The sequence below is a fragment of the Methanospirillum hungatei genome, assembly GCF_019263745.1.
Taxonomy (GTDB): Archaea; Halobacteriota; Methanomicrobia; order Methanomicrobiales; family Methanospirillaceae; genus Methanospirillum; species Methanospirillum purgamenti.
The window spans coordinates 2,478,774-2,536,444 of record NZ_CP077107.1 but is presented as its reverse complement, the minus strand read 5'-3'; the positions used below and the strand labels follow the sequence as shown (position 1 = coordinate 2,536,444).

Below are 57,671 nucleotides of genomic sequence, written 5' to 3'. Positions count from 1 at the left end.
GACACTTTTGGGTGAAGTGTATAACAAAGAGGAACAAGCTTCAGAATATTTAACGTATTTTGATAATACCATCCACCAGATATCCACGATTGCAGAGACTATTCCAGATAATGAGCGTAAAAAGATATTATATCTATCATATAAATCCATGTCCGTTCCTCATAAAATTGCAGACTGGTGGATCACCAAAGCTGGAGGAATAAGTGTGAGTAACGTATCAAGGCCAACCGAATCATTAGAAACAGATCCCGAACAGATTAATCAATGGAATCCGGATGTAATAATCGTCTCCAGTGAGAGCGATATCACCGGAATACTAGATGATATACAATTTTCAGAAATTACCGCAGTAAAAAATAAAGCAATCTATAATGGACCCTTTGGAGCTCATATATGGGCTAACCGTGGTATTGAATTACCCTTAATGGTTATGTGGACTGCAAAAACAGTATATCCTGATAAATTTAAAGAGATTGATTTAGAATCAGAAATATCCGATTTTTACGAAAAATTTTTTGGATACAAGATTACCAAAGATCAAATCAATGAAATTTTAAGTGGGAAAGCAAAGATTTAACAGAAATCCTGAAGATTTCGAATGGAATACTTTATTCCATTAACTTTTTTGATTTAATTAGTTAATTTAACACCAATCATTTACAAAATCAATAAATTAATCATTCATACAAGTAAACTCATATTACCAGGATGAAAAAACCAGATATCCTGAGTGATATATATGAAAGAACGACAAAACTCTACTATTCTGACAATTTTTCTTCTAATTGGTATTACCTGTATTTTTCCAGTACTCGCTGATACCCAAACTCAGACAGTAACAGACATGAGTGGGACAGAGATAACAGTTCCAACCGATATTCAAAGAATCGTTATTGCCTGTCAGGGAGGAGTTGCACAGGAGATAGTTATCATGGGAGATCCAGATACTGTGGTTGCAATCTCTTCAATGAACCTGTTTCCCATGTTTTTGAAGATGTTTCCAAATCTTAAGGATCTTCCTAATGCAGGAAGTTTTGATGATCTGAATATGGAAACTATTCTAAAACTGAAACCTGATGTTGTCATTAACAGTGTAACAGCACCAAAAGGCAATGCAAAAATTGTTGAGAACAATCTTCCTGTCTTCCAGGCATATACGGGGAAAGCATCTGCAGATACGATATATAATGAATTCAGAGCATTTGGAAAACTCCTGAATAATCCTGAAAAAGCAGAAGAACTGATCTCCTACTGGGATGAAAAGAAGAAATTTATCAATGACCGGATGAAGTCTGTTCCGGAAAATGAGAGAAAGACTGTCTTTTATACCTCTAACAAGGATCTGGCGACTGATACGAATTGGGGAATCTCATTTGTAACAACATCCGGAGGGATCAATGTAGCAAAAGATCTTGGGGATGCAAAAGTAAATCCGGAAAAATTAGCCGAATGGGACCCTGATGTTCTGATTATCCGGGGAAATACTGACGGAACCTATCCTTCCAATGATATCGTAAACAATCCTCAGTTATCCGGCCTTTCAGCAATTAAGAATGGTGAGGTATACAATGTACCAATAGGCGGTTTCTGGTGGGACAGACCATCTCCTGAAAGTCCGCTTGGGTTCCTCTGGCTTGCAAAGACTCTCTATCCTGAAACTTTTGAGGATGTCGATATGGTAAGTGAGTTGAAAACCTTCTTCAAACAATTCTACCGGTATGATCTCACTGATGAAGAGGCCAATTCCATACTCTCGGTAAATCAATAAGGAGTCAATAATGGAAAATATAAGTGCGACACCAGTCTCTTCTCTCAAGTTTCCTGATGGATTTCAGGAGATTGACACCATTGTTACCGGATATAAGCGACAGATGATTTTGGCAAGTGCCCTAAAGATGGGTGTGTTTGATTATCTTGAGAAATCCAAATCAGCAAGTAGAGAAGAGATAGTTTCATCTCTTCCCTTGTGTGGAATGCTCAGTCGGAGTTATTTAAATGCTCTGGTATCCATGAACTTTTTGTCAGTGGATGGAGATAAGTATTCAAACACTCAGATATCCAGGGATTTTTTGACAAAAGAGAGTCCCTATTACCAGGGAGATGTAATTCTTGGGAGTTCAAAATCAGGTTCCCGGTGGGATCTCCTTTCTGAGGCCATGCAAAGCACCGACGGTATGGTACCAACCTCCGGTCCGGGACCATCCCTGGATCATCTCGATATGCTGGCCCAACGAGTCATTCAGGGTGAAGCTCAGGCATTGACCAGGTGGATTGGAGACCTTCCGGGTTTTGCAGAACGGAAAAAAATGCTCGACATTGGAGGGGGTCACGGGCTATATACGATTGGTATCTGCCAGTTAAACCCAGATATGGATGCCGTTATCTTGGATCAGCCCCATGTTATTGAATTGACGGACTCGTATATCCGGAAATATGGTCTGGAAAAGAGGATTATTGCGAGAGAGGGGGATATCAGAACCGAGGTCTATAAACCTGAGTACGATATCATTCTCATCTCCCATCTCCTCTATAAATTCAGAAATGATCTGGATGAGATATTCCGTCTGGTCAGCAATGGTTTAAAAGATGGAGGTATTCTGGTATCCAATCATTATTTCTGCTCTCCGGGATGTGTTCCGATGCAGAATGCGGTTGTGGAACTTGAACGCTCTCTCCAGAGTGCCGGTCATCCACTCTGTCATCCGGAGCATTTTGAAGGGTTATTTAAAAAATATGGACTTTCATGCATCCGGACCGGGACTCTTGACACCACTTTTGGAGTATCACATGTACATGCCGCAGAGAAGATGGTCAGATGAATACTGATACTCTGGCACCATCAGATGGTCAGGATGAGGGGCTCACCCTCTCTGCCTCTCCTGATATCGATCTCTCCATCGGTGGTTCGATTCTAGAAGAGACCAAAAACCGTCTGATGGATCGGTATGGCGATCAGATTAAAACCATTACTCTTGATCGGGTAGTGATTGGTATCTTCTATACTGGTGTGCAATTGTCTGACGGATCAGCAGGGATCTGTTTTACTCCCATCAAGGCGATTCCGGAATCAGTCTGTTGTCCCTCCTCGGCACGAGCGATGCCCAAGGCAGGAAAATTGAAGGGAATGAAGGTCACCGATGTTTTCAAATATCTGACTCAGCCTGCCCCGATAAAACGGGCCATTGCGATTGCAACTCTGAATGCTCTTTCTGATGGAATTTGGCGGAATAATCCAGAGGAAGGAGCAGGACGATATCGGATTGATGAAGGCGATGATATTTTTTCCTTTGTTCACCTTGAAGACGTACATAAGGCAGTTGTTATCGGGGCCCTGATCCCGGTGATTAAATCATTTAAAGAAAAAGAGATCCCCTACCGTATCGCTGAACTGGATATAAGAACCCTGAAAGCAGAAGAGATACCCTTTTTTGTCAGTCAGGAAGATCTCCCTATGGAACTTGCAACCGCTGATATGGTGATCATCTCCGGGACAACATTACTGAATGACACGTTGGAAGGAATTCTTCAAGCATGTAATACGGCTTCAAAAATATTTCTCATTGGTCCGACTGCAACTATGCTTCCTGAAAGTTTTTTCAAACGAAAGGTTTCAGTTCTTGCAGGAAACCGGGTGGTTGATTCAGAAAAAATTCTTGATGTTCTTATCGAAGGAGGGTCCGGGTATCATTTCTATGGCGATTCCTCCAGAAAGGTCATGATAATAAAAGAGTAAATTACCCTTTTTTAGGGATAAGAGGGAACACAGACATTCCTTTTTGCTGGTTCGATAAAGTGGATACCTATAGAAATCTGATATGTTTTTTCAAGTGAATCCTCAGTCACCACATCTTCAGCATGGCCCACTAGTGACACTATCCCGTTTGTCATGATTCCGACCTGACAGGAGAGAAGAAAGGTATGATCCGGATAGTGGGTAGACATGATTATCGATATACTCCTTTCCTTTGCAAGTTTATTCAATATATGAAGGATTCGTATTTGATTGCCAAAGTCCAGATGATTTGTCGGTTCATCCAGTATGAGAATGGACGGTTCCTGTGCAAGGGCACGAGCAATCATGGCTAACTGGCATTCACCACCACTTATCCGGTTTACCGGAGCATCCCGAAGATGTTCAATCCCGACACTTTTCAGGGCTTCTTCTGCAATTTTTATATCTTTCTGGCCGGGTCTAGAATACTCGGCAATGTGGGGAGTTCGTCCAAGAAGAACAAGCTGAAGAACAGAAAATGGAAACACAATGGTATGAGCCTGCGGAACATACCCGACCTTTTGAGCCAGTTCTCTACGTGACCAATGCTCAATTTCTTTTCCATCCATTCGAACTTCACCAGTCCTTACCGGGAGAATATTTCCACAGCATTTCAGAAGTGTTGATTTTCCAATGCCGTTCGGACCCAGGATACAAAGGATTTTTCCTCTCTCAAGCGAGAATGTAACATCCCTGAATATTTCTCGTTCTGGTTTGTACCAGAATCCTGCATTTTTTATTGAAAACATCATGTCCACCCTACATCACGTCTTGCCATGATAAACGCAAAAAATGGAACTCCCACAATAGCGGTGAGGATTCCAAGAGGTATTTCAGCGGTCGTGGCATTCCTGGCGATATTATCTATCAGGATGAGATAAGCGGCCCCAAGAAAGAACGAAACCGGAATAAGATACCCATTATCAGGTCCCACCATCATTCTTCCGAGATGGGGGATAACAAGACCAATCCATCCGATGATTCCACATATGCACACAGAATACGCAGTAATCATCGTCGAAATTAGGATCAGGATATACTTCATTCGCCGGGTATCTATCCCAAGTGCCCCTGCCTCTTCATCACCAAGTGAAAAAACGTTCAGTCGCCATCCGATGAGCATGCAATATGCAACTCCTGGGAGAATAAACACTCCTCCAAGGAGTATGTCCTGCATTGTCACCGCACTGAGCGATCCCATCAGCCAGTAGGTGATCGCCGGAAGTTTTGAGGTAGGATCAGCGACAAATTTCACCAGTGAAATTAGGGAGGTAAAAAGTGAACTCATGATAATTCCTGATAAAACCAGAACCAGGATAGATTCTCCCTTGTAAATCTTCGCAAGAGTAACCGCAAACCCGACAGACAAGAGCCCGAAGAGAAAGGCTGATCCTTCAATTACCAGAAGTGGGAGTGAGAAAAGAATTGCAATTGCTGCACCAAATCCGGCTCCGGAAGAAACTCCCAGGATATCTGGTGATACCATCGGGTTTCTGAAAAGACTTTGATAGACCGCTCCTGAAACGGAAAGTCCCCCTCCGATTAAAAAGGCGCCGAGAATCCGGGGTATTCGTATGTTAAAGATAACATTTGCTTGAGCTTCAGTCCACGTGGGCTCCGGATGAAAAACCGGTGAAAACAGAATAATAAGAACAGTAACCGGATCTAGGGAGTATTGACCTAAAAATAATGAGATAAGCATAAGGATGAAGGGAGAGAGGATGATACCTGCAATCCCTGCCGATAATCCGTATTTATTCATCCATCCGGAGTGAACGATTTCCATTGCTCATACCTGTTGGAGGCCAGGTATAATATAAGTGATCTATTATTAGAAATAGTCAATATCTATTAATTGTAAGGAAAATTTTTATCATCATTATCACATCTAACCAGGATATACAAAATGGGGGAGAATCAATTAGTAATTATTACCTGGATTAAACTTGGATAAAAAAGAACAAATTTTTTGTAAAATCCAATTACACTAAAAAATTAGATTTTTTCATAATACTTCTGACTTCCACACCCGGGGCAGAGGCCATTTTCCACCATGTTGTCTGGAACCGGCTCACCACATAAAGAGCAGATAACCGTTTTCCATTTCTTTTTATGACTGACAAGAATTCTGACTTTTTCCCATGAAAGCATTCCTGTGCCCTTGTCCAGTATATCTTCGACCAATTTCTTTTTCATGGTCATGCCATCAAATTTTGGAGTATTAGCAAACCATGCTTCAAGTATAGGGGTATCAACAAGTTTTGCCGGATCTACTTTTACACGGAATCCTTCTGCATTGTCGCCTGTACTTGGACGGTTCACGGTTATTGCAAATCTTCCTATGGGTATAACATTAAGCCGATGATTCCCAGTGGTACAGTGTGTAATAACCTGAAGAGGATCGGGGGCACATTTCGTGGTTTCACAGACTGCATAGAGTTTTTCTCCGGGTTTTGCTCCAAGGAGATCAAGTGCTTTATCCACCATGAAAATACCGATGAGGAGACCTGCTGCAGGAAAGGTGTGAAAATCGATACACTTGTCAAACCATTCAATAATAGGGCCATTATATCCTTTTTCTTTCAAAAGAGAGAGAATTTCTTCTTTTGTGTATTCATCTCCGAGTTCTGACATACAATTAGTATTTGACTTCAATACATATACAAATTGATATAGTTACCTACAAAAAACAGGAACAGAAAACACGGAAATTACTATTAGTGAACTAAAAGAATCTAACCATAAGATCAAATTTATGACACATACTTAATTACCCTCCAATTTTTCCCCAATATTCTTCATCGTATGCGGCACCTCATAATTGAAAGTATAACCGGCAACAACAAGTTAAATTTTTTTAGTGAATAAAAAGATGATTTAAACTAATATAATTATCTAATCACGCAATATTGAATGTGAATTTAAAGAATTTAACATTTCGTTAAAAAAAAGAATAATATTTAATTATAAACAGTTTTTTTCACTGATTTTCTCCAAAATCCACTAGAAAACCGATACGATTATTAGACCGTACTTTCCATGATGTATTGCTCGGTCATATCACCGGGCACATGTTTAACGTGATGGAGGCAGAATCAACCCGAATTCGTGAAGGATTTTCCCGAGTTCTTCCTTCATGAATGATTCTGCCTATCAATAAAAAACATATGATCCACCAATGGGATCACAATATTAACAATATTTAGTTAATAGTCTTTTTTATTTGAATGAATGGTTGACAAATTTCCTTGATTTCACTGATAATCAGCATTCTGCGCGGCATATAGCAACACCAATATAAATATCCCCACAATGGTAATTATAAGGCATTAACTTTGCCCACAATATGATAGAAAATCATCACTTTTAATATTTATTTAAAGTTAACTTATAATATAAAATTAAAAGAAAAATAAAAATTTTTTTGTTGTATATCTAATCTGACCCACCAGAAATTAATCATTTTGAGATCCAAGAAACAATTAGCATATATAGTAGGAAGAGAAATTTTTGTTATCACGGGACTACCAGATAATCCCTGGTCAGCATGTTCCGGTACATGCATCATATAACCGACATTTCGGCCATATGACCGCCCATCGGCGATTTATTCGTTTCGAGGAGCATTATGAGCACAATTTCCATCAATCTGATTTCCGGACGCACCATTCAGCAGGGTGCATCAATGGAAGGCGGGAAAGAGACTGACAAGTATATGAAAGCTTGTGGGATCATCGAGATCGATGATTCTGACTTTAAACGCCTGGGTATTATGAAAAACACCAATGTCAGAGTAAAAAGTGAACATGGGGAGGTAATAGTCAAGGCAATCGAAGCAACACAAGGTCCACATCCGGGTGTTGCCTTTATACCGATGGGACCTTGGGCAAACAGCGTAACCAGTCCTGAAACCTATAGCACCGGCATGCCCACTTTTAAGGGAGTCCCGATTACCATTGAACCAGCTGAGAAGGAAAAAGTATTAAACTCAATAGAACTTGTCCGTGCGAAATGCTGGGGTGATGCATAATGTCAAAAACATGTACTGATGTCATATGTCCTTTTTGTGGAACCCTTTGCGACGATCTTATTGTCACCACAGATGATGAAGGAAAGAAAATTTTAGATGTTGAGAATGCCTGTGCAATCGGAGCAGAGAAATTCCTTCATTCTTCTGATCATTCACACCGGGTAACCCGTCCACGAAAACTTCAGGAGGACGGATCATTTAAAGAGATCACCTACGATGAGGCAATTGAGTATACTGCACAAATGCTTGCAAATGCAAAAAAGCCATCAATGTACGGCTGGTCCTCAACAAACTGTGAATCACAGAGTGTGGGACATGAAATTGCTGAACTGTGTGGGGCACTTGTCGACAACACCGCAGCAGTCTGTCACGGAACCACCCTTGTTGCAGTTCAGAATGTTGGTATTCCCAGTTGTACCCTTGGAGAAGTCAAGAACCGTGCAGACCGTATCATCTTCTGGGGATGTAACCCGGCCCATGCCCACCCCCGTCACATGTCCCGGTATTCTATCTTCCCCCGTGGATATTTCACCGGAAAGGGTCAGAAACAGAGAAAGATTATCGTAGTGGACCCACGGCCAACCGATTCTGCAAGTATTGCGGATGTTCACCTCCAGGTAGAGCAGGGATATGACTATGAATTACTCCAGGCTCTCCGAGCAGCAGTCCGTGGACAGGAGATCAGTGGAGATATCGTTGCGGGAGTCCCGAAAGAAAAGGTCTACGAAGCAGCGGAAATGCTGAAGTCCGGTCGTTTCGGAGTCATCTTTTTCGGTATGGGTGTGACCCAGTCCCTTGGAAAGGATCATAACATCGATGCAGCCATCATGCTGACCAAAGACCTCAACGACTATACCAAGTTCTCCATCATTGCAATGCGGGGACACTACAATGTGACCGGATCAGGTCAGGTCCTCGGCTGGCAGTTCGGATTCCCCTATTCTGTCGACCTTTCCAGAGGATTTGCACGGTACAATCCAGGTGAGACAGGTACCATTGAAGTCCTGAAGAGAAAAGAGATCGACGCCATGTTTGTCCTTGGCAGTGACCCAGGTGCACACTTCCCAATGCAGTGCGTAAAAGAGATCTCAAAACTTCCCTCTGTCGCAATTGATCCGCATATCACACCAACCACCACAATATGTAAAGTTCACGTCCCGGTTGCTTTTGTCGGTGTCGAAGTAGGTGGAAACTGCTATCGTATGGACAATGTCCCAATTGAAGCAAGAAAAGTTGTTGAACCTCCGGAAGGAATGATGACTGATGAAGAGTTCCTGAAAGCAGTCTTAAAGAGGGTCAAAGAACTCAAGGCAAACTAAAGGAGAGCATATCATGAGCGAATACATCATTAAAAACGGAAAGGTCTACGATCCAAAGACGGGAATTAAAGGAGAAGTCTCTGATGTCTGTATCAAGGACGGAAAGATTGCAGACAAGGTCTCCTCCAAGGCAAAAGTAATAGATGCAAAGGGCAAGACGGTCATGGCCGGTGCAGTTGAAGTCCATGCACACGTCGCAGGGCCAAAGGTGAATGAAGGAAGAAACTACCGTCCGGAAGACAAACTCTTCACCTACAAGCCAACAGGTAAGAATACCCGTATGGCGGGCGGATTCTCCATTCCAACCACCTTCAAGACCGGATACGAATATGCCAGGATGGGATACACCACCGTCATGGAAGCAGCAATGCCCCCACTCTATGCACGGCACGTCCACGAAGAGATCAAAGACACTCCAATCATAGACGAGGGAGCATTCCCGGTCTTTGGAAACAACTGGTTCGTCTTTGAATACCTGAAAAACAACGAGATGGACAATGTCTGTGCATACATCTCCTGGCTGCTCAAGACAACCAAGGGATATGCAATCAAGATCGTCAACCCAGGTGGATCTGAAGCATGGGGATGGGGAGAGAACTGTACAACCGTCAACGATCCGGTCCCGTACTTTGACATCACTCCAGCTGAGATCGTAAAAGGTCTTCTGACTGCAAACGAGAAGATGGGACTTCCACACTCAATTCACATCCACTCAAACAACCTTGGGAACCCGGGTAACTATGAGACCACTCTTGATACCTTAAAGATTGCAGAAGGAGTCAAACCAAACAACAAGTTCGGTCGTGAACAGGTTCTCCACCATACCCACGTCCAGTTCCACAGTTACAAGGGCGACTCCTGGGCAAACTTTGAATCCGGTTCAAAGGAGATTGCAGACTACTTCAATAAGAACAAAAACATGACCATGGACCTTGGTTGTGTCACGCTTGATGAGACCACCACCATGACTGCAGACGGGCCGTTCGAGCACCACCTTACCTCACTGAACCATCTTAAGTGGGCAAATGTGGATGTCGAACTTGAGACCAGCTCCGGAATCGTGCCCTATGTGTACGACCCGAACATCAAGGTCTGTGCCATCCAGTGGGCAATTGGTCTTGAACTTGGTCTCCTTGCAAAGGATCCGATGAGAACGTTTATCACCACCGACCACCCGAATGCAGGACCATTCACCCGGTACCCACGTATCATGAAATGGCTCATGTCTGACAAGTCACGTCAGGATATGCTCAAGGGCTTTAAAAACTCTGAAAAAGTCATTGCAGCAACAAACCTCGCTTCCATCGACCGTGAGCTGACTATGTTCGAGCTCGCCCAGATGACCAGAGCCGGACCTGCAAAATCACTTGGTCTCTATGATATCTTTGGTGGTCTTGCTCCGGGAATGGATGCAGATGTTGCCATCTTCAACATTGATGAAGACAAGATCAAGGATCCGGAAGAGATTGAAAAGGCATTCACCGCTGCAGATTATGTCTTCAAGAGTGGTACCATGGTTGTTGAGAATGGCGAAGTCATCAGCAACGGAAACAAGCGTACCCTCTGGGTAGATGCAAAGATCCCAATGAACAAACAGGTAGAACGCGATGTCCAGATGAAGTTCCTCAAGTTCTATAGTATGAACCTGAACAATTACGAGGTTTCAAACCACTATGTTCCAAACCCGTATGTCATTGAGGTAGATTCCAATTAAGGAGTGATGAAGAAATGGATATTGTAAAACTCACCCTTACCAAAGTTTCAGAACTATACCTTGAAGCAGAAAACGTCACTCCTGACCACTTTGCAGGAAAGAGTGCTCAGCAGATCGGAGAACTACATGTTCATCTGGGAAACACGACTGCAAAGATAAGCGACTACTTCTCTGTTGAAGGGAAAGGAGGAGCAACTGCTGCAGACACGAAAATCATCATATCCGGCCCGACTGACAAGGTGAAGTACATCGGTATGAAGATGACTGCCGGAGAGATCGAAGTTCAGGGCAATACTGACATGTATACCGCTGCATGGATGTCTGGAGGAAAGATCCATGTAAAGGGTAATGTAGATTCCTTCTGTGCCATTGGTATGACCGGCGGCGAGTTTATCGTTGACGGAAATGCCAAAAATTACCTGGGTGCATCCTACCGTGGTGACTGGAGGGGTATGCAGGGCGGTAAAATCACCGTCAAGGGCAATGCAGGATCTGACACTGCTACTTTCATGATCGGCGGAACCATTGACATCGGTGGCAATGTAGATGTTCATCTTGGAACCCATGCAGAAGGGGGAAAGATCATCGTCCGTGGCAATGCAAAAGGCCGTGTCGGTGGTCAGATGGTCAAGGGAGACATCTTTGTCCTTGGTCAGGTCGAGCGGATGATGCCCACCTACCTCTACAAGGGAGATGAAGAAGTCGAACTGGACGGGAAAAAACAGATGTTCCAGGTCTGGATTGGTGACATGGGCGAACGCCATGGAAAACGGAAAGGAGAGATCATCTATGGAAAGATCTATGTTCCATCAGGTAAGACCGAAACTCCTGCACAGGCAGCCCGTGTTGAGAAAAAGAAAAAACTGACCGATAAGCAACTGGAAAAAGTCAAGGAAGCTTTCAAGGAACAGGAACCAACAGTCCAGCAGGTCAGAACCTACATCTATGATACCTTCGATGTTGACATGAAACCCATGCAGGTCTCACGTCTTATCGATGGACTCAAGAGATAACTTTTTCACTTTTTTAATGTTTCTTCGGGAAATACCATCACTGCTGATGCCTTGAATGCAATAAAAACGGTATTACCCTCATCTATCCGAAGGTCATACAAACTCTGTATGGTAAGAACGCCGGTCAGGGATATACCACAGTCAACAACTACCCATGCAAGGGATCCCACAAGTCTGATCTTTGTTACCGTTGCCTTGAGAACATTCCGTGCACTGGATTTTAGAGGTTCCCGTGAAAAGATGAGATCTTCAGATCTGATACCACAGTGGACAGGGCCGGTATACGGGGTTACGGCATGTATTTTTACCTGACCAACCGTGATCACCTTCCCTTCATGACTTTCCCGGGCAATACCGGAGAATAAATTTTCCATACCAGTAAAAGCAGCAACAAAAGGTGTCCGTGGATTTTGAAATATCTCATCAGGATCTCCGACCTGTACGATGGCACCATTGTCCATAACCGCCGACCGGTGTCCAAGTGAGATGAGATCCTCAGCATGATGGGTAATGTGAATGACAGATACTCCAGTGAGCGACGGGATCCCTGCCAACTCATTTCGCATTTTTCTTCTCGTGATGGCATCAAGAGCGGAAAGAGGCTCATCAAGCAGGAGAATCCGGGGTTTAATGACAAGGGCCCTGGCAATGGCAACCCGCTGTTGCTCTCCGCCACTGAGGGTATCCGGACGACGGGGTAAGAGGTGAGATATTCCGAGAAGCGACGCGATATCTTCCGTGGCCGTTCTGATGTCAGGAGATGGTTTTCCGAGTTGTTTCAGTCCGAATCCAATATTTTGTTCCACATCCAGATGAGGAAAGAGCATATAATCCTGGTAGACCATTCCAATATGCCGAAGCCGTGCAGGCAAATCCGTGATATCAACACCGTCAAGTATAATTCGTCCCGAATCCGGACTATGAATTCCTGCAATGGTCTCGAGTAATATGCTCTTTCCAGCTCCTGAAGGTCCGAGGATGATAAAATATTCACTATCCTCTATTATCAGGTTCACATCATTGAGATGAAAATCGCCGAGGGTTTTGGACAATCCCTGAATTTCAAGCGGCATTATACCATCCTTTTCGAACCAAACCAGTGTTCAAAGACAAGTAATGTCCCCACGGAGATAGCCAGTAAAATGGTTGCTGATGCAATGGCCAGGTCAAGATCCCCAGTTGAAATATTCAGATATAGGGCAATAGGCAATGTCTCGGTTTTCATCTTTGTTGCCCCGGCGAGCATCAGGACAGCTCCGAATTCCCCCATGGCTTTTGACCAGGTGATGGTAAGTCCGGCGAGAAGAGCCTGGCGAGACATGGGAAGACTGACCTGGAAAAATACTGCAGATTCAGTTGCCCCCAGAGTTCGTGCCACATGTTCATACCGGGGATGTACTGAATCAAAGGCAGACCTCATGACTCTGATAAGATACGGGACATTAACAAAGAACTGGGCGACGATTATTGCAGCTGTTGTATATACAATATCAATCCCGATAAAGCGGAGAATATCACCGAATAAAGATGGCCCGAAGAATATCAAAAGGGCAATCCCGGCGACCAATGGAGGAAGGGAGAGGGGAAGACTGATGACCAGACCCATGAATCCGGAGGTAGGAAAGTGATACCGCGAGAGAGCATATGCAACAGGAAGAGCAATAACTGCACAGATTATGGTAGAGACGAGTGATGTCAGCAGGGAGAGCTGAATCGCGAACAAAATCTCTTCAGAAGTAAGTGCCCGGAGAAGAACATGTGGATCAGGCCAGAGTATAAGACCGGCAAAAACCAGGCAGAATACAAGTATCAGAGATCCGGATAGGAGAATCAGACAACCCTGAAACCAGGAGCTGGAATACGTTCTCAAATGCCGTTTCATGCAGACAGGGCAGAGGGAGAGGATGTCTTTGATATCTGTTGTACCTGACGAACTGAAAATGACGAGACCAGATGACTGGAATATGAATGATCATGAATCATATCACAGAGTATTTCCAAAATATCTGAAAAAGGGGTGTGAAAAGCCCCTGTCAGAAGTACATCGCGTGTTGATCCACTCATAACTTCAGATTAGCATAGGCCGGATCGGGATAAATAGGGAACCCATGCTTTTTAAATACTGCCTTCCCTTCATCTGATGAGACAAAGTCCACAAATTCCTGTGCATTCTCTTCCTGTGAGGTAAAGGTGGTCAGGCCGATTGGGACAACAAGCGCGAGGCTTTCCTCATCAGGTAATTGAACGGCCTCAATCTCATCTCCTTTAATCTGGTCAATGGTAATGAGACTTGCATCCGCCTGCTTTAGTTTTAATGCAGTTACCACTTCATTGATGGTTGGAGCACGAAGCACGACATTTTTCTCGACATCATCTGCAATACCCAGTTTATCAAAGAGCTTCTGGCCCTGTCTTCCAATGGCTGTTGCATTTACATCACCAAGAGCAAGCTTCAGTCCCTCTTTGGTAAAGTCCTGAACAGACTCAATCCCCTGTGGATTTCCAGGCAGAACACCAATAACCGGGACATGGTAGGCAACATACACCGGGTCAGTTACCAGACTTTTATTCTGTGCAATTGCGTAATCAGGGGTTCCGCCAGGAATAAACGCATCTCCCTTTTTAGTCAGTTCCATCTGAGTAATAAGAGTCCCTGAACCAGCGAAATTATATTCAACCTTGATTCCGTTTTTTTCTTCAAAGATGGTTCCAATTTCAGTCATTGGCCCCTTCAGCCCGGCCCCTGCGTATACAAATAGTGCTTTTTCATCATCAACTGCATACACCGGAGATGATATAAATGCAAAAAGCAGGCAGAGAATAAGCCCGGTTAAGAAACATGATCGATACTTCATCAGTACTAGATCCGAAAAGATAAGAGATAATGGTTTTCTTTTTACTCGTGTAAGATAGTTTAAATTTATTGAGCTGTTTTTTCATTTATGTTAATATCATTAATGAGGAAAATCCAGGATTCGGGTTTAATATTCGAATATATACCCAAATTGGGTAGATACTGAATTAATCCCATATATATGCTTTAGCATAACAATCCATATACAATAAATATTCAAAAATCTTGCAGGCACTAGTATTACCACCTGATGACTTCAATCATGGAGTGTTTATCGTATCGGGAAATGAACATGTACAAAACCTGGGTACAAAAGAACGACATGCAGAAAAAAAAACACATCCATACATCAGATAAAATCAACCAAAACCATCAAATACCTCAAAGCAAAGGTGATGCTACCCCTTCAATAGGTTCTGCATCGATAGAAGACGCAGTCAAACTTATCAGATCTATTGCTCCGGATACAAAAATAGAAACACGATATATCGATGAATCCGATGGGTATACTCTCGGAGCACCAGTAGTATGCAAGTATGACATTCCTGGATTTGATCGTTCCACAAAAGACGGTTTTGCAGTTTGTGCTGCCGACACTCAGGATGCCTCACCTCATAGTCCAGTAAGACTGACATTCTCTGGTTCAATACAAAACGGTTTTTCACCCTCTCACACGCTCTCCAGGGGAACATGTATGACCATAGCAACCGGCGGCGCACTGCCCAATTGTTCTGATGCAGTTGTGATGCACGAACATGCACATCTGAATGGTTCATGTGTGGAGATATCCTGCCCTGTCAGCCCGGGGGACAATATCATCAGAAGAGATGAAGATGCACAAGCAGGAAAGATACTATTTCCAGAAGGGCGGATTCTCCGTCCGCAGGATATCGGGGTTCTTGCGGGATTTGGAATATGTACGGTGCAGGTGAGGGCCATGCCAATCATTGGAATCCTTTCCACCGGGCCTGAACTTGTCCCTGCAGACGGGAGGCCTTCAAGAGGAGAGGTTAGGGAAACCAATTCATACCTGATTTCAGCATTGTGCAGAAAGCTGGGAGCTGTACCGAATAGGTACGGTATCGCATGGGAAGGATCCACAGATCTCTCAAACATGCTCTGCACCGCAGTATCTGAATGTGATGCAATAATTATCAGCGGCGGCAGTGCCCATGATGAAAGAGACCGAACAGCTGAAGTAATATCAAAACATGGTGCAATCCTTCTATCAGGTTTGTCAATATCACCACGAAAGAAAATGGTGATTGGAGAGATTCAAGGCAAACCAATTATTGGACTCCCAGGTCATCCGGCCTCTGTTTACCTTTTATTATTGCTCGTTGTGTCAAATCTCATTCAGGTTATGAAAGGATCTGTGACCCATGGTCTTTTAAAGGAATTTGGAATCGCGGGAATAGACATAAAAGCACATCCGGACAGAGAATATCATATCCCGGTGAGAATTAACGAGAATCAAATCATTCCACTGAGCAGAAAAGCAGGTCTTATCAGCCTGCTTACTCACTGCGACGGTATCATCCACATCCCTCAGGGTAGTAAAGGAGTAAAGAAAGGGGAGATTTTAGAAGTAATGGATTTAACCAGAATTCGTTCTCCGAATCATTCACCAGTACATGAAAAATGAGAAAAAAGTAGATAATTTCAATATTTTTAAAAAGGGTAGAATATCTTCAACTATAGAAGAAAAGACATAATAATTCAATAAATTAATAGAGTTAATTTAATTCAAATATTTCACATCTATCATAAACACACATAAATACTCCATGATAGAAAATATGAGGTGCTGACAAGTGTCAGCAAAACTCGGTTCGGTCATCAGGACAACTTGAGATCCAGTAATACCGATCATGTGCATGCACGAGGACCGGGTCCTGATGACCAAAATAAGATTCATGCCTCCATCACGGAGACTTTTTTTAATTTCAATATCATCAATTGTAATTGTTAATTATCTGTAAGAATAAGATACTAGTAATGAACATCACACTCGGGAAGATCACCTCCAATCAACGTCATCAGCCGGATCCCGTGTTGTTAGATCCAGAGCTCACGAGTAAGGGAGGTAATGAACCTGGGAAAGGGAATAATTCCGGGACCTTCCTTTCTGATAAAGCAGAGCCTTTTTTTGATGTTGTAACCATTGATGAAGCGGTTAAAACCGTCAGAAGTATCGCAAAACAGACAGGAACTGAGACGATTATTATTGATGAGGCTGATGGTCGGGTTTTGGCCGAATCAATCATAACTCAGGAAGATATTCCTGGTTTTGACCGTTCATGGAAAGACGGGTATGCTGTTATTGCAGAGGATACCTATGCGGCAACTGAAAATTCCCCGATCATTCTCTCTCTCTGTGGATCAATTGCCATGGGTAAGACAGAGAGGGGACATATTCAATCAGGGGAGTGTATGTATATTCCGACAGGCGGTCAGATGCCGGATGGTGCTGATGCAGTCGTCATGATTGAATATGCAGAGCACATCGGTGACAAAGTCCTTATAAGGCAACCTGTTGTAGTTCGTGAGAACGTCATTGCAAAAGATGAAGACTTTAGTGCGGGAACCATCATCTACCCGGTGGGCTCAACCCTCAGACCCCAGGATATCGGAGTTCTTGCAGCGATCGGTAAAACACGAATATCTGTTCGAAAAAATCCGAGAATTGCAATTATCTCAACCGGTGTGGAGCTGGTCCCTGCAGAGGCAATACCCCGGATTGGAGAAGTTCGTGAGGTGAACTCACACCTGATTTCTGTGTTTCTCAGACGACAGGGAGCTACACCGGTCAGATACGGAATCATCAGGGATAACCTTGAAGAACTGATCAGAACTATTGAAACCGCTTCGCATGAATGTGACGCAGTCATTGTGAGCGGAGGCAGCTCAAAAGACCGGAATGATATCACTTTCAGAGCAATTGCATCACTTGGAAAAGTCTTTGTTCACGGGATATCCATCGCTCCTGGAAAACCAACAATAATCGGTCAATGTGAGGATGTACCGGTCATCGGTCTTCCTGGTCACCCGGTATCGACATTCATGGTAATGACACTGGTCGCCGTTCATTTAATTCAGGCCATGAAAGGAGCACCATGCCAGCACATTTACAAAAAGACCATTAAGATGGCAACCGACCTCAAGTCTGAAGGGGGTCGCGAGCAGTACATAAGGGTCAGAATCGATAATGATCAGGCCACCCCGGTTCTTGGCAAATCCGGACTCTTAAATACTCTTCTTTACAGTGATGGAATTATTCACATCCCGTCCGGAAAAGAAGGTCTGGTTAAAGGTGAAGAAGTAGAGGTGAGGCTCTGGTGAGTCGTTTTTTAACGCTCATTCCATACCTTGCTGCACAAAAAATCCTGAAAACTTCTGTCAGACCCGGACACCAAATCCGGACAGTGCCGGTTACAAAAAGTCATGGCCACATCTGCCATGAACCGGTTTTTTCACGCCTGACAATACCAAATAGTGCAGTCTCACTTCGGGATGGGTATGCAGTTATCGCATCAGAGTCGCATTCTGCCACGGAAGCAAACCCGGTGCACCTGAAAACGTTCGTTCCGGTTCATACCGGCTCTCCGATTCCGGATGGATTTGATGCAGTCATCATGCAAGAAGATGTCAGACTCAATGATTCTGACAGCATTGCAATTTTAAAGCCGGCACGACCAGGTCAGCACATACAAAAAGCAGGGAGTGAGGTGGCAATCGGCACGATGGTACTTCCAACTGGCCATCTCATTTCTCCTGAAGATATTGGTGCAATGATCGGGTACGGGATTACCTCCGTGCAGGTTCAAAAAACCGTTGCAGGGCTCATTCCAACTGGAGACGAACTAAAAGAGCCCTGTACAGCACCAGGTCCGGGTGAGGTAATCGCAAGTAACTGCGAAATGCTTGCAGCGTCTCTCGAAACAATCGGTGTTGAATCACTCATCTATCCCATTGTGCCAGATGATCCAGTGAAAATCCAGAATGCTATAGAGCAAGCAGTCAGAGAATGTTCTTTTGTTATCATATCCGGAGGATCATCCACGGGGAATCGGGATCACACCGAGAATGTACTGAATGAGATAGGTTCACTCCTCTACCATGGAGTTGCCATGCGACCAGGGAGAACCACACTTGCAGGAGTAGTGGATGAGATACCGATCTTCGGAGTTCCCGGTACTCCTGCCGGAGCTCTCGCGGTTCTTCGGGAACTGATTATCCCCTGGCTTTCAGACACCGGTTATCCAGTTCCAATTCAGAATATGGTAGAGGTTACACTTGCAGACACGGTTCCAAGTGAACTGGGAACTGATGATTTTATCCTGATGGTGACCGGAAAAGTGGGAGATGAATACAAAGCGATGATGCTCCCTCGTGGAGGGGGCCAGATGTCGGCGGTGAAATCAAATGCTGTCCTTCATATCGCACGGAATAGTGAAGGAATCAAACAAGGAAAAGAGTGTGTAATTCGTCTGACACAAACATTTCCCCATCCTGATAACATCTATTTGCTCAGTGGCTTGTATGATCCAATCCTCGATATTCTGGACCAGTATCTCCGCAAGATGCAACGAAAAATATTCGTCAGAAAAGGTTCTTATGAGACCACTCTTCTCTCCATTCAGAACGGGAATATTCACGGGGGCATCATAATCCGAGAAAGAATTGATGGAGAGAACTGGAAAAAACAGGATTATTTATTTCTCAAAGAAAAAGCATATGCCATCACTATCGCAGAAAGAGAATATATTCTTGCAACAAAAGGTTTTCCAGATTTCAAATCAGATAAAATTTTCAAATATCCGGACATTTCACAGGACTCATTTCTATATCACCTGATGGACGCATATTTTCAGAAAAATCAGGTAAATCCTCAACGAATATTTAAACAGGATCATATATCCAATACCGAACATGAGATAATTCAGAAAATTCTAGAAGAAGAGATAGATTTCGGACCATGCTCATCAAATCTGGCTTCTGAATTTGAATTAGAGGGGCCTGTTATCGGATGTGAAAGTATCGATCTGATCGTCAGGGAAGAGGATATAGAATCTGATCAGATCCAGTATATGATTCATTTGTTGGGATCTGATGAATGGAACAAAGAGGCATGGATTCTGCCAGGATATAATCTGAAAAGAAGTGGACGAGTCTCTCTGCTTCAATCATAAGCTAATCTTTACCTTTCTGTACATGAATACAGGAACAGGGATCATGAGCATTGGTGAAGAATTTATAATAAAAACCAGGTATGGCATTCCTGCACAGACAGACCAGTTGAGAGGAATCCCTTCCCCGCCAATTGAAGAAGATTTTTCTGGAACAATCATTCTTCTTCCTGACCCAGACACAGGTTCCATCGCAGATGTTGATATTTCTGTTGCGATTGAAAACCGGGAGAGTATCAGGAATTACCACAACACTCCTCTTTCTCTCGAAGAACTATCATACCTGCTCTGGTGCACTCAGGGAATAAAATGGGTGCTTGATGACAGCACATTCAGAACCGTCCCTTCAGCAGGGGCACGTCATGCGATTGACACCTACCTGTATGTGAAAAATGTGAACGGCCTACATGCAGGAATATACCGTTTTTTAGCCCTTGATCACAGCCTCGGACTCATCTCTGATAACGATGGATTATCAGACAGAGTGAACAAGGCTGGTTTAGAACAGCGATGTATCCAGGAAGCAGCAGTTTGCTTTATCTGGGTGGCGAATTCATACCGGATGACATGGCGATATGGAGAGCGGGGATTTCGGGATATTTTTCTTGACGCCGGACATATCTGTCAGAATCTGTACTTGTCATCACAAGCTATCGGTTGTGGGGTATGTGCCATTGGTGCTTTCAAGGATGATGAGATGAATACTCTGCTCTCCCTTGACGGAGAGAAGAAATTCACCCTGTACATGGCTACTGTGGGAAAAATACCAAACGAAGAATAGGTGAGGGGTTCCCTCAATACCCGGTTACCATCTCATCTTCATCAAGACCGGCAACCAATTCCTTTTTAAACGATTCAAAATCCAGTATATCCAGTTGATCTGGAAGAAGAGAGTCACTCCATGCTTTCCGATATACCCATTTCACAACAAGTTCAACGACTTTAATAACTGTTTCGGGCGTTTTCACGGTGACGACATGGTACCCGACACGAGGATGGCGACCCCGTTTCCCTCCAATAGTGATATGATATGCGGCCGGATCAGCTTTGATAATATGGAACGGACATGACTGAATACACATCCCACAGTGGACACAGAGATCATCGTCCAGTTTTATCTGTCCATTTTTGATTGCTATCGCCTTCTCCCTGCAGTACTGAACACAGGTTCCGCAACCGGTACATGTCCCCGGAATCCGGTACGGCCGGACGACTCCAGTGATTCCAATTTCATTCAGACGCTCACTCACACATGAGTTCGGACATGATGAAACTGCAATTCTGAATTTTACCGGCATCTCCTTCCCGAAAAACCTCTCATCAAGAGTCCGTGCAAGGGAAATGGAGTCCATCATGGCAAACCGACACCGGTCAGTTCCAGGACAGGCAGTAATATTGACAATTTCTGCTTTTTCTGCACCCACAGGAGTACCGTTTGCTTCAAGATCCGCAGCAATGAGATCAAGGCTTGCAGGGAGCACATGAACCAGTTCTATAGTCTGTCTGGTGGTCAGATGAACCTGGGTATTGAATTTTCGGGCAATATGGACAACACCCTCCATCTGGTCAACTGTTATCAGGCCAGCGGGGATTCGAAGTCTGATAGTGCAGAATTCTCCTCCATATTCATTAATAATACCACCTTTCTCATAGAGGGGGACTTTTCTCATATCTATATGTTAACTGGATAAGGAATATACTTCGGGTCTGAAAAAAATGGTATACTCATTATTTCATAGTTGAGGGGGGATAATAATACCAAAGGAGTCTTTGTGCGGTTTATCATTTCTTACTTTCAATTCCTCTTTCGTAAAAAATGGCTGATGAATTTTCTCAGTCCACACACTATCCCTCTTGAGACTCCCTACCATGCACGGGGAGTACCTCAAATCACCGGAAGAGCATGTACACACTGTTTTCTTTGTCAGATGATCTGTCCGGCTCCTGGTGCCATAGAAGTGAAAAAAACAGGCAGGCCAGCGGTATGGAATCCGCATATTCATCCAGGCCATTGTATCCGGTGTGGACTATGTGTAGAAATATGTCCGGAAGTGGTCCTGGAATCAGGCAGAATATTCCAGAAAGCAATAAAATCGGAGACATGGGCAGAATTTTCGTTTCACATCCAGATAAATCCTAAAACCTGCATCGGATGTGGTAATTGTGCGGTTGCATGCCCGATAAACCGGCAAATAGATCCTGTTCTCTCCTCGAAAGGGACTGTTACAACCAAAAATGTGATTCTTGCGGTAGAAGAAGGTATTTCGCAGGTATTCCATGAAGAGATATGTACTGGCTGCTCTACCTGTGAAGAACAATGCCCCACCAGATCAATACAGGTTAGCCGGGTACTGATGATGAACCAGGGATATATCTATGAAGAGGAGATTGAAGATACTGAATAATTTAATTTTTGCGGAAAAATAAGCCAAAATTTAATTAATTCTTAAGATAACTTTGAAAATTTTCGTTGCTTTCGACAACTAATTACCCTTATCAGATGTACTACATCAGTATGATACCACAAGCACCAGTGCGATCCCTGCTTCTTACCGTGATCATTATTGTGGTATGTGCAGGGCTTTACCAGGTGTCCGGAACAGATACACCCATATCCGGAATGCTGGAGATAACAACGGACGAGGATTTGAAAGAGTACCTGAAGAATGTTACTCCGGAATACCGGTACGGCTATACAAACGAGATGTATTATGATATAGCCATACCAATGGCGGAGATGGCACCTTCACCTGTGTCGATGGTTGCAAAGGAAGCGGCATCACCGACTGCCATCGCTACAGGTTCATCTGATAAAGGAGCAAGTGATTTTTCAACGACCAATATTCAGGTTGCTGGAGTTGATGAAGCGGATTTTGTAAAGAACGATGGAAAATATATCTATATTGAGAGTGGAGAGACGCTCACCATCGTAGATGCATTCCCCCCGGAGCAGGGAAAGATTGTGACTGAACTACCAGTTGAAGGATCAGTTTCAGAACTCTTCCTGGCAGGGGATCATCTTGTCGTCTTTTCTGACACAAACGACGAACATTGGTACAAACCAAAAGGATCAGCAGTTCCCATCCCTGACTATTCAAGAAAGACGGAGGCTGTGATATATGATATCTCCGACCGGAAGAGTCCGAAAGAAGTCAGAACCATCTCTGCTCCTGGTTCATATGAAAATGCACGAATGATCGGCGATTATGTGTATTTCATCACTGAGGAGACACCTGATTACTCCAATCCCCGCATGCCCATTATCTATGATGGTACTGAACCGGTTGAGATATCATCAATCTGGTGTCCCCCCTATCCGAAAAAAGAATACCAGATGCACACTCTGACATCATTCCCGGTCATCGGGTCCGGACAGCCCCAGGCTGAATCCTTCCTGCTTGGGTATTCAAACACCCTCTATGTATCCCCACAGAATGTATATATCGCCTATGAAAAACAGCTCCCCTGGTATGGTTGGGGAATGATTGAAGAAAAATCAGAAAGGGCAAAAGAACCAGAGCAGGAGTCAGTCATTCACCGGTTTGCGATTAAAGATGGTGAAATTGCATACAAAACAACGGGAACAGTTCCGGGATATCTCTTAAACCAGTTCTCCCTGGATGAAAACCGGGGAAATCTCCGGGTTGCAACCACTGTATCCGACTGGTCATCTGATGAAAACCAGTACAGCAATGTCTATGTCTTTGATCCTGACCTGAAGATAATCGGAAGATTAGAACATCTAGCCCCGGAGGAGAAGATTTACTCTGCACGATTCATGGGTGATCTCCTCTACCTGGTTACCTTCAAGCAGACTGATCCGCTTTTTGTGATTGATCTCTCCAATCCCTACCAGCCAGGTTTACTTGGAGAACTCAAAATCCCCGGATATTCAGATTACCTCCATCCCTATGATGAGACACATCTGATCGGCATCGGAAAAGACACCATGGAGAATGAATGGGGGGGAATTATCCCAACCGGTGTAAAGATTGCCCTCTTTGATGTAAGTAATGTCAATAATCCACAGCTGGTTGAGAGTATTGTTATTGGAGAGAAGGGATCTGACTCAGCCGTCCTTTCAGACCACCGGGCATTCCTGCTTGATAAGGAGAGGGATATCATGGCAATACCTATCAGGGAGGTTGTTCACATACCAGTCCAGGGTAGCAAGTATGAAGGATCCCACACCGAAGAGACCTGGCAGGGGACCTATGTATTCGGAATTAACCCGGATACCGGATTTACTGAAAAGGGCAGGATAAAACAGGGGACCGGAACCTCGGGTGACGAATGGTGGTATGGGTCAACGGTCCTTCGGTCTCTCTTCATGGATGATGTCCTGTATACCATATCCCGGGATCGGATCGTCGGGTCAAACCTGAAAGATCTGACACAGCGCCTCATGGATATCGGAATCAAACATGATGACCGACCGACGTATTATTATTAAATATCTACAAAAATCTTTTTTTTAATCCGGGGTCATTATACAGAAATATCAGGGAATGAATTTTGAGAGAGTATCAAAAAAATCCCGAAGGCCTTCCCGATAGCCTGTGACTGACTGGGCATAAACCCGGTGTTTTTCAAGCCGGATTATCCGGTCTGCCTGTGCAATGAGCAGTTCCAATCCAGACCCTGCGATAATGAGTGATGTTTCATGAAGCCAGTCACGGTGATCTGCAAGCAAGGTAGCCAGAGATTGTACATCCGGAGAACTCATGTAACAGGGAACCATCAGGTTTTGTGCTGCCCGGTCCTCGTCAATGATAATATATGGCACCTGTTTCCTGATTGCATCTGAAATTCTGGATGCCATAGATGCCGACCCGCTTCCCTGCCCAAATACTGAATCCGGAGTTCCGGTCATCCCCGGAGGGATTTTTTTAAAAAATGGACGAAGATCACCTCCCAATAATTCAATATTTGTTGCATCAGGAGCAACTCCTCCAGGAATAGTAACAAGGTATTCTCTTCCGTCTCCAGGTGCATGGTCATCCTCTCCTGCCTGAATTGCTGAAAGCAGGGTTGATTTTCCTTCAGCATTTGATCCGGTAATTGCCAGAATCTCCCCCCTTTTTATGCCGAGACCAGTAATTGTCTTTTGAGAGCCCTCAAGGGTAATCTCAATTGGAGACGATTCAATCGGACAATAAAATGGAATATGGACTCCGTCCTTAGGACCAGCGACCCGGTGCCAACTCCTGTGTTTGGTATAGGTGCGGGCCGGTCTGGTTCCATCGCCAATAAAACAAATATATCCATTTTTATCCAGATAAGAGCGGAGACATTGTTGATCCTGTACCGTTTCCCATCCTTGTGTCAGCTGACGGACAGGAGTTTTATTGACAATTTTTACTAATTCATCGACATATGTTTCCAGGATATCCCGAATTACTTTTATATTGATGGTTGTTAGAGGAGCAAACGGAATCGCCCCACGAACACTCAATCGGATACTGTTTGACAAAAGATAATTTTGTTCATCAGGCCGCCAGAGGTTTGATGCAATACTTGATTGAGAAGATGCAATCGTACATGGTTCAACATTCACTGAATATCTTGACATATTTGAGGATTTTTTTCCACATAATGGTTCAAGATCTTTATTTTTCAGAGCTGATCGTTTACAATACTCAATAATCGCATGAACTGCACCTGCTGACGATGAAAGTGGTAAAGGGATTTCCTCAGATAAATTCGATTTCATGAGAAGTGGAAATGTGAAGATAAGATCCTGCCCGTCTGGGGAAGGAACCATGAATGCATCGGTTCCAAGACGAATATTATGAGGAATATGATAGCCCGATGATGTGATGGTCGAACAAATATCTGTGAGGTGTGATGTCCATGTCTCCATGTTTAGTATCGAACTGGTACATTGTTACCTGGATCATAAAATGGGCATTGATATGAATCAAACAATTATAATAGAACATGTGAGAAAATTCTCATTACCAGAAGGTGGATTGGACCCGATGGATGGAGGAACCAAATATGTATAAAAATCATGTGATTCTCATTTTGATAACACTGATTATGGTTTGTTTGACTTGTGGGAGTGCTGCAAAACTTGGTGGTGATCGGGGTTGGTATGAATTTCATTGCCATGCTGATGGTGCCAAAGTTCATCTAGATAGTGAATATGTTGGAGATATTCAAAATGGCATGCTATCTGTTCCGATTTATACAACAGGAACACCATATGCTACATACACAGTAACCTATGAAGCATGTGGATCATATGCTAGTGTGACCAAAAACTTGCCCGGAATCCCAGCTAAGGGTCAGACTATCGATATTTATATAGATATTGAACCAGCGCCCTGTCCGACACCGACACCCAAACCAGTCGGCGGAGATATGGGATATTACATGATATGGTCTAATGAGGATGGAGTAACCGTGGAGTTGGATGGTGAAAATAAAGGTATGACCATGAACGGGCATTTACAGATTCCGGTTTACACGACAGGGACCCCATATACAACTATGACTGCATACAAGCCAGGATATATACCCGTAACAGAGGAAATTACAGAAAATCCAGGACCTGGTGAGACAATTGACTTGTATGTAACAATGAATACTGATAGTATTGTTGCTGCATCTGTTGCAGACTGAAAAACTCCTTTTTTTAGACATGTTCAAAAGGTACGAGATCCAATAAGAAGTATCAGGAAAGTATGACCCTTCCTACACAGGCATAAGTTGATAGCATGACTACTATTCTAATGGTCGATGATAATCCTGCAGATATTGATGAAATGAATGCTATTCTGACCAATGCGGGGTATTCTACCCTAATACAACCAGACGGAGTACATATACTTGAATTTTTACATTCACATCTCCCAGACATTATCATGTTAGACCTAGTCATGCCAAAGATGAATGGTATTGAAATTTTACGTGAATTAAAACGTGAATTTCCAGAGATTCCTGTTATTATGTGTTCTGCTGCCGGGCTTGAACAAGTTGTGACATTAGCTATGAGAGTTGGTGCAGCAGGTTATGTAGTTAAACCATACCAAAAAGAAGAATTACTTGAAAGCATTAAAAAAATCACCACTTAACTTTTTTTCAGAATAATGAGATAATCGGACGCATTCTAAATTTGATATTGGGCATGCATACGTAATCGGATATTTTATCATCACAAATAGAATAACAAAGAAGAAGGAATTTGACCAGCCTGACTCAAATAGTAAATTTATACAAAAAAGAGTCGTGAGGGTCATATGGTAAAATGTCATAATCCATATCTTTTCGTGGTAATTTTCCTCATATTATTAAGTTCATTTGCGTATGGGGAGGAGACGAAAATTCATGTCATTGATGTCGGAACAGGAGATGCGGTTCTCATCGAAAACAATGATTCATATATTCTCATCGATGCCGGACCTGAAAGAAACACAACGGCATCATATCTAGTAGGACATAATATTACAGATATCAGTCTCTTATTAGTGTCAGGTATCTCCAGTGAAAAGACCGGTGGAATCCTTGAGGTCATGAACAGAACGAAGGTCCATGAATATAGGGATTATGGAAAATCAGATCTCCCATACTATAACCGGATAACTTCTCATATCAGAAATGAATCCATTCCACATACTCCTCTTCTTTCAGGAGAGGTTATTCCATTTGGGAACGAAGGAACAATTGAAGTCATTCCTGAAATCATTCAAGACGCAACTCAGACAAGAGATGCAATTATTAAAATTACCGTTGGAAAAATCTCTACCCTGCTCTTATCCCAAAATCCAAATCCTCAGATCAATATAACTGATCCAATTCAGATAATCCGGGTTGCAGACCATGGATCTCGGGATGGATACAATGCACGATTCATACAATCAATACAACCAGAAGTGGCTATTATTAGTGTAGGAAGAGAAACCGAAGGACCAAACAAAGCAACAACAATGGGGCTTGAAGCATTTGGAGCAGAAATTTACCGAACAGATATAAAAGGAACCATTCTAATTACGACCGATGGTGAGAAATATATCATGGGTTCATCACGATCATCACCCGGTGGTTCAATATCACTCGTCAGTGTCATAGAGACAAGACCTCCCGGATGAGTATTTAACAGGTCTGAAGATGTGTGTGATAATATTTTTATAAATCTCAAAATCACCCAATATTGCTTATTTTTAAAAAATAAGATTAAATGAGGCGATTTCAGACGGCAGGCGAATAATTCTTTAAAGATTAAAATACTCATGGAATGACGGCAGACATGCGTCTGACCCTATTTGAAGGTAATATTAAAAGACGTTAATTTATCTTTCTTTAATGAAAAAACGAGTATTAAATCGGTTTTATATCATCAGTAATATATGGAAAACCGGTCCACACATATAATGTTTTTCTATATTTTCTGAATAATATTCCCATCATGTCTGACAATTTCAGGTGCCGCGTCGATTCATTGATAGCTGGGAAATGGTTCTTATAGATGTTCATTGTGGCATATCAATATCAAAAAATAACGTTGAATTGTATTTTAACCGAATATTTGCAATTTTTCTGGAGGGGCGAAACGGAAATGAGTGATAAGATAAAATTACAGGATTATTGACTCGTTTGACATGCTTGTGAACAGAACCGAAATCCTCCTGCAGGAACCTTTATTTCAAATCTAGCTCCTTTCCCTTCTTCACCATTTTCCCGAATGGATATACCAGTTATTTTTAATATTTCTGTGATAAGATATAATCCAAATCCGGTATTTTTCCCATATCCGTATGAAAAAATCAATTCTTTTTCACTCAAGGGGACACCTATTCCATTATCCTGCCAGACTATAACCAGATTACCATACTCCTCATGCGAGGAGACTTCTATGAAAGTTACATGCTTTCCATGATTTTGAGCATTCAATAAAAGATTATAGAACACTTTTGGGACCATGTAATCAGCAAATATCTCAAGATCTGGATTAATTTGCGACACAAGACGGATATTTTCCGAAGGAGTAACTGCCAGGAGTTGTTGCACTTTAAACCATTTCGGCTCTTTTACTCCTACCTGTTCATACTCACGTGAGAAATTTATCTGGGCCTGGATTGAGTCAATTATTAATTCCAACTTGTTCATAAAGTTGGGTAATTCATGACATTCACAATCTTCCATGAGTGAGAGAAAACCCTGCATTGCACTGAGCGAATTGGTAATATCGTGCCGTGTTATTGAGCTTAAAAGACTCAGTTTCTCATTTGCAGATTTAAGTTTTGATTCACTAAAACGGAGTGCCTCTTCAGCCTCCTGTTTTTCAGTGATATCTGCCATGATACCCATGAGCCTGGTAGGGTCACGAAGATCTGGAACCGATACACGATCTTCAATCCAGATATAATGCCCATCTTTATGTCTGAATCGATACCTGACATTTCCTCCACCGGATGTTGCCTTGACCGCATGAAAAGCTTCGAGAGCATCTTTCCTGTCATCCGGATGGACAAGCGAGATCCACTGATCAAATCCCTGACTGATCTCATTATAACAATAACCAAAGACCGATTCAGCATTTTCACTCATAATGATTCGATCATGGGCCATATCATAATCATACACAACAAGTCCGATCGAGGTTGTGACAATTTTATATCGATTACGCCAGGCCGCTAACTCTTTTCGTGCAAACTTACGTTCTGTAACATCATCTCCGATACACATGTAGCCGATAAGAGCCCCATGTTCATCCCGGAGATCAGTATTCATAACATCAATATCCCGGATATCTCCGTTTCGAAGAAGAAGTTTCATCTCTTCATGTTGCGAGATTGTTCCTTTTTGCATCGCATCCTGAAAGAGTTCTTTCTTTACTTTTCTCAGTTTTTCAGGTACAGCTATCGCAAAAAAATCCTGCCCCATCAATTCTTCTCTATTCCATCCGGTCAGGTTAAGGAGGTGATCATTGCAAAACAGAACCTTCCCGTCATTATCAAGCTGGAAAGCAATCAGTTTCATCGTCTGAAGAGTCTTTCTAAATCTTCGATCACTCTCAATGAGACGATCTTCAGCCCGTTTTCGTTCTACTGCCTGACGAATTTTATGAGCCAGTTCTGTAAACTGTGATACAACCTCGCCACCTTTCTGGAGGTAAAAATCAGCACCTGAATTTAATGCGGTAATGACAACTTCTTCACGTCCTTTCCCTGTAAAAAGGATAAAAGGGATAGAGCCATACAGTGTTCTTACCTTTTGAAGAAATTGGATGCCATCCATTCCTGGCATCTGGTAATCTGAAACGATTACATCATATGATTTCGTGTCAAGCTTCGCCAAAGCTTCCTGGGCTGTCGATGTTGTATCCACTGACAAATCGGGCTCATTTTCTAAAAATTTTTTTACCAGGAATAAAAAATCTGACTCGTCATCTACGTAGAGGACAGAGATCATCATGCCTCATTAAAACATGACATATAAGGCTATAATAGTAATGATCTGTTACCAGACATCTATCTGGTGCCATGTGGTGGGTAGTAATCTGCTCATCCATGTTGAAAAATATACTCACCATAATCCCGATTCTGGTAAGCAAGAGAGATAACTGCTGGCATAATAAGTATTGCACCTGCGAGGGAAAAACCAACTGTAATAACAGTGGTAATCCCAAAGTTTGCAACAATGTTAAACTCAGACAACATAAGTGCTGCAAATCCGAATACTGTAGTAAGCCCAGATACAGTAATTGCAGTTCCTATCTTTTGAACGCTGACTGCTATTGCATCATGGAGGGTAAGACCACGTGATAACTCCTCCTCGCATCGTTCCATAATGAGAATTGTGTATTCTGATGCAACTCCTATGGTCATCGAACCGAGAACTGCCGTAAGCGGGGTGTAATCAAGACCAGAGAGGTACATGATCGCACCATTCCATCCAACGATGACTATAATTGGGATAAGTGGTAATGCAGCATATATCCGACGATAAACGAGCAATAAAAATCCAAAAATAAAAACAAAACCAAGTACTGTCATAAGTGATTTGGATCGGGCTATATCATCCATCAGGGCACTAAACATTTCAAGTGATCCGGTAACCCTGACCGTAAGCCCCGGAGGAGAAGGATACCATTCCATGTCTTTTCGTATGACCTTGATTAGATCTCTCGCCTGAGAAAGCTCCATATCGATTGTAGTAAATTCAAGGACTGCTTCATTTTTCCCATTCAAATATCTATTTTTATATTCCTCAGGAATGGATTCAATGATGCTGGAAATTTCAGAAGGAGTCCGAGGCAGGGTCTGATTATTGTAATCAAGGACAAGGGTGGCAATACTTGTAACGCCAGTAATTTTACTATTTTTCTCAACTACATATGCTCCAAAATCATGAATCCAATTAAAAATTAATGGCTGGAGAGCATTATCTCCAGAAAGAATAATAGGGACTGTAGTTGTTGATCCCATTGTTCTGGTTACTTTATTCATATCAAGTAAAGCCGGCATATCAGAGGGAACAAAAGTTTTTTGATCAGCACTGATGGGAACTTCATTGTCGAGTGTGAAACCCGCTGCTGCAATAATAAAGACGAAAATCAAAATTGGAACAGGGCGTTTAGAAATTTTAAATGCAATTCGCCCGAGCATCCGATCGTACCTGTCTATCAGAGAAGATTTTTGTTTCAAATCTGAAGAAGTGGGCCCATCAACCATAAGATGAGAATCGCTATTCTCATTCATCCTCATATCCTGTCTTTTTCCCCGGTAATGTACAAGCATTGCAAAGACCGGGACAATTATGAGGGCAGCAAGGTAACAGGACATTACTCCGAATGTACAGGTTATCCCAAAATCCCCAACCATTGGAATAGGTCCAAAAATCATCGCGATAAATCCGGTAGATGTCGCAAGCATAGCAATTAGCACAGATGGACTGGTTTTTGTAATGGTTGTTGTAACGGCTTTTGTGAGGGAGGATTTATAGATCTCTTCATCCAGTCGCGAATGCATTTGAATCGCATAATCTATCCCTATCCCAATCAAAACAGGAAATGCTCCTATTACGACCATACTGATTTGAGTTCCGGTCAGTCCCATAAGACCGAAAGTCAGTATCAATCCACTGGCAACAATTGCCACAGGGAGGAGTGCATATCGCACATGAGAAAAAAGAGCGAGTACTGCTATGATCATGAGAATCATGGCAGCTATTATCAGAGATCCCATTGAAGATCCCATTTCCCTGCCCATCTCCTCATCAAATGCCTGTTCTCCGGATAAAGTCACAGACACCCCGGGTGGAGGATTTGATCTCTTTACTATGGTCTGAATATTATTGAGAACCTGTTTCTGCTTTTCATCGGAGAGTCCAGGGGTGAGAGTAATGATACTCAGGGTCATCATATTTGAAGGCAGGTTCCGCTGAATCAGTTCTGGTGGAGATCTTCTGAGTAATTGGGTAATTTCTGCTGATGAACGTGGTAATACCCCTCCATTTCCCTGTTTCAAGAGTGAAACAATCCCTGATGTCTGATCAACAGACTGTTGGTTTTGGATGTGATTTATAAGTCTATCAATATACCATAGTGTATCCACATTGGTTACATCATCAGACTCTATGATGACCATTATTGCATCTGAACCATATGTGTCAATATAATGGTTTAATAATGCCCCACGAGGGGTATTTTTGTCTAAATAGGCATCATTACCTGTCTGCATGGTAATTAATGTGGTTCCATACAGAGCAATTAAAAAAATAATGACAGCAATCCAGGCCACACGGACAGGATGTTCAGTAATCTGTTTAGCCAACCAGTAAAAGGGATTGATCATTAATTTTCCTACCAGATTTCACGTCAGGGTCCTACTATTTTGTTTAATGGGAAACCGTTAGAAATTTATCAAAATACACGAACAACTCTATGAATACAAGATTATTTATCAAAAGGCCATAGTATGAATGTTAATGCCCATATATATAATAAATTCCATTATCATTGTGTAGAAAAGAACCGATCGGAGAATATGAATGTAATAGTAATAGAAAATGTGTTCGGATGGTGATTGATGAGTAGTTCAAGGCTATTTTCAACTCATGCACCCATCCGATAAAATATCTGCCAGGCTTATACCGATTACCAACTGGCAGGTTACAATTCTCTTATTGTCATTATAGAATATATAACTTCTGTTACATGAGCATAAGATTTTTACCTGTACTTTTGAATGAGTGTGAACATAATTGATTATCAGAAAGGGATACATTAACCTGATGGAAAACAAGCACTTAAATTTCCTCAAATGAGAAATAAAATAGGAGATTTTATACCCAATATGAAATATGTATTGCACCCCGTTGATCGGATTGAGATAACTGTTTTGGTTGATAACTATACTGATCTTCTATTAATTGAAGATGATTCAAGTGTTCACCGACCGAAATTATCTCATGGAAGAACCCTGCTTGCAGAACATGGCCTGTCATTATTAATTCAGATTACATACGGTCAGAAAACTCATACGATTCTGATGGATGCAGGAGCATCAGAGATTGCATTATTTAAAAATGCGGATGTTCTGGGATTAAATCTGGATGATATTGAAGAAATTGTAATAAGTCATGGGCATTTTGATCATATCGGAGCATTAGATAAAGTACTGAGGGCATCATCATGTCGTTTGCCAGTAAATCTTCATCCGGCATCATTTGCACCCAGACGAAAAAAACTCGTTGATGGCTCGTACACTGATCTCCCAACAATGAAACGAGACGAGGTCACCCATGCAGGTGGTATATTAGCGTTATCAGAGAAACCATCCCTTCTTTGTAATCAACATATTCTGCTCACCGGAGAGATTGAACGGATAACATCCTATGAACAGGGATCTCCTGTACTCGAAACATTTGAAAAAGGGGATTATGTAAAAGATCCATTCCGGGACGATCAATCTCTTGTCCTCAATCTGAAAAATAAAGGACTCATAATTGTTTCCGGATGTGCTCATGCAGGAATTGTTAATTCAGTTCTGTATGCACAAAAAATTACAGGCATTGCTCCTGTTCATGCAATTATGGGAGGATTTCACTTATCCGGTCCATATTTTAGCAAAATAATCCCTCAAACCATATCAGATCTGTGTACAATTCATCCGGATCATATTATCCCCATGCATTGTACAGGGTGGGAAGCCCAGGTTTCAATGGCAAAGGAAATGCCAGAACAGTTTCTTCTTAGCTCGGTAGGAACACGATTCCAGTTTCATTGATGACAGCATGAGGAGTATGCGATGGCAGGACCATGTCAACTGTTTCGAGACTGTGTTAAACAGATCCAAATCATGTGAGATTCAGCCAGAATATGGTGCACATATTGCAATTAAAGAATGTACAAAGCATGATCCACTGTCAGAACAGACCATACTTGGTGCTCCATCATATTCTATTGCATTTCTTGAATTCTTGTTTCATAAAGCTCAGGGACCATATTCATCAGATTTTGAATGGATTGCAGAGATAATCCGGATTCATTTTCATATATATCCAGAGCTTCAAAACCTCATCAATCTAAACGCCGCTGATGCACTGGCAAATATGGTACTTAACAGGCGGGGCAAATTAAAATTTTTGATCTGTGATCAGATTGAATTGGGGATTATTTTGGAATGGTGGGTAAAATTTGGTCTTATCCCAATAACTGCAAAAAACGTTTTTGATGCTATCTTAAGTAAACCGACAATCCAGGACAGACTCCGTCGAGAGGATCCACTTCTTCTCCTTCGGCTTTTGGACGTTTTTCCTGAACAATCTGGATCAATAAATCCGAAAAATCTTTCCAAAGAATCATTAATCCAGGCAGCCAGAACCATAACGCACCCTCCCTCAGAACGCCGGTATCATCAAATTTATTCAGCATATGTAAAAGCAGGTGGAGATCTTCTTTCTATTATCAAAAAAGAAGAGATGAGGATTTTGCCAATGCAGACGAGGAGAAACCGTTTTCTTGCATATCTGGTGAAGCAATATTACCATAACACCTGTCAGATTTGTTCTGCAACAGGAGAAGATCTAAAAAAACCTGTTGAAGTTCACCATATCATCCCTCTGTCAAAACAGGGAGAAGACTGTGCTCATAACATGATTGTAACCTGTATTTCTCATCATCGGGCAATACATGATGGAATTATTTCTCTCAGTACAGTGAAGGATACAATTTTAATCAATACTCCGGAAAACACATATTTCATCACTCAAGAACTGTAGATCACCCCTTATTTTCATATGAGTAATATTTCCTGAGAAATGCCCGGACTTTTCTGATGATGACCTTTATTACACACATACACTAATACTAACGATAGGGTGTAAAATGCAGATTGCAATTCATGGATTTTGGACTACCAAGGCTGGAGATGTTGATCCCCAAAAAGCTCTTACCACACCTGTGAGTGATTCGAGATTCTTTTATCAGATACGTCATGATTCAAAGAAAAGACAAAAAGTAATCACAAAAATTTTTGTTGATGAACAGGAAATATCCCTTGTTCACGAATGGCTGAGCAATGACGGAAAAGAAACGAATTTTTTTGATATTCCTCTTGAATATCGAAAACCTGGGGAACATGCACTCAAGTTCCAATTATATGCTCCGGTATCAGAAGCAGCAGATGCAGGTCCTGGAGAATTATTGTATGAAAGTGAAACATTTAAGTTAATATATACCTAGAAACCACGATTTTCTTTTTTTTATTAATCTCCTGACATCTAAATTTCCATGTAATCTGTACTATTCATCTGATCATTGCATCGTCAACAGTTGCTTAGACAACATTATAAATTATTCAATCAAACATGTACAGGTGACCTCTTCTCTTATTCCCGAATCAATCCCACCGGGACCTCTTTTTTCAATTATTAACAGGGCCAGGGTGATTTTTCTCAATGAACGCTTAAAACCGTATGCATTATCTGCTGGGCAGTACCCTGTGTTTATGTGTCTACTTCATCATCCCAATATAATCCAAGAGTCCATGGCCAGATATTTTCACCTTGATAAAGGAACAATAGCCCGTACAGTTAAAAAAATGGAGGATGCCGGCTATGTTTCAAAAAATGTCGATCCAGATAATCGACGGGCATTTCGGTTATTTTTAACTGAAAAGGGATATCAGGTTGCTCCAGAAATCATAGCAATCGATAGAGAGTGGGAAAAACTGGTGACAAACTCAATATCAGACAAAGAACAGCAGGATATGCTTTTTCTTTTAAGAAAAGTCGCAGAATCCAGCATTTTAGCAATAAAAGATGTGGAAGGATAATCTTGATTTCAGAATCAATAACACCAGATAAGAATACCTCTGGTCCACGAAAAAAAGAGACAATAGGAGTTGCACTTCTTCTTGGTGAACCTGAGAAAGCTATCCGAAAATTATCCGGACCGATGATTATTGCAATGTTGTTATATTCAACGTACAACATTGTAAACGCAATATGGGTAGCAGGACTTGGATCAGATGCTCTCGCAGCAGTCGGTTTTATTTCACCATTATTCCTAGTCATCATTGGTCTTGGCAATGGTCTTGGAGCAGGAACAACATCTGCAATTGCCCGAAAAATTGGTGCAGGAGATCATGCAGGAGCGAATAACACAGCAGTCCATGCGATTCTTTTAACGGTTGCCATTTCCGCACTTGCTACAATTCCTCTGGTATTATGGACAGAAGAGATTGCCCTTCTCTTTGGTGCCGGAAAAACAGCTGGTCTTGCAGGGGAATACGGAAGAATTATCTTTGCCAGTACCATTCTACTTCTTCTGACAAATGTCGGATCTGCTATATTACGAGCGGAAGGCGATACAAAACGAACTATGTATATAATGGCCGTTTCTGCGGTGATGAATATGATACTCGATCCCCTGCTTATTTATTCTGTAGGATTGGGTATTGCAGGAGCTGCCTGGGGTATGGTAATTTCTCAGGTTTTTGTGACACTTGTACTCATATACTGGTTTTTTGGAAAGAAAGACACCTTTGTTACCGTATCAAAAAAATCCTTTTATTACGAAAAGAAAACCATCCGGGATATACTTGGTGTTGGTGTTCCAGCAAGTTTTGAATTTTTCTTAATGTCGGTTCTTGCAATCATCATTAATGGACTGTTGGTTCGTGTTGCAGGAACTGATGCTGTTGCTGTATATGCAGCCGGATGGAGAGTTGTAATATTTGCAATAATTCCACTTGCAGCAATCGGAACTTCTGTGGTTTCTGTGGCCGGAGCAGCATTTGGGGGGAGAAGATATGAAAAGCTCCCGATAATTCTCAATTATTCGTTTAAATTAGGACTTATAGTTGCAATGGGTGTTTCTATTCTGACATGGTTCTTTTCATCACAGATCGCTTCAATTTTCACATATTCACCGGAGAGCATTCATCTGGCACCATCAATAGCGGCATTTCTAGCGACGATGTGCTTTTTTTATCCTTTTGTTTCACCGGGGATAATGTCATGTTCACTCTTTCAGGGTGTTGGGAAAGGGATCACCTCACTCACCCTGAATCTTTTCAGAAATCTGATATTTATCGCTGTATTTGCATATGTGTTTGGTATAACTCTTGGGTACGGAGAACATGGAATCTGGTGGGGAATTGTCGCAGGTGACATACTGGGAGGAATACTTGGATATGCATGGGCCAGATTGTATCTCTCACAACTCTTAAAATATCAATAATTTATAAGAATTCAGACATTTACTATCTTTTTTCATAATATTATGAAAACTGTATTCTAGAATCGGGATCCAAAGAATTGATTAAATCATGATAGAATTTAGGATCCCTGGTCTGATAGAGATTGTACCATGCTTTCAGGGTATCTTTATGCATTACATCAAGTCGTTGAAAAACATGCAAAGCAAAATCCACCGGAGCGAGCCCTGTTGCGGTAATGAGATTTCCATCGGTGACAGCAGGGTTTTCCATAAACAATGACCTGCCTGAATAATCCGGGCATACCGCCTGTAATACTGACAGATCATTACTTGTGTGCTTATGATCATTCAGGATGCCAACGGAGGCAAGCCCAAAAGTCGCTCCACATATCGCAGCTATGACCAAATCAGTTTTCAATAAGTCCTTTACACATTGCAAAGCATCAACATGGGCAACATCCAGCCAGGTATCTCCTCCGGGAAGGATAAGCACATTACCCTTATCCGACTGAATGTCTGTTAGGCAAATTTCTGGTTGCAGGATGAAACCTCCCATAGTTCTAATCTTTTCTTTTGAATTACTACATAAGACTAGTTCGTAATTCACGTCTGATTTACAAAACCTTCCGGAGACCAATTCAGCCAGGATATATCCGTATTCCCAGTCTGCCATGGTGTCAAGAACATACAAGTAAAGATAATGAACCATCTTCTCATACTATGACCTGGTAGAATATAATTTTGAGGAATTTCATATTTCGAGAACTCAATTTCAGATAATCCTGATTATAACGAAAAAAAAGGATACTCAAATTACTTTCCAAGTTTGATGACCATTCAAATAACCATATCTTATTATTGACATAAGAAACAACCATTGAGAAGAAAATTGGACGCACTCTGAAGCAATAGAGCAAACTCCACATTACGTATGAAAAAAGAAGAGGAAATATTGGATACGGGAATTTTTTTAGTCAGAGATACAAACATCCCTTACAAAATCGTACTCAACAGAAGAAGAAAATCCCCCATGATTTTTATATATCATGACGGGAGGTTGGAAATTGAAGTTCCAGGTTTAACTCCAAAGAAAGAGATAATTGATCTTTTAGAATCAGAGAAAGATTGGATATACTGGGAATATTTCAAATCACGACCAGATTGTCCACCGGAAATTGAAGATTGTACAGTTCAGATATACGATGCCGAAGTTCCGTACCTAATTCGAAGAAATACCAGGACAAAAAGAATTACACTACGAATTCATGGTACAGGAAAACTTGAAGTATCAGCACCCTATGATACGAAAAAGGCAGACATCATTACCTTTATAAAAAGGGAGTCTGCATGGATTGCTCCAAGAATTGGAATACTACCTGCTCAGAAGAACAATTCACCAGATAATTCAATCACTCATTCTCCAATTGCAGGCGATGAAGGAGGAATGATAACATACAATGGCCAAATAGTTCCATATCAGATAAAACGATCCCATCGGGCAAAGCGGATTGTTATTAAAATAAATCGAAATAGAGAGGTGAGTGTCGTATCACCGACCCATGTTCCGATCGCAGAGCTCAAATCTTTTGCAGAAGCAAAAGCAGATTGGATCTATAAACATACAATTCAAAGTAATCGTCCTCTTCCATCCGAACGCCAGTATTGTGACGGAGAAACCATTCCATTTATGGGCGATTCGCTTATCATTCGGATTACCAAAGGACAAAAAGGTCATTATTTGAGAAAAAACCAGGAACTGATTGTTACCATACCTATTGATTTTTTAGAATTTCATGAAAAAGAATTTGTGAAAAACGCATTATCTTCCTTTTTCTCTGGTGCTTTAATCGAGTTTTCTCTGCCTCATGTAATCAGGTATGCACAGATCTTACAAATACCCGCCCCTCCGTTAAAAACCAGAGATCAAAAGACCAAATGGGGCACCTGCACTTCTCATAGTATAGTCCTTAATATCAGACTATGTATGGCCCCTCCAGCCATTATCGAATATGTTATCGTTCATGAACTGGCTCACAAAGTTCAACCAAACCATTCTCCCCGATTCTGGAGTGTTGTTGAGAACCTGATGCCGGATTACAAAGAACGTCGGGATTACTTGAAGAAATATGGACATGAATGGATTCTATAAAAAACCACATCACATTTATTCTTCTCCTCCCCGCACAGTCCCACGGATGTATGAGGTGAAAATACCAAATATACCAAGAATAATAAAAATTATGAAAATAAACTCGGTACTTTGCTCAAGCTGATGATATACATCTGGTGTAATTTCCACGGTCCCGATGATAAAAGAAAAAACCATCATGGCTATCGCAAGACTGATGAGTTGCCCCATCGACCGCATCGTTGAGACCATGCTTGATGCCATTCCCAGATCCTGTGCATGAACAGAACTCATAATTGCGTTGGTATTTGGAGAAGAGAAAAGCCCATACCCAAGGCCCAACACTGCAAGTCCAATTAGGATAAAGATAAGGGAGAATGCCGGGAGGACAATGAGGAGAATACCAAGCCCTATTGTTGTAATAGCCATGCCAAGGGTTGCAATTACTGCAGGTTCTGTCGTATCTGATAATCTACCTGATATAGGAGATACGATCATCTGGACAAGCGGCTGGGCTAATAAAATCATTCCCGTTGTTGCTGGATCAAAACCACGGTTGTATTGCAGGGACAGGCTAACAAGAAAACCTACTGCAAATACGACAGCATAATTGATCATGGCAGAAATATTTGAGCATAAAAATGTCTGGTTTGTTCTGAATATCTGTAGATGAATGAGGGGTTTTTCCTGTTTTTTTTCCCATCGTGCGAAAAAAAATCCCCCGAGAATACCACACACAATCCAGAGAATTCCTATGAGAGAGGGGAGCTGCGTCAGACCATACATGATCCCCAATACCATACAACCATACAGGATCGCTCCACCATAATCAAATCTGGTTTTTCCACAGTCAGTCCACTCCCCTTTGAGATATTTTAGAGATAAGATAACTACGATCAGGGCTAAAGGAACATTTATCAAAAATATTGAGGGCCACCCAAACAATTGAGTTAAAATACCCCCTAATACTGGTCCAAGTGACAATCCTGCATATACTGTGGCAGTAACAATTCCGATTGCTCTTCCTCGTTCTCCTGGAGGAAAGACAATTGTTACAAGTGCCATTGATGTAGAAAACACCATCGCTCCCCCAAGACCCTGTATCATTCTGGCCGCAATAATACTCGAACCAGACCAGGACATTGCAGCGATGAGAGAACCAAGCGCAAATATCAGGTTACCAACAATAAAAATCTGCTTTCTCCCGTATATATCGGCAATTCTTCCAAAAGGGAGCATACAGACTGCAGCTATAAGAAGATACGCTGTAGTGATCCAGCCGAGGGTAACAGCATCAAGACTAAAATCGGATCCTATAGCAGGAAGGGCCACATTCAGTGATGAAACGGTATATGGAACAAGAAATGACGCAAGAGAAGAAATGAGCAGGAGGATAGATTTTCCGGCCTGACTATACATGGGAAAGAAGGTTAGACAGGATATATCTTGAACCTGCTTACATTTTCATCCGAATTATTCCGGAGAGGTTCTTAATAGGACTCATAAAAAAATTCAATCCCACCTTCTTATTATCTCATGGATTGACATATGAGTATGGTACTAGGTCATACATTTACCTTCTCTGATCCAGAAGACGCTGAACAATTAGTAAAATTTTTCAGGAAAGAGGGGATTTCAGCAAGAATTGAACCTGTGTCTGAGACATCAATCTCCATTTTTATTAAAGGAACATATGATAACTTGTTTGCATATCTTGATCACCTGAAAAATGACCTACAAAAAGAAGCAGATATTCAGTCGGAAGAAGATATATCCTATGATGATGAGAACACAGATCTTGAAGAGGTTCAGGAAATAATAAAACTTATTCAGCTGCAACGTGAATACGCCATCGAAGGTCTTACAGGAAAAAATATCGGAGATATTGCATACAAAGCACCTGAATCAGAAGAAGATACAAGTGAACTATTCTCATCAATGGTTGCTTTCATGATGAAAAATAGAGTCCTGATAGATAATAACGTCGTAGAATACCAGGATGGGGCTCTTGTATATAAAGAAATAAAACCGGTTGAAGAGTTACTTTTTTCATCTGCTGTATCCAGCGGACTTATTCCAGAAGAAGAGGATCTTAAAACCTATAATATTTCAATAATTCACAAAATTCTTGCGGAAGTAGATTATAAAGTTAAAACTGGCCCTGAATTAATTGCACGGATTGATTTTGACCGGTTAAAAGAAGAACTTGAATGTTATGATGTTTCTGAAGACTTTATTTTACATGCTATAAACTCAATCATCATAAAGCAGGAGATGGTTGAGCATATCATGAATATCCTTCATGTTACAAAAGCAGGAACCATAGAAGAGTTATTAGAAGAAGTTGACAAGGCATCTACCGAGATTCAAAAAGAACAACAGATTTATATTTCCTACAAGATTTCTCCTGAGTTTACGAATCAGGTAATTGAAGATCTCAAAAAGATGGAAGTAATCAGGATTAAAGGAAATAAAATCAAATTAACCCACTAATACAAATAATTTTACATTTAAACCGATTTATTTATACCAAATATTACCTTTTTCCGATTATTGGGGTATGAAACACCGATTAGTTCAATACTAGTGCCAATGTGGGACAGCAGAATTGGTTTTTTATCTGGTTGTACATTCTCTAAGGAGTAACGATCGACTCAAAAAAGTTTTTTTGGTCGAGCTTATATTTTCAAACCAGATTCATACCCGAATGTCTTCTGGAAGTTCTTAATTCCACCGGATACCGAAGTCTTGTCTGACCATTGATTGGTTGCCGAAGGACTATCTGATGTACCGCGGGCCTCCATGATAGAACCAGCAAATTGTGTTTTTACCGTTCCATCTGCAAAGCCAGAATCAGAACCAGGTACCGGAGTAACAGCAATCTGGTAGAACAAACCAGCCGGAACATCGCTCGATGCAGCAACGGCACGAATTCCGCCCTTTGTCGAGACCTGCCCACTATTAAAGTTTATTAGTTCACTCTTTGCTTTTACAACATTACAGAAAGCCGGAATGACACTGTCCTGGGCAGATGCAAATACACACCGTATTGAATCATCCGTTTCAGCGTAGTTACCTGCAACATCCAGACTCCATTCTTCACTCCCCACAAGGAATGAACCATCAATGCTTTCATACGTGAGTACCTTCTCGACCTCAAGGTTGTTGAGTCCTTGGCCCTTATTCTGGGAGTCAAAGTCAAGTTGCTTGTTCAGCATAAGATGGCCACCATTTGTGCGGATGCTATCAGAAAACGTGACGATAGCGATTGATTCACCCGGAATTAGCCGGCTGTTATGAATACTGCCATATTCAGTATCCTGTGTCTTTGAATAGGAAGACGAATCAAGCAAGTTCATGATAGACTGCCATGTCTTACCCCACCAGGGATCATCTGCAGCGATGTCTGGAAATGCCAGATCATCAAGCATGTAATCAGGCACGGTGAGTGAACTGAGGATTACCGAATTGTCATATGTTCCGGTTGAATAGGTAAGTCCGGAAGTAGACGATTTGGCTGCGGCAAGAGCCTGAACCTGGTTCGTACTCAATGGATATGCATCTGCTGCTGACCCACTACTTAATTGTGCAGTAGTCACAGGCGTTTCAGATGAATCAATTGTCCTTGACATATATGAACTGTCAGAGACAAATCCGACCACATCAATAATCGTGGAAATGGAAATTTTCTGGTTTTCTGGTACCTGTGTGGGAAGTCTGTCACCAACAACAATCCCGGATAATATAACACATAAAAGCAAACCAGTCATTAATAGTTTAGTTTTCAATATAACCTCCATTCTTACTCCCAGGACAAATATAATCGAATATTGAAAGCTAAGACATAGATCCAGCACTATTGATTCACAATGATTCTTTGTAGAGCGGATACCCTGTCAGCCTCTCAGTACCTCGGACCCCGTTTATTAATTAGTTTCCTCTGATATGAAGGAAACAAAAGAAAAACCACCTAATAAATTCAGATTTAAAAATTTTAAGAAGAATATAATATCTTCTCAATAATATTATGGAGTTATTGCCCATGCAGGTAAATCAAATGAAATGCCAAGGGCCCAAAGCACAAGGGTGTACATAAAACAAGTTATTATGAGAATCCCGACAATATTCAGTATAAAACCAGTTCTCATCAAATCCCGCATCGAAAGAAATCCGGTGCTGTATGCAACTGCATTTGGTGGGGTTGCAACTGGGAGCATGAACGCAAGAGATGAAGTAAGGGCAGCAGTAAGCATTAATAAAATTGGATTGATCATCAGGCTTACTGAGGTTACTGCTAAAATTGGCATCATTACTGATGCGATTGCAGTATTGGAGGTCACTTCTGTCAAGAATGATACCAATATTGCAACCAATAAGACAATGAATAAGACATCTAGAACAGATAAACCAGTCAGATGACGCACCAGTTCATCAGCCAGCCCGGACTTAATAAATGCCTTAGATAAACAGATTCCCCCACCAAACAGGATAAGAATACCCCAGGGAATTTTTAAAACCGACTCCCAGTTCATCGTATATTCACGGTTTTTTATGCTAACCGGAAGCAGAAAAAGCAGAATAGCTCCAAACATTGCTATTGTTGAATCATCTATTCCAGGAAAGATTATATCAAGACCAGGAATGGTTAAATCTCCAATTTTCTTCGTCCCTGAAAAAATCCACATGAGTGCTGTCATCACAAAAACGATAAGGGTCCATCGTTCTCCATGTGACATTGCCCCCAGTTTTTTCAGTTCTTCAATTATGATTTCCCTGCTATGAGGCAATTGTGCAGGGAGATGACGATATGGTCCATAGACAAGCCATATCCAGGTTAACGGAATAAAAAGAGCCACCAAAGGAATTCCAAACAGCATCCAGTCTACAAATCCAATTGTGGGTGCATCAGGAAATAAAGTCTTGAGTTGTGCAAGAAAAATTCCATTCGGAGGAGAACCGATAATTGTCCCTAGCCCGCCAATCGATGCAGCATATGCTATGGATATTACCAAAGCCTTTGCAAAATCAAGTCCTCCTTCGTCACCCTTTATTTCTCTAAATGCATCAATACCAATTGTCCCGATTATCGCAATCGCAATTGGTATCATCATCATTGCGGTGGCAGTGTTCGATATCCATAAAGAGATAAAAGCTGTTGCAATCATGAATCCCAGAATTATCCGTTTAGGACTTGTGCCGGTCAGAAGGATAATAGAGAGTGCAATCCTCCGGTGAAGATTCCATCTCTGCATAGATGCGGCGATGATGAATCCACCAAGAAAAAGGAATATTGTTTTATCTGCATATGGTGCCGATGCTTCAGCAGGAGTCAGAACTCCAAGCAGCGGGAACCCGACAAGAGGGATTAATGCTGTAGCAGGAATAGGAATTGCTTCAGTGATCCACCAGATGATCATGAGTGCCGTTACCGCTGCCGTAGCCTGAATTTCCCAGGATATGAAGACAGATTCGGGCATGACCATTATAAGGCCACTTATTACCAGACCCAGAACCAGATAAAAAAAATTCTTCATTTGTTATACATTTAGATCGAACAAATATAATCCGTCCGAATTATCTCTCATAATGGGTACTTAACTATGGACAGGAATGAAAGAAGACAGAAAACAGCTTATGCAATCTATCCGTGGAAGGCGAACGAAGGGTGATGATGAATATGCAAGGCCTTTTTTTAAATGGGCTGGAGGAAAGAGCCAGTTACTCTATGAATTTGATCCACGGTTTCCGGTAGAACTGCAAAATGGAAAATTAACAAGATATATTGAACCATTTGTCGGTGGAGGAGCAGTTTTTTTTTACATTGCCCAGTTATTTCCAATAAAAGAAGCAATAATCTGTGATATAAATGATGAATTGATACTAACCTGGCAAGTTATAAAGAAGGATGTTCACCCCCTCATTGAACGCTTGCAAATCCTGCAGAACCGATATGATACTTGTGACAGTTCTGAACAGTCGGATATGTTTTACGAAATACGTAATGCATTAAATAACGAAAAACAATCCTTTGACTATTCACAATATGGAGAAGCAACAATTAACCGGGCAACCCAGTTATTATTCCTTAATAAGACCTGCTTTAACGGCCTTTTCCGATTAAATTCAAAAGGGGAATTTAATGTCCCTTTTGGAAAATATAAAAACCCATCAATTGTAAATGAGAAAAACCTATTGATGGTTTCCAACTTATTAACAAATACCACCATTATTCATGGCGATTTTCGCTCATGCATTGATTATATTGATACACGATCATTTGTGTATATTGACCCCCCGTACAGACCGTTAAATAAAACGTCTTCATTTACCGGGTACTCAAAAGAGGGATTTTCAGAGCAGGACCAGCTGCGTCTTTGTGACTTCTTTGAGACAGTTGATAAGGTTGGAGCCAAGGTTATGCTCAGCAATTCTGATCCCAGAAATGAAGATCCAGAAGATCATTTTTTTGATGATCTCTATCAGAATTATCTCATTGAACGGGTGCAGGCCAAACGGTTCATTAATTCTGTTGGAGAGAAGCGGGGCTCTATAAATGAACTCATCATCAGGAATTATCAATCATAAAAAGTTATCCGGATATTTCGCCATTCCCAGCGCTATATAGCCAATATCCCTGAAATGGCCGGAGCATCCGATCATCATCCTGATCTCCCTGGCCTCCATTCATAATAGGAGTGTCATATTTTTGAAGAGATGAATCGTATCCGACAACATATTTCCAGATACTTTGGATTGAATTAAGAGCGGTTTTTGCGGCTATGGATTCTTTTGAGGGCAATCCATATGTATTCCATCCTGATTTTATGTATTTTCTGACAGGTTCAGGTGAATTCTTGTATTTTAAGGGCACAGTGTCGTCTTTTGTTGAATAAACCCAGTATCCAGTCATAATTGTGATGAGATCCGACCCTTTGAGAGGTTTCCATCCATCAGGATTGATATATTCCAACACAGAATGACCTCCTGAACTTACCTTTGCAAATATCATAGCGGTGTCACTTCCTGCTGCAAGGGGTCGTGGAACGGATACAAAATTCCATCCGGATTTGAGGACAATTTCATCCTTTTCCAAAAACAAATTCATGACTGCAGTAAGGTTTACTCTGCCATTGGCTGCAACCTTTCCGTTCAATGCAGGAATTTTGTCAGAATTTTCAATGAATAGAGTTCTGATGTTTTGAGGAGTAAGATCTGCATCCTTATCCAGGACAAGAGCGGACATTCCGGCAACAAGAGCGGTCGCTTGTGATGTACCATTCAGGTACGCATACCTGTTACCACCAGGTCGTGTAATCATTGTGCTGTAGATATGACCTCCCGGAGCTGCAAGATGAACACTTGTTCCATAATTTGAGGAGGGAAAGAGCGTGTCATCAGCGGCTGTAGAAGCAACCCCGATAATATTTGACAGCGTATAGGAAGCTGGATAATATGGTTTTTGATCATTATTCATCCCATTATTTCCCGCAGCACAAATAAAGAGAGCGTGCGAGCCAGATATTGCATCATACAAAGATTGTGAATAATCTCCTCCACCAAAAGAGCAACTTATAATATCGGCATTATTTGCCGCCGCATACTCGATCCCTTTGATTATATCTGAAATATACGCTTTTCCATTTGAACCAATAGCTTTTACAGCCATTATTTTCGTCTTCCAGGCTGCCCCGGTTATACCTATTCCATTATTTCCGGAAGCACCAATGATTCCTGCACAATGAGTTCCGTGCCCAAAATCATCCATGGGATCTGGTGTGTCCGTAATAACATTGTATCCATGTTCTCCGGAAGGACCAGTCCACATATTTGGAGCAAGTTCAGGATGCGTATAGTCAACACCAGTATCAAGCACTGCAACTATAACATCTCCGGAACTGGTTGAGATGTCCCAGGCATTTAAAAATTTTCCATCAGAACCTGTAGTTCCTGGAGGAATTCCTTCCCGGTAGACTTGTCCGTTGTTTGAAAGGCCCCACTGCCTCCAAAATTCTGGATCATTAGGTGTGTTGTCTACTGACACGATATAATCCGGTTCTGCATAGAGTACTCCTGGAAGAGAAGACAGCGCTTTTATCGCTTCATCCTCATTTCTCCCCTTTGTCGAAAATAAAGCAAGACCAGGAAGTGCATCACCTAAATCCTGTTGTAATGCCACTCCTTCAATTTGTACATCCGCAAGGGCAGATACTTCAGAAGTATTATATCTGACCAGAATTCGTGCTTCCGTGGCTCCTTCTGTTTGAATATTTCCCAGGGATTCAGAAGTAACAGAAGAACTCATATTCATTTCTGCGGCGTGTGATTGAGAAGGCGCTGCCTGAGGAACAATCGGAACAGATATATCCCCGGTATTCTGTCCGACTCCCGGAACGGTAAAGTAATCACGGGCAGATGGATGCCATCCCGATATTGGCTCTGCGCAGACGATACCACAAAACAAAAGAATTATTGTTCCTATAAGAACCCATCTGATGCACCGGTTCATATCATTCACAGCAGTTTCATTGCCTGCTAAGAAGATAAGGTTTCATACTTGATCATCCAGTAATGGTACGATACTGCAGGGTTGGTGTGTATGGTTTATTCAGTGTTGTTCATAGATGATGATCCGGAGATCTGTTCAATTGCGAAAGCATTTCTGGAAAAAACTGGTTCTTTTAAAGTAACTACATCTGAGTCTGTGAAAAATTCACAGCAACTCCTCAAGAAAACGCATTTTGATGCAATTATTTCAGATTATGCAATGCCAGGGTCAGACGGGCTTGCATTTCTTCGGTCTGTCAGATGTAAAGGAAACCGGATTCCTTTCGTGATTCTGACGGGAAAAGGAAAGGAACAGATTATCATAGATGCACTGAACAGCGGTGCAGACTTATATTTTGAAAAAAGTGATACACCAAAGGATTTGTTCCACCAAATATCAGAAAAACTGGTTCCTCTGATAAAATCCAAGCAGGCAGAAGTAATATTTCACGAAATATTTACCCAGTCACCAATTGCTATTGAAATATACAACTCCGAAGGAAAACTGCTACAAGTGAATAATGCCTGCCTGGATCTTTTTGGAATAGAAAGTCAAACCGAGATTTTTTTGTTTGATCTTTTTCAGGATCCGAATATTCCAAAAGAGGTTTTAAAAAGACTTAAAAACGGAGAAAAGATTGAATATACCAGATCATTTGATTTTGATCTGGTGAAAAAGAAGAAACTCTACAACACATCTAAAACCGGGGAGATGTATATAAAGGTACAGATAACTCCTCTCGATCATTCAGATATAAACATTACCGGGGGATATCTGGTCCAGATACAGGACTTAACCGAACAGACGATCTCCGAATGTGCTTTAAAAACAAGTGAAGAAAAATATCGAAGTATTTTTTCAAATAATCACTCAGTGATGCTGATTATTGATCCAAATAACGGGCAGATAATGGATGCTAATCCCGCAGCGTGTGAATATTACGGATATACTCGTGAAGAATTAATTCAATTGAAAGTTACCAGCATTAATTGTCTGAGTGAAGAGGATATCTTCAATGAAATGGATAAGGCACGAAAAGAAGAACGCAATTTTTTTTATTTCAGACACCGTCTTGCTTCAGGAGAAATCAGGGAGGTTGAAGTCCACAGCGGGCCGATAAAAATTGAGAACAAACAACTTCTCTATTCGATAATTCATGACATTACTGATAAAAAAAGGGTGGAAGAAGCTCTTGTTACAGCAAACAAAAAACTCAATATGCTCTCTTCAATAACCAGGCATGATATTTTAAACGTTCTTACAGCACTCACCGGATACCTGGAGTTTGCAGGGACTGAAACTTCCATAGAAGATGCTAGGATTTTCATACAAAAAGCACAGGTTGCAGCACGATCAATACGACATCATATAGAATTTACCAGAGACTACCAGGATCTTGGATCAAAAGAACCTCTTTGGCATGATATCAGGGCCATCGTTAAAAGTTCTGCAGCATTAATCAACACAAAACAGGTTAAGATTGAGTATGATACTGAATCCAGACTTCTTGTATTGGCAGATCCTCTTTTATTGAAAGTTATATACAATTTGATGGAGAATGCCATCAGGCATGGACAGACCGTCACCAGGATATCCAGTTATTGGGAAAAAAAATCTGATGGATATGTTGATTGGATTATTGAGGATGATGGAATTGGAATTCCACTTTCACTAAAAAAATCAATTTTTTCTAGAGAAGTGGGAAAAAATACAGGATTGGGTCTTTTTCTAGCTCGTGAAATTCTAGCTATAACCGGAATTACTATACAGGAGGTTGGAGGTGAGGGAGAAGGAGCAAGATTTTTAATGAAGATCCCTGATGGAAAATATAGAATTGAGTAGATTTAAAAATTTAAAAGGTTATCGGACCGTTTGAGCAGTCCAATTCTCACCATCAGTTTTAAAGACGATCGAGCCGTTCACATCTGTTCTGTATACCTGTGAACCAATTTCCTGAATTGTTTCAAGAGTTGCAGAACGGGGATAACCAAATGGATTGCCTGAACCAAGTGAAATAATTGAAACCTGTGGTCTGACATTCATAAGCGGGCCAATTGCATCATCGGAGCCATGGTCTGGTAGCTTTAAAATTGTTGCCTTACTTCTGACTTCTGATGAATCTCCCGGGAGTATCAGTGAAATATTTCCGATAGAAACCTTTAGAACAAGGGAGTCTTCATCAGGGTGTCCCGTAAGCCGATATGGACCAATCACATCAATAATTGTATTATTCGTAAAAGGAATCTTCATTCCTGCGGTTACAATCATCCGGACAGCCTGATCAGATATCACTGCTGCAATTACTTTTTTGTAGAGATCAGATGAATGAACAACTCCATTATCAGCATATTTTTTCACATCAAATGCATCAAGAACATCAATCATCCCTCCAATGTGGTCATCATACGGGTGTGAAGCAATAACCATATCAAGAGTCGTGACATTTTGCTTTTTCAAATATTCAACAAGACGTTGACCAGAATTAACCGGTCCTGCATCAATGAGTAGATTTTTACCATCACTTTGAATAAGTGCTGCATCTCCCTGACTGACATCAATAAAATGAATCCGGGTTTCAGGTTTTAAAGGAGGCTGTGGCTTTAATTCAGGTATGACTGATTTTTGTTCTGGTTCCGGCGCTATGGAAATATTATCACGTGGTGTAGGAAGAGAAGGAGATGGCTCTATTGGTGCCTCGGTTGAAGATATAACTCCTTCTTTTGGCAGAGGATATGGAATCATCCCAGATAGAGATAAATACGTGAGGCAAATGAGAACAATAAGAATCACTATACCAATGCCTGCAACCACACCCAACCTCCCCCTTTTATTCGGAGTAAGTTCTTTCATTTTTGATAGTGTTCTCTTTGCCGGAGGGGTTTTTATTCTGGATAAATTGCGTTCATACACCTTATTTCCAGGATCAAGTAAAATTGCATGCTCAAAACAGTGTATTGCACGATCTTTTTGATTCGTCTGTGAGAGTGCTACCCCATACGCATTCCAAGCCCTATGATTCCGTTCGTCTTTTTCTACCAGGTCAGAAAAGATCTCAATTGCTCTATCTATCTTTCCGGCTTTTATGCACGATATCCCCTCATCGAACCGGTTATCATCCGGATTCACAGCCATATCTGCGTCCATGTTTCTCAGATAACAACATAAATCCTCCGATGGATAGTATATATATCGAAAATGGAAGTATTTCTAACAATATTCATTATACTAATACTCTGTGGACTGGTAGCGGGATTTCTTGCCGGTCTTTTCGGTATCGGAGGTGGCGTAATTATGGTTCCAGTCATGTTTTTTCTACTCTCTGACCTTGGGTATGCTGAATATGCAATGGCAATGTCTGTTGCAACGTCTGCAGCAGTAATGTTACCCACTGCACTTACTGGAACGATCAAATATAACCGAGATACCTGCTTTTCGTTTCAACCTGCAATCATTCTTGGGATAGGAGGGATTTTTGGATCAATGTTAGGTAGTACGATGTCAGTCCTCATCTCAAATCAGGCTCACGTAATTGCATTTTCATGTTTTCTTGTCTTTTTGGCTCTCTGGATGGCTATAAAACAGAGTAGTTTTTTTTTCAATTTCAAAATCAGAGAGTCCACCATTACTTTTATTATTCTCGGAGTTGGTGTTGGTATTGCTGCCGGACTTTTTGGAGTAGGAGGAGGAGTGATCCTGACACCTGTACTAACATCGCTCCTTGGAATGAACATTCATCGATCAATTGGTATCTCACTATCTTCCATGGTTCTTATCGCATCTGGAACCGTTCTTTCCTATATAATTCTTGGATTTGATGTTTCCAATCTCTTTCCTTATTCAATTGGATATGTAAACATCCTTTTCACAGCAGTTTTAGTATGTGCCTCGATACCGTCAGTACAACTTGGGGTTAGAACCGGAAAAAAAATGGATGAAAGAAAACTCCTTATCCTTTTCATCAGCATGTTGATGATATTGGCAATCAGGATGATTTTCTCTGTATAAACTTGAAAAGGAGAGTATAATCTGATAATAGTTGTTTAATCCCGTTTCCCACTCCGGGTCATAGATACTGTAAACCGGATTGGTCCAGGCTGATTCGTGTGGGGACCAAGTTCTTCCTGATGAGGATGACCATGTGGATTATGCCAGGGACCAGGAGTAGAACGTTTTTTCCAGGCTTTTCGTTCAGGGTGAGGATACGGGATTTTCATCGGATGATGGCGGAGCGTCTCCAGATAACGCGCTCTATCCATGCTGATTCTACCACCCTTCTCCCGGTATCTCCGGGCAGGCACAGGATCAATAACCCGTGGAGACATGCTTTTATCCTTTTTTTAAAAGATTAATATCTTTGTGTCAGTTCTAAAAATATAACTGCATTTATTGGAAACAGATGAGAAGAGCACTTGATTATAATTTCTATGAATGATTCTTGTGTGCAAAAAGTAAAACCTCGGAAAAATAACATCTCTTTAGCACATATTCAGAAAACATCACGTCGATATGTAAACCTTTATAATAAAAACGTATCAGAACATACTATAATAGCGATAAAAAAAGAAAAATCAAAAATATATCAGATATACTTATTTCGCCTCAGCCAGTCACGCTGAGGAGGGGTATACCGGTAAGAGATATCGCATTTTTCATCCTGAAAGGACCAGGGTGTGATAATAATTACATCCCCTTCACGAATCCAGGCACGCCGTTTCATTTTGCCTTTGATTCTTCCAAGACGAGTTATCCCATCTGAACATCTGACACGAATGTGAAATGAGCCAAGCATCAGTTCAGCATACGCAAACTGTTCTCCTTTCCTACTATTGGGGAGTCTGACTCTGATGGTTTCTACATCTGCAGGTTCCTGGGATTCAATCGTCGGTTCAACTCCTATTTCGGTACTTGTCTCAGTTATCTGACCATCTCCGGTAAAAAGTGCAAAGAAATCACGAAAAACCTGTCAAGAGTGAATAATCAAGATTATGGTAATTAGGTTCGCACTAGTTAATGTGACATAAATTCAAAGAATCCTGCCAGTGACTTTAATACATGTTCCCAAACTTAATGAAAGTATCGGACTTGACTCGTATATTGATACCACTAGGTTCAATGTATACAAGAGATATACAGTAGATGGTTATGAAAAACCGTTCGCTATCCATCAGCCTGCTTCTCGTATTCTGTATTTTCATTCCACTAATAATTGGATTTATTGGATCATTTTTTACTATGACGAGTGTGACCGGGTGGTATCTTACACTAAACAAGCCTTGGTTTACTCCTCCAGGCTGGGTATTCGGTCCGGCATGGACGATTCTTTACATCCTTATGGGTGCTGCATGGTGGTTTGTTCTTCGGAATGGAATTGATTCACCATCCGTAAAGACGGCAACAATGTGGTTTCTTGTACAGCTGGTAGTGAATCTGCTTTGGTCTCTTGTATTTTTTGGAATGCAATCCCTCCTTGGGGGAGTTATCGTAATTTTGATACTTATTCTCTTAATTGGAATAACCATGCTCTCATTCAGTAAGGTATCACGTGAATCTGTCATTCTTCTCATCCCATATCTTTGCTGGACATTATTTGCTACAATCCTGACTATCTCGGTCTATCTGCTCAATTCTACAATGTAAATAAAAATATAAAAAACAGGAATCAGAAATCCCAAAAATAGGAGAACATAATGATTGAAATAAACCCAATTGGCATAATTCACTCCCCATTTAATAGGAAAGGACAAGCACCTCGTCAGGGACGATCCTGTGAAGAAAGAATGCAAATAGAGATCTATGAGCAATATATTTCAGGTTTGGGATCTATGGAAGGAATATCCCACATTTGGGTATTATACTGGATGGACAGGGCTGAACGGGATATTCTATTTGCAAAAAGACCAGACTGGGATGAGCCTAGACCTGTTTTTACGATCCGATCACCTGCACGCCCGAACCCGATAGCTCTGTCGATAGGTAAAATTGAGGATATATCAGGAGGTAATATCATTGTTACCGGGCTTGAAGCACTGGATGGATCCCCTGTTATTGATATCAAACCTTATGTTTTTGAAATCGATTGTATATTTGAGGACGAAAATCCTTTGAATAAACCAAAAGGGAATGGAACCGGATTATAACCGGTTGACAATCTGAAGTGCAGCTGCTTCGCCAGAGAGCAACATCCCACCAAAAACCGGACCCATCCGATGACCCCCCAGAACTGCATTGGCTGCCATGCCACAGACATACAGACCTGGAAATACTTCTTTCGTATGAGACACAACCGCAGTCTCGGCATTCTCAGCCCACATAGTTCCTTCTCCTTTGATCTCTGGTTTTCCACATTTTTTTGCAACCTGGTGAGAAATAACCGCATCATGCCCGGTAGCATCTACAGTTATTTTACATGCAAGGGTGAGAGGATCAACATGGAGACCTGTCGCTTCAACCGGCTGCCAGTTAATGACCAGTCCAGATAACACTCCATCTCCTTTAACCATCACATCTTCCACAGTTGTCAGGTTAAAAAATTCGACTCCCGCATCTGATGCAGCGGCGGTAAGTTTTGAAACAGCTTCAATCGATCTGGCAGTATAATATCCAGATGAGAACTCCGAATAATTTATGTGAAACCGATCAAGCAGACGTCTGGCTTCCTCTTGAACAACAATACGGGGAAACATCATGCCTCCTCCCCACATGCCCCCACCAATCGAGAGTTTCTTTTCAATGAGGCCAACCTTATACCCTTTTTCTGCAATCAGGGCGGAACACACAAGGCCGGATGGCCCACCTCCCACCACGGCAACATCCATCTCCATGTAATCAAGGAGGGTTTCCATGTGATCTGAAATAATTGCCCTGCTAATGGTAATTTCATCAAGAGTCATGTCCCTATTGCCTCTCTTTCGAACTATATCTAATTTTTGAACACGCTGTGAAATGATTTCCGAAATCTTCAATCCTGAGGATTAATAAGACGTACAAATTTTCTGGATGCTGCTGCGATATCAGGACTACATATAACAGCAGATATTACAGCAATACTGTCTGCTCCGGCTGCAAGCACATCTTTTGCGTTGGAGAGATTAATTCCCCCGATAGCAACAATAGGGATGGTGGTCTTTTCTCGTATATTTGATACAAGTGCAGTCCCTACCGCTGGACCTGCATCTGCCTTTGTTCCGGTAGGATACACTGGGCCAACACCCAGATAATCAGCTCCGCCCTTCTCTGCTATCACAGCTTCTTCGACTGTACCAACAGAAACACCAATGATAAACGGACGAGGAGCAAGAGCTCTTGCAGCAGATAACGGGAGATCATCCTGTCCAAGATGGACTCCGTCAGCACACGTTGCAAGGGCGATATCAAGCCGGTCATTTACGATAAATTTCGCATTATTCTCAGTACATAATGACCGAATCACACTTGCGATGGCAAACAATTCAGCCCCACTCCTTCGTTTATCCCGAAGTTGAACAATCTTAGCACCACCGGAAAGAGATTCTTTCGCAATCTGAATATGGGAACAACCAGGAGCAAGAACCTCATCGGTTATGATATAAAGACCACAATCCATGCTTCCACCTTAAGATGTACATATATTGTCCAGGATAGTTTTTTACTATGATTCATGTGTAAATGATCATCATGGAGATAGAAAAAAGGAACAAGAAATGAGAGAAAAGGTTACAAAACCCTGAACATTTCTGATTTTAATGATGTTTTTCCCCGGCCTGCATCACGTGTTACCTGAAGATCATACCATCCTGGTTCTGTTCCATTCGGGAGACTCAGATAACCAGTAATCAGATCTCCTTTATATGAGATCGCCCCTGCAACGGGAATAGTTGTGCTATTCATCGTAAGATTCAGGTTAAGGTATTCTCCATCTCCAAAATTTTTACCAGAAACTTCAATCTTGAGATCATCAGTTCCAACTGGTGCACGATCAGGCTTTATGGCAGTGATAACCGGAGTATTATTATATAAAATTTTAAATGCGTCTGGCTTTGAAAGAGTTTTACCGGATGGAGTTTTCATATTGAGATCCCAAAGATCCGGCATCGCTTCAGATGGTATGTGGAGCCAGGTTTTTAATTCATCAGGCTTTACAAGTTGTGCAGCTTCGCTTATAATTGGATCATCTCCTTCAGTCGTAAGAGTAATAACTGACCCATTCTCCAGATTATTACCTATTATTTTTGCAGAAAGGTATTGTCCTTGTTCACCAGTACCTGGTTCAATTCCAGCAAGAATCAAGGATGTACTACTATATATTGTAAAACCGGACCTGAGTATGTCGCTTTTATTATATCTGCTGGTCACTACAACATCCCATGCACCAGGTTCAGCATCTTCAGGAATCGGAATTATGCAGGTTATCTGAGTATCAGATACTACAGAGATATTTTTTGCAGATATTATTTTTTCTCCCCGTTGTAATGAGACAGTATCACCATCTAAAAATGCCATACCCCTGATGGTGACGGTCCGTTGAGTTCCCTGAATCCCCCATAGTGGTGCAATGTGCAGGCTGAATGGAGCATACGGCTCACCACTCATGTATGCATTCATCATGTGAGATGATTGGCCATCCGGGTTTGTAACAGACAAATCCCACAAACCATCATGATACTTCCCTGGAATCTGAACAGAACCAACAATTCTACGAGAGTTATCCACTCTGACATCTGTTCCGGAAACTGTCAGGTCTTTTCGGGATAATGTAAATGAGGCACCCTGAAGGAAATTACTACCAGTAATTGCTACTAATACTGAGGTATCCATATCTCCCTGGTCAGGAGTTATTGCGATTATCTGCGGAGATGGCAGAGAGGTAACCGTAAATGCTACTGTATGGTCATTATATTGCCCGTCAGGATTAATCACAGAAAGATTCCATACACCCGGTTTAGCACTCACCGGGAGGAGAAATGTTCCATCGATCGTGTCATATGTAACAGACTGATTGGTAAGGTTAACCTGTTGATCCCCATAGTTCAGGAAAATTTGCCCTCCTGACCGGAAATATGCTCCAGATATCTGCACTGGCACCAGGGTTCCCGCCATTCCAACTGATGGAGATATATTTTCAATTTTTGGTGCTGCTGGTGGCTGAACATGGAAAACCTGGTTATACCGTTCAACGGTTCCATCCGGTGAGGCGATGCTCATCTGGTATAATCCTGGTTTCGCATCAAAAGGGATGATGATCCGGAACGTAAGAGCCGAGTCAGTTCGGGTCAGATTTGTCGTATTCAACACTGAGTCATCAAGAGAAAAACCCACACTGTGATTCTCGGATAGGTTGTTACCTGTGATAGATACAAGGTATGAATACCCGGCATATCCGGTATCTGGGGTGAGTGAAGGAATTTCAAAAACATCAGATGCGGCAAGAACTGATCCTGGCACTATCGTCAGAATACAG

The 57,671-nt window shown here is 41.7% G+C and carries 51 protein-coding genes (2 of these 51 cut by a window edge); 29 read left to right on the top strand and 22 right to left on the bottom strand.

The window, feature by feature from the left end:
* From KSK55_RS12370 to KSK55_RS12355, 4 genes are all read left to right on the top strand, one after another.
* Positions 1-577, top strand: partial view of an ABC transporter substrate-binding protein gene (locus tag KSK55_RS12370; protein ID WP_218607084.1) — the 3' portion only. 248 nt of this gene lie to the left of the window's left edge; 577 of the gene's 825 nt are visible here — the last part of the coding sequence; its start codon lies beyond the left edge, outside the window; its stop codon occupies positions 575-577.
* Positions 578-739: 162 nt separating this feature from the next.
* A complete protein-coding gene (locus KSK55_RS12365; protein ID WP_218607083.1) occupies positions 740-1,768 on the top strand; it encodes an ABC transporter substrate-binding protein in 1,029 nt (342 codons plus the stop codon).
* A gap of 10 nt (positions 1,769-1,778) precedes the next feature.
* Complete coding sequence (locus tag KSK55_RS12360; RefSeq protein ID WP_218607082.1) at positions 1,779-2,819, top strand: class I SAM-dependent methyltransferase; 1,041 nt, start codon at positions 1,779-1,781, stop codon at positions 2,817-2,819.
* Complete coding sequence (locus KSK55_RS12355; RefSeq protein WP_218607081.1) at positions 2,816-3,733, top strand: DUF364 domain-containing protein; 918 nt, start codon at positions 2,816-2,818, stop codon at positions 3,731-3,733. Before KSK55_RS12360 ends, KSK55_RS12355 begins: the two co-directional genes overlap by 4 nt.
* 11 nt (positions 3,734-3,744) lie before the next feature.
* Here KSK55_RS12355 and KSK55_RS12350 read toward each other — a convergent pair whose 3' ends face one another.
* The 3 genes from KSK55_RS12350 to KSK55_RS12340 all read right to left on the bottom strand — a co-directional run bounded on the left by KSK55_RS12350 (position 3,745) and on the right by KSK55_RS12340 (position 6,406).
* Positions 3,745-4,524, bottom strand: a complete 780-nt coding sequence (locus tag KSK55_RS12350; RefSeq protein WP_214419324.1) for an ABC transporter ATP-binding protein — start codon at positions 4,522-4,524, stop codon at positions 3,745-3,747.
* Entirely contained in the window at positions 4,521-5,558 is a 1,038-nt protein-coding gene (locus KSK55_RS12345) for a FecCD family ABC transporter permease (protein WP_214419325.1), read from the bottom strand. The genes KSK55_RS12350 and KSK55_RS12345 overlap by 4 nt, the downstream gene beginning before the upstream one ends.
* A 209-nt stretch (positions 5,559-5,767) precedes the next feature.
* Entirely contained in the window at positions 5,768-6,406 is a 639-nt protein-coding gene (locus KSK55_RS12340) for an FmdE family protein (RefSeq protein ID WP_214419326.1), read from the bottom strand.
* Between the two features lie 994 nt (positions 6,407-7,400).
* Here KSK55_RS12340 and KSK55_RS12335 point away from each other — a divergent pair.
* From KSK55_RS12335 to KSK55_RS12320, 4 genes are read left to right on the top strand one after another with little or no spacing between them, the layout of a single operon-like run.
* The gene (locus KSK55_RS12335; protein ID WP_214419327.1) at positions 7,401-7,802 is read left to right on the top strand and encodes a molybdopterin dinucleotide binding domain-containing protein; all 402 of its coding nucleotides are present in this window, start codon (positions 7,401-7,403) and stop codon (positions 7,800-7,802) included.
* Positions 7,802-9,121 carry a formylmethanofuran dehydrogenase subunit B gene (locus KSK55_RS12330; RefSeq protein ID WP_214419328.1) on the top strand — a complete coding sequence of 440 codons (1,320 nt, stop codon included), beginning with the start codon at positions 7,802-7,804 and terminating at the stop codon, positions 9,119-9,121. The genes KSK55_RS12335 and KSK55_RS12330 overlap by 1 nt, the downstream gene beginning before the upstream one ends.
* Positions 9,122-9,134: 13 nt before the next feature.
* Positions 9,135-10,835, top strand: coding sequence for a formylmethanofuran dehydrogenase subunit A (locus KSK55_RS12325; protein ID WP_218607080.1), 1,701 nt, complete (start codon positions 9,135-9,137; stop codon positions 10,833-10,835).
* A gap of 14 nt (positions 10,836-10,849) precedes the next feature.
* Positions 10,850-11,848, top strand: a complete 999-nt coding sequence (locus tag KSK55_RS12320; protein WP_218607079.1) for a formylmethanofuran dehydrogenase subunit C — start codon at positions 10,850-10,852, stop codon at positions 11,846-11,848.
* A gap of 5 nt (positions 11,849-11,853) precedes the next feature.
* Here the strand turns inward: KSK55_RS12320 and KSK55_RS12315 are convergent, their stop codons facing one another.
* From KSK55_RS12315 to modA, 4 genes are read right to left on the bottom strand one after another with little or no spacing between them, the layout of a single operon-like run.
* Entirely contained in the window at positions 11,854-12,921 is a 1,068-nt protein-coding gene (locus KSK55_RS12315) for an ATP-binding cassette domain-containing protein (protein ID WP_218607078.1), read from the bottom strand.
* Positions 12,921-13,730 (bottom strand): ABC transporter permease, encoded by an 810-nt coding sequence (locus KSK55_RS12310; RefSeq protein ID WP_214419338.1) that lies wholly within the window; start codon positions 13,728-13,730, stop codon positions 12,921-12,923. Before KSK55_RS12310 ends, KSK55_RS12315 begins: the two co-directional genes overlap by 1 nt.
* On the bottom strand, positions 13,727-13,912 hold the full coding sequence (locus KSK55_RS12305; protein WP_214419339.1) for a hypothetical protein: 186 nt from the start codon (positions 13,910-13,912) through the stop codon (positions 13,727-13,729). Before KSK55_RS12305 ends, KSK55_RS12310 begins: the two co-directional genes overlap by 4 nt.
* Positions 13,909-14,703: a molybdate ABC transporter substrate-binding protein gene (gene modA / locus KSK55_RS12300; RefSeq protein WP_256664003.1), complete on the bottom strand. Its 795-nt coding sequence runs from the start codon at positions 14,701-14,703 to the stop codon at positions 13,909-13,911. The genes KSK55_RS12305 and modA overlap by 4 nt, the downstream gene beginning before the upstream one ends.
* Positions 14,704-14,994: 291 nt before the next feature.
* Between modA and KSK55_RS12295 the strand changes: the two genes are divergently transcribed.
* The 4 genes from KSK55_RS12295 (at position 14,995) to KSK55_RS12280 (ending at position 20,672) form a co-directional block, all read left to right on the top strand.
* The gene (locus KSK55_RS12295) at positions 14,995-16,347 is read left to right on the top strand and encodes a molybdopterin molybdotransferase MoeA (RefSeq protein WP_218607077.1); all 1,353 of its coding nucleotides are present in this window, start codon (positions 14,995-14,997) and stop codon (positions 16,345-16,347) included.
* A gap of 353 nt (positions 16,348-16,700) precedes the next feature.
* Positions 16,701-18,044: a molybdopterin molybdotransferase MoeA gene (locus KSK55_RS12290; RefSeq protein WP_218607076.1), complete on the top strand. Its 1,344-nt coding sequence runs from the start codon at positions 16,701-16,703 to the stop codon at positions 18,042-18,044.
* Entirely contained in the window at positions 18,041-19,894 is a 1,854-nt protein-coding gene (locus KSK55_RS12285; RefSeq protein ID WP_218607075.1) for a molybdenum cofactor synthesis domain-containing protein, read from the top strand. Before KSK55_RS12290 ends, KSK55_RS12285 begins: the two co-directional genes overlap by 4 nt.
* 22 nt (positions 19,895-19,916) lie before the next feature.
* A complete protein-coding gene (locus KSK55_RS12280; RefSeq protein WP_250545181.1) occupies positions 19,917-20,672 on the top strand; it encodes a SagB/ThcOx family dehydrogenase in 756 nt (251 codons plus the stop codon).
* A gap of 13 nt (positions 20,673-20,685) precedes the next feature.
* On the opposite strand, the gene KSK55_RS12275 is transcribed toward KSK55_RS12280, so the two are convergent.
* Complete coding sequence (locus KSK55_RS12275) at positions 20,686-21,561, bottom strand: 4Fe-4S dicluster domain-containing protein (protein ID WP_214419343.1); 876 nt, start codon at positions 21,559-21,561, stop codon at positions 20,686-20,688.
* A 153-nt stretch (positions 21,562-21,714) separates the two neighbouring features.
* Between KSK55_RS12275 and KSK55_RS12270 the strand changes: the two genes are divergently transcribed.
* Together KSK55_RS12270 and KSK55_RS12265 are read left to right on the top strand one after the other, a co-directional pair.
* Positions 21,715-22,296, top strand: a complete 582-nt coding sequence (locus KSK55_RS12270) for a 4Fe-4S dicluster domain-containing protein (RefSeq protein ID WP_256664001.1) — start codon at positions 21,715-21,717, stop codon at positions 22,294-22,296.
* A 110-nt stretch (positions 22,297-22,406) separates the two neighbouring features.
* Positions 22,407-24,344: a beta-propeller domain-containing protein gene (locus tag KSK55_RS12265; protein ID WP_218607073.1), complete on the top strand. Its 1,938-nt coding sequence runs from the start codon at positions 22,407-22,409 to the stop codon at positions 24,342-24,344.
* Positions 24,345-24,392: 48 nt separating this feature from the next.
* Here the strand turns inward: KSK55_RS12265 and KSK55_RS12260 are convergent, their stop codons facing one another.
* Entirely contained in the window at positions 24,393-25,754 is a 1,362-nt protein-coding gene (locus KSK55_RS12260; RefSeq protein WP_218607072.1) for an ABC-ATPase domain-containing protein, read from the bottom strand.
* A gap of 137 nt (positions 25,755-25,891) precedes the next feature.
* On the opposite strand from KSK55_RS12260, the gene KSK55_RS12255 reads away from it, so the two are divergent.
* The 3 genes from KSK55_RS12255 (at position 25,892) to KSK55_RS12245 (ending at position 27,984) form a co-directional block, all read left to right on the top strand.
* Positions 25,892-26,518 carry a hypothetical protein gene (locus KSK55_RS12255; RefSeq protein WP_214419347.1) on the top strand — a complete coding sequence of 209 codons (627 nt, stop codon included), beginning with the start codon at positions 25,892-25,894 and terminating at the stop codon, positions 26,516-26,518.
* A gap of 95 nt (positions 26,519-26,613) precedes the next feature.
* On the top strand, positions 26,614-26,970 hold the full coding sequence (locus KSK55_RS12250) for a response regulator transcription factor (RefSeq protein WP_218607071.1): 357 nt from the start codon (positions 26,614-26,616) through the stop codon (positions 26,968-26,970).
* A 165-nt stretch (positions 26,971-27,135) separates the two neighbouring features.
* On the top strand, positions 27,136-27,984 hold the full coding sequence (locus KSK55_RS12245) for a ComEC/Rec2 family competence protein (RefSeq protein ID WP_218607070.1): 849 nt from the start codon (positions 27,136-27,138) through the stop codon (positions 27,982-27,984).
* A gap of 493 nt (positions 27,985-28,477) precedes the next feature.
* On the opposite strand, the gene KSK55_RS12240 is transcribed toward KSK55_RS12245, so the two are convergent.
* Both KSK55_RS12240 and KSK55_RS12235 read right to left on the bottom strand, forming a co-directional pair.
* Complete coding sequence (locus tag KSK55_RS12240) at positions 28,478-30,310, bottom strand: PAS domain S-box protein (protein WP_214419350.1); 1,833 nt, start codon at positions 30,308-30,310, stop codon at positions 28,478-28,480.
* A gap of 89 nt (positions 30,311-30,399) precedes the next feature.
* The gene (locus KSK55_RS12235) at positions 30,400-32,691 is read right to left on the bottom strand and encodes an efflux RND transporter permease subunit (RefSeq protein ID WP_218607069.1); all 2,292 of its coding nucleotides are present in this window, start codon (positions 32,689-32,691) and stop codon (positions 30,400-30,402) included.
* 501 nt (positions 32,692-33,192) lie between these two features.
* On the opposite strand from KSK55_RS12235, the gene KSK55_RS12230 reads away from it, so the two are divergent.
* The 5 genes from KSK55_RS12230 (at position 33,193) to KSK55_RS12210 (ending at position 37,583) form a co-directional block, all read left to right on the top strand.
* Positions 33,193-34,125, top strand: a complete 933-nt coding sequence (locus tag KSK55_RS12230; RefSeq protein WP_218607068.1) for an MBL fold metallo-hydrolase — start codon at positions 33,193-33,195, stop codon at positions 34,123-34,125.
* Between the two features lie 16 nt (positions 34,126-34,141).
* Positions 34,142-35,119: an HNH endonuclease signature motif containing protein gene (locus KSK55_RS12225; protein WP_218607067.1), complete on the top strand. Its 978-nt coding sequence runs from the start codon at positions 34,142-34,144 to the stop codon at positions 35,117-35,119.
* A gap of 106 nt (positions 35,120-35,225) precedes the next feature.
* Positions 35,226-35,582, top strand: coding sequence for a hypothetical protein (locus tag KSK55_RS12220; protein WP_218607066.1), 357 nt, complete (start codon positions 35,226-35,228; stop codon positions 35,580-35,582).
* Positions 35,583-35,847: 265 nt separating this feature from the next.
* Positions 35,848-36,174 (top strand): MarR family winged helix-turn-helix transcriptional regulator, encoded by a 327-nt coding sequence (locus KSK55_RS12215; RefSeq protein ID WP_250545301.1) that lies wholly within the window; start codon positions 35,848-35,850, stop codon positions 36,172-36,174.
* Between the two features lie 5 nt (positions 36,175-36,179).
* Positions 36,180-37,583 carry an MATE family efflux transporter gene (locus KSK55_RS12210; RefSeq protein ID WP_218608944.1) on the top strand — a complete coding sequence of 468 codons (1,404 nt, stop codon included), beginning with the start codon at positions 36,180-36,182 and terminating at the stop codon, positions 37,581-37,583.
* A gap of 40 nt (positions 37,584-37,623) precedes the next feature.
* On the opposite strand, the gene KSK55_RS12205 is transcribed toward KSK55_RS12210, so the two are convergent.
* Positions 37,624-38,271 (bottom strand): DJ-1/PfpI family protein, encoded by a 648-nt coding sequence (locus KSK55_RS12205; RefSeq protein WP_218607064.1) that lies wholly within the window; start codon positions 38,269-38,271, stop codon positions 37,624-37,626.
* 321 nt (positions 38,272-38,592) lie between these two features.
* Between KSK55_RS12205 and KSK55_RS12200 the strand changes: the two genes are divergently transcribed.
* Positions 38,593-39,711, top strand: a complete 1,119-nt coding sequence (locus KSK55_RS12200) for a M48 family metallopeptidase (RefSeq protein ID WP_218607063.1) — start codon at positions 38,593-38,595, stop codon at positions 39,709-39,711.
* Between the two features lie 15 nt (positions 39,712-39,726).
* On the opposite strand, the gene KSK55_RS12195 is transcribed toward KSK55_RS12200, so the two are convergent.
* Positions 39,727-41,109: an MFS transporter gene (locus tag KSK55_RS12195; RefSeq protein WP_218607062.1), complete on the bottom strand. Its 1,383-nt coding sequence runs from the start codon at positions 41,107-41,109 to the stop codon at positions 39,727-39,729.
* Positions 41,110-41,244: 135 nt separating this feature from the next.
* Between KSK55_RS12195 and KSK55_RS12190 the strand changes: the two genes are divergently transcribed.
* Positions 41,245-42,183: a hypothetical protein gene (locus KSK55_RS12190; protein ID WP_214419359.1), complete on the top strand. Its 939-nt coding sequence runs from the start codon at positions 41,245-41,247 to the stop codon at positions 42,181-42,183.
* Between the two features lie 185 nt (positions 42,184-42,368).
* On the opposite strand, the gene KSK55_RS12185 is transcribed toward KSK55_RS12190, so the two are convergent.
* Both KSK55_RS12185 and KSK55_RS12180 read right to left on the bottom strand, forming a co-directional pair.
* Positions 42,369-43,490, bottom strand: coding sequence for a hypothetical protein (locus tag KSK55_RS12185; RefSeq protein WP_218607061.1), 1,122 nt, complete (start codon positions 43,488-43,490; stop codon positions 42,369-42,371).
* Positions 43,491-43,715: 225 nt separating this feature from the next.
* The gene (locus tag KSK55_RS12180; protein WP_214419361.1) at positions 43,716-45,224 is read right to left on the bottom strand and encodes an SLC13 family permease; all 1,509 of its coding nucleotides are present in this window, start codon (positions 45,222-45,224) and stop codon (positions 43,716-43,718) included.
* 76 nt (positions 45,225-45,300) lie between these two features.
* Here KSK55_RS12180 and KSK55_RS12175 point away from each other — a divergent pair, with 76 nt between their 5' ends.
* Positions 45,301-46,275: a DNA adenine methylase gene (locus tag KSK55_RS12175; RefSeq protein ID WP_214419362.1), complete on the top strand. Its 975-nt coding sequence runs from the start codon at positions 45,301-45,303 to the stop codon at positions 46,273-46,275.
* A gap of 4 nt (positions 46,276-46,279) precedes the next feature.
* Here KSK55_RS12175 and KSK55_RS12170 read toward each other — a convergent pair whose 3' ends face one another.
* Complete coding sequence (locus tag KSK55_RS12170; RefSeq protein ID WP_218607060.1) at positions 46,280-48,196, bottom strand: S8 family peptidase; 1,917 nt, start codon at positions 48,194-48,196, stop codon at positions 46,280-46,282.
* Between the two features lie 90 nt (positions 48,197-48,286).
* On the opposite strand from KSK55_RS12170, the gene KSK55_RS12165 reads away from it, so the two are divergent.
* The gene (locus KSK55_RS12165; RefSeq protein ID WP_218607059.1) at positions 48,287-50,077 is read left to right on the top strand and encodes a PAS domain S-box protein; all 1,791 of its coding nucleotides are present in this window, start codon (positions 48,287-48,289) and stop codon (positions 50,075-50,077) included.
* An 18-nt stretch (positions 50,078-50,095) separates the two neighbouring features.
* Here KSK55_RS12165 and KSK55_RS12160 read toward each other — a convergent pair whose 3' ends face one another.
* On the bottom strand, positions 50,096-51,379 hold the full coding sequence (locus KSK55_RS12160; protein WP_218607058.1) for an MBL fold metallo-hydrolase: 1,284 nt from the start codon (positions 51,377-51,379) through the stop codon (positions 50,096-50,098).
* Between the two features lie 51 nt (positions 51,380-51,430).
* Here KSK55_RS12160 and KSK55_RS12155 point away from each other — a divergent pair, with 51 nt between their 5' ends.
* Entirely contained in the window at positions 51,431-52,240 is an 810-nt protein-coding gene (locus tag KSK55_RS12155) for a sulfite exporter TauE/SafE family protein (protein WP_218607057.1), read from the top strand.
* A gap of 35 nt (positions 52,241-52,275) precedes the next feature.
* Here KSK55_RS12155 and KSK55_RS12150 read toward each other — a convergent pair whose 3' ends face one another.
* Together KSK55_RS12150 and eif1A are read right to left on the bottom strand one after the other, a co-directional pair.
* Entirely contained in the window at positions 52,276-52,557 is a 282-nt protein-coding gene (locus KSK55_RS12150; protein ID WP_214419367.1) for a hypothetical protein, read from the bottom strand.
* 257 nt (positions 52,558-52,814) lie between these two features.
* Positions 52,815-53,132: a translation initiation factor eIF-1A gene (eif1A, locus tag KSK55_RS12145; protein ID WP_214421421.1), complete on the bottom strand. Its 318-nt coding sequence runs from the start codon at positions 53,130-53,132 to the stop codon at positions 52,815-52,817.
* Between the two features lie 245 nt (positions 53,133-53,377).
* On the opposite strand from eif1A, the gene KSK55_RS12140 reads away from it, so the two are divergent.
* Together KSK55_RS12140 and tsaA are read left to right on the top strand one after the other, a co-directional pair.
* The gene (locus KSK55_RS12140; protein WP_218607056.1) at positions 53,378-53,872 is read left to right on the top strand and encodes a TspO/MBR family protein; all 495 of its coding nucleotides are present in this window, start codon (positions 53,378-53,380) and stop codon (positions 53,870-53,872) included.
* A 50-nt stretch (positions 53,873-53,922) separates the two neighbouring features.
* Entirely contained in the window at positions 53,923-54,372 is a 450-nt protein-coding gene (gene tsaA, locus KSK55_RS12135) for a tRNA (N6-threonylcarbamoyladenosine(37)-N6)-methyltransferase TrmO (RefSeq protein ID WP_218607055.1), read from the top strand.
* Here the strand turns inward: tsaA and KSK55_RS12130 are convergent.
* From KSK55_RS12130 to KSK55_RS12120, 3 genes are all read right to left on the bottom strand, one after another.
* Positions 54,367-55,125, bottom strand: coding sequence for a sulfide-dependent adenosine diphosphate thiazole synthase (locus KSK55_RS12130; RefSeq protein ID WP_218607054.1), 759 nt, complete (start codon positions 55,123-55,125; stop codon positions 54,367-54,369). The two genes, tsaA and KSK55_RS12130, sit on opposite strands and share 6 nt — an antisense overlap.
* Before the next feature lie 68 nt (positions 55,126-55,193).
* Positions 55,194-55,817, bottom strand: a complete 624-nt coding sequence (gene thiE, locus KSK55_RS12125; RefSeq protein ID WP_218607053.1) for a thiamine phosphate synthase — start codon at positions 55,815-55,817, stop codon at positions 55,194-55,196.
* Positions 55,818-55,927: 110 nt separating this feature from the next.
* On the bottom strand, positions 55,928-57,671 hold the 3' portion of the coding sequence (locus KSK55_RS12120; RefSeq protein ID WP_218607052.1) for a hypothetical protein. Its footprint extends 74 nt past the window's final position; the window shows 1,744 of its 1,818 coding nt (coding positions 75-1,818); its start codon lies beyond the right edge, outside the window — the gene reads right to left on this strand; its stop codon occupies positions 55,928-55,930.

What these genes read in the sequence shown, in the direction of transcription:
- KSK55_RS12250 (WP_218607071.1), top strand. Translation starts at nt 26,614, where the DNA reads ATGACTACTATTCTAATGGTCGATGATAATCCTGCAGATATTGATGAA.
- KSK55_RS12345 (WP_214419325.1), bottom strand. Translation starts at nt 5,558, where the DNA reads ATGGAAATCGTTCACTCCGGATGGATGAATAAATACGGATTATCGGCA.
- KSK55_RS12360 (WP_218607082.1), top strand. Translation starts at nt 1,779, where the DNA reads ATGGAAAATATAAGTGCGACACCAGTCTCTTCTCTCAAGTTTCCTGAT.
- KSK55_RS12215 (WP_250545301.1), top strand. Translation starts at nt 35,848, where the DNA reads ATGTGTCTACTTCATCATCCCAATATAATCCAAGAGTCCATGGCCAGA.
- KSK55_RS12355 (WP_218607081.1), top strand. Translation starts at nt 2,816, where the DNA reads ATGAATACTGATACTCTGGCACCATCAGATGGTCAGGATGAGGGGCTC.
- KSK55_RS12365 (WP_218607083.1), top strand. Translation starts at nt 740, where the DNA reads ATGAAAGAACGACAAAACTCTACTATTCTGACAATTTTTCTTCTAATT.
- KSK55_RS12270 (WP_256664001.1), top strand. Translation starts at nt 21,715, where the DNA reads ATGAATTTTCTCAGTCCACACACTATCCCTCTTGAGACTCCCTACCAT.
- KSK55_RS12170 (WP_218607060.1), bottom strand. Translation starts at nt 48,196, where the DNA reads ATGAACCGGTGCATCAGATGGGTTCTTATAGGAACAATAATTCTTTTG.
- KSK55_RS12310 (WP_214419338.1), bottom strand. Translation starts at nt 13,730, where the DNA reads ATGAAACGGCATTTGAGAACGTATTCCAGCTCCTGGTTTCAGGGTTGT.
- KSK55_RS12330 (WP_214419328.1), top strand. Translation starts at nt 7,802, where the DNA reads ATGTCAAAAACATGTACTGATGTCATATGTCCTTTTTGTGGAACCCTT.
- KSK55_RS12235 (WP_218607069.1), bottom strand. Translation starts at nt 32,691, where the DNA reads ATGATCAATCCCTTTTACTGGTTGGCTAAACAGATTACTGAACATCCT.
- KSK55_RS12165 (WP_218607059.1), top strand. Translation starts at nt 48,287, where the DNA reads ATGGTTTATTCAGTGTTGTTCATAGATGATGATCCGGAGATCTGTTCA.
- KSK55_RS12185 (WP_218607061.1), bottom strand. Translation starts at nt 43,490, where the DNA reads ATGGAGGTTATATTGAAAACTAAACTATTAATGACTGGTTTGCTTTTA.
- KSK55_RS12325 (WP_218607080.1), top strand. Translation starts at nt 9,135, where the DNA reads ATGAGCGAATACATCATTAAAAACGGAAAGGTCTACGATCCAAAGACG.
- KSK55_RS12130 (WP_218607054.1), bottom strand. Translation starts at nt 55,125, where the DNA reads ATGACTCTTGATGAAATTACCATTAGCAGGGCAATTATTTCAGATCAC.
- KSK55_RS12220 (WP_218607066.1), top strand. Translation starts at nt 35,226, where the DNA reads ATGCAGATTGCAATTCATGGATTTTGGACTACCAAGGCTGGAGATGTT.
- KSK55_RS12200 (WP_218607063.1), top strand. Translation starts at nt 38,593, where the DNA reads ATGATTTTTATATATCATGACGGGAGGTTGGAAATTGAAGTTCCAGGT.
- KSK55_RS12320 (WP_218607079.1), top strand. Translation starts at nt 10,850, where the DNA reads ATGGATATTGTAAAACTCACCCTTACCAAAGTTTCAGAACTATACCTT.
- KSK55_RS12255 (WP_214419347.1), top strand. Translation starts at nt 25,892, where the DNA reads ATGTATAAAAATCATGTGATTCTCATTTTGATAACACTGATTATGGTT.
- KSK55_RS12225 (WP_218607067.1), top strand. Translation starts at nt 34,142, where the DNA reads ATGCGATGGCAGGACCATGTCAACTGTTTCGAGACTGTGTTAAACAGA.
- KSK55_RS12160 (WP_218607058.1), bottom strand. Translation starts at nt 51,379, where the DNA reads ATGGACGCAGATATGGCTGTGAATCCGGATGATAACCGGTTCGATGAG.
- KSK55_RS12245 (WP_218607070.1), top strand. Translation starts at nt 27,136, where the DNA reads ATGGTAAAATGTCATAATCCATATCTTTTCGTGGTAATTTTCCTCATA.
- KSK55_RS12175 (WP_214419362.1), top strand. Translation starts at nt 45,301, where the DNA reads ATGAAAGAAGACAGAAAACAGCTTATGCAATCTATCCGTGGAAGGCGA.
- KSK55_RS12140 (WP_218607056.1), top strand. Translation starts at nt 53,378, where the DNA reads ATGAAAAACCGTTCGCTATCCATCAGCCTGCTTCTCGTATTCTGTATT.
- KSK55_RS12155 (WP_218607057.1), top strand. Translation starts at nt 51,431, where the DNA reads ATGGAAGTATTTCTAACAATATTCATTATACTAATACTCTGTGGACTG.
- KSK55_RS12230 (WP_218607068.1), top strand. Translation starts at nt 33,193, where the DNA reads ATGAAATATGTATTGCACCCCGTTGATCGGATTGAGATAACTGTTTTG.
- KSK55_RS12265 (WP_218607073.1), top strand. Translation starts at nt 22,407, where the DNA reads ATGATACCACAAGCACCAGTGCGATCCCTGCTTCTTACCGTGATCATT.
- KSK55_RS12350 (WP_214419324.1), bottom strand. Translation starts at nt 4,524, where the DNA reads ATGATGTTTTCAATAAAAAATGCAGGATTCTGGTACAAACCAGAACGA.
- KSK55_RS12290 (WP_218607076.1), top strand. Translation starts at nt 16,701, where the DNA reads ATGAACATCACACTCGGGAAGATCACCTCCAATCAACGTCATCAGCCG.
- KSK55_RS12195 (WP_218607062.1), bottom strand. Translation starts at nt 41,109, where the DNA reads ATGTATAGTCAGGCCGGAAAATCTATCCTCCTGCTCATTTCTTCTCTT.
- KSK55_RS12150 (WP_214419367.1), bottom strand. Translation starts at nt 52,557, where the DNA reads ATGTCTCCACGGGTTATTGATCCTGTGCCTGCCCGGAGATACCGGGAG.
- KSK55_RS12305 (WP_214419339.1), bottom strand. Translation starts at nt 13,912, where the DNA reads ATGAGTGGATCAACACGCGATGTACTTCTGACAGGGGCTTTTCACACC.
- KSK55_RS12340 (WP_214419326.1), bottom strand. Translation starts at nt 6,406, where the DNA reads ATGTCAGAACTCGGAGATGAATACACAAAAGAAGAAATTCTCTCTCTT.
- KSK55_RS12280 (WP_250545181.1), top strand. Translation starts at nt 19,917, where the DNA reads ATGAATACAGGAACAGGGATCATGAGCATTGGTGAAGAATTTATAATA.
- KSK55_RS12260 (WP_218607072.1), bottom strand. Translation starts at nt 25,754, where the DNA reads ATGGAGACATGGACATCACACCTCACAGATATTTGTTCGACCATCACA.
- KSK55_RS12295 (WP_218607077.1), top strand. Translation starts at nt 14,995, where the DNA reads ATGTACAAAACCTGGGTACAAAAGAACGACATGCAGAAAAAAAAACAC.
- KSK55_RS12190 (WP_214419359.1), top strand. Translation starts at nt 41,245, where the DNA reads ATGGTACTAGGTCATACATTTACCTTCTCTGATCCAGAAGACGCTGAA.
- tsaA (WP_218607055.1), top strand. Translation starts at nt 53,923, where the DNA reads ATGATTGAAATAAACCCAATTGGCATAATTCACTCCCCATTTAATAGG.
- thiE (WP_218607053.1), bottom strand. Translation starts at nt 55,817, where the DNA reads ATGGATTGTGGTCTTTATATCATAACCGATGAGGTTCTTGCTCCTGGT.
- KSK55_RS12315 (WP_218607078.1), bottom strand. Translation starts at nt 12,921, where the DNA reads ATGCCGCTTGAAATTCAGGGATTGTCCAAAACCCTCGGCGATTTTCAT.
- KSK55_RS12240 (WP_214419350.1), bottom strand. Translation starts at nt 30,310, where the DNA reads ATGATGATCTCTGTCCTCTACGTAGATGACGAGTCAGATTTTTTATTC.
- modA (WP_256664003.1), bottom strand. Translation starts at nt 14,703, where the DNA reads ATGAAGTATCGATCATGTTTCTTAACCGGGCTTATTCTCTGCCTGCTT.
- KSK55_RS12205 (WP_218607064.1), bottom strand. Translation starts at nt 38,271, where the DNA reads ATGGTTCATTATCTTTACTTGTATGTTCTTGACACCATGGCAGACTGG.
- KSK55_RS12335 (WP_214419327.1), top strand. Translation starts at nt 7,401, where the DNA reads ATGAGCACAATTTCCATCAATCTGATTTCCGGACGCACCATTCAGCAG.
- KSK55_RS12180 (WP_214419361.1), bottom strand. Translation starts at nt 45,224, where the DNA reads ATGAAGAATTTTTTTTATCTGGTTCTGGGTCTGGTAATAAGTGGCCTT.
- KSK55_RS12275 (WP_214419343.1), bottom strand. Translation starts at nt 21,561, where the DNA reads ATGAGAAAAGTCCCCCTCTATGAGAAAGGTGGTATTATTAATGAATAT.